This is a genomic window from Acinetobacter sp. 809848, assembly GCF_000581275.1.
In the GTDB taxonomy this organism is placed as follows: domain Bacteria; phylum Pseudomonadota; class Gammaproteobacteria; order Pseudomonadales; family Moraxellaceae; genus Acinetobacter; species Acinetobacter pittii.
The window spans coordinates 1-57671 of sequence record NZ_JEXG01000020.1; the positions used below are offsets into that span (position 1 = coordinate 1).

General features: G+C 38.7%; 47 protein-coding genes and 1 pseudogene (1 of these 48 running past the window's edge). 22 read left to right on the plus strand and 26 right to left on the minus strand.

Features of this window, described 5'->3' with window-relative positions; all coding sequences use genetic code 11:
- Together J536_RS15740 and J536_RS15745 are read right to left on the minus strand one after the other, a co-directional pair.
- Positions 1 to 257 (minus strand): annotated as a pseudogene (locus J536_RS15740) (aromatic amino acid transporter AroP); the annotation flags it as partial.
- Between the two features lie 140 nt (positions 258 to 397).
- The gene (locus J536_RS15745) at positions 398 to 2119 is read right to left on the minus strand and encodes an alpha-keto acid decarboxylase family protein (protein WP_032063298.1); all 1722 of its coding nucleotides are present in this window, start codon (positions 2117 to 2119) and stop codon (positions 398 to 400) included.
- A gap of 134 nt (positions 2120 to 2253) precedes the next feature.
- Here J536_RS15745 and J536_RS15750 point away from each other — a divergent pair, with 134 nt between their 5' ends.
- Positions 2254 to 2739 (plus strand): Lrp/AsnC family transcriptional regulator, encoded by a 486-nt coding sequence (locus J536_RS15750; protein ID WP_004700117.1) that lies wholly within the window; start codon positions 2254 to 2256, stop codon positions 2737 to 2739.
- A gap of 71 nt (positions 2740 to 2810) precedes the next feature.
- On the opposite strand, the gene J536_RS15755 is transcribed toward J536_RS15750, so the two are convergent.
- The 3 genes from J536_RS15755 to J536_RS15765 form a co-directional block, all read right to left on the minus strand.
- Positions 2811 to 4241 (minus strand): aldehyde dehydrogenase family protein, encoded by a 1431-nt coding sequence (locus tag J536_RS15755; protein WP_032063299.1) that lies wholly within the window; start codon positions 4239 to 4241, stop codon positions 2811 to 2813.
- A gap of 286 nt (positions 4242 to 4527) precedes the next feature.
- A complete protein-coding gene (locus J536_RS15760; RefSeq protein WP_032063300.1) occupies positions 4528 to 6060 on the minus strand; it encodes a pyridoxal phosphate-dependent decarboxylase family protein in 1533 nt (510 codons plus the stop codon).
- A 2-nt stretch (positions 6061 to 6062) separates the two neighbouring features.
- A complete protein-coding gene (locus tag J536_RS15765; RefSeq protein WP_002118718.1) occupies positions 6063 to 7436 on the minus strand; it encodes a diaminobutyrate--2-oxoglutarate transaminase in 1374 nt (457 codons plus the stop codon).
- A 467-nt stretch (positions 7437 to 7903) separates the two neighbouring features.
- Between J536_RS15765 and J536_RS15770 the strand changes: the two genes are divergently transcribed.
- Complete coding sequence (locus tag J536_RS15770; protein WP_014207320.1) at positions 7904 to 8605, plus strand: SIMPL domain-containing protein; 702 nt, start codon at positions 7904 to 7906, stop codon at positions 8603 to 8605.
- A 48-nt stretch (positions 8606 to 8653) separates the two neighbouring features.
- Here J536_RS15770 and J536_RS15775 read toward each other — a convergent pair whose 3' ends face one another.
- Positions 8654 to 9748, minus strand: coding sequence for a fatty acid desaturase family protein (locus tag J536_RS15775; RefSeq protein WP_002118415.1), 1095 nt, complete (start codon positions 9746 to 9748; stop codon positions 8654 to 8656).
- 12 nt (positions 9749 to 9760) lie between these two features.
- On the minus strand, positions 9761 to 10831 hold the full coding sequence (locus tag J536_RS15780; protein ID WP_032063301.1) for a ferredoxin reductase: 1071 nt from the start codon (positions 10829 to 10831) through the stop codon (positions 9761 to 9763).
- A gap of 140 nt (positions 10832 to 10971) precedes the next feature.
- Here J536_RS15780 and fabR point away from each other — a divergent pair, with 140 nt between their 5' ends.
- Entirely contained in the window at positions 10972 to 11667 is a 696-nt protein-coding gene (fabR, locus tag J536_RS15785; RefSeq protein ID WP_002118668.1) for an HTH-type transcriptional repressor FabR, read from the plus strand.
- A gap of 166 nt (positions 11668 to 11833) precedes the next feature.
- Positions 11834 to 12850 carry an AI-2E family transporter gene (locus J536_RS15790; RefSeq protein WP_005067939.1) on the plus strand — a complete coding sequence of 339 codons (1017 nt, stop codon included), beginning with the start codon at positions 11834 to 11836 and terminating at the stop codon, positions 12848 to 12850.
- A gap of 57 nt (positions 12851 to 12907) precedes the next feature.
- Here J536_RS15790 and rapA read toward each other — a convergent pair whose 3' ends face one another.
- From rapA to J536_RS15820, 6 genes are all read right to left on the minus strand, one after another.
- Complete coding sequence (gene rapA / locus J536_RS15795; protein ID WP_005073250.1) at positions 12908 to 15745, minus strand: RNA polymerase-associated protein RapA; 2838 nt, start codon at positions 15743 to 15745, stop codon at positions 12908 to 12910.
- A 144-nt stretch (positions 15746 to 15889) separates the two neighbouring features.
- On the minus strand, positions 15890 to 16528 hold the full coding sequence (locus J536_RS15800) for an RluA family pseudouridine synthase (RefSeq protein ID WP_005307342.1): 639 nt from the start codon (positions 16526 to 16528) through the stop codon (positions 15890 to 15892).
- Positions 16529 to 16660: 132 nt separating this feature from the next.
- On the minus strand, positions 16661 to 17365 hold the full coding sequence (locus J536_RS15805; RefSeq protein ID WP_032063302.1) for an isochorismatase: 705 nt from the start codon (positions 17363 to 17365) through the stop codon (positions 16661 to 16663).
- A 62-nt stretch (positions 17366 to 17427) separates the two neighbouring features.
- On the minus strand, positions 17428 to 18726 hold the full coding sequence (hemL, locus tag J536_RS15810; protein WP_016146072.1) for a glutamate-1-semialdehyde 2,1-aminomutase: 1299 nt from the start codon (positions 18724 to 18726) through the stop codon (positions 17428 to 17430).
- 42 nt (positions 18727 to 18768) lie between these two features.
- Complete coding sequence (thiE, locus tag J536_RS15815; protein WP_032063303.1) at positions 18769 to 19380, minus strand: thiamine phosphate synthase; 612 nt, start codon at positions 19378 to 19380, stop codon at positions 18769 to 18771.
- A 115-nt stretch (positions 19381 to 19495) separates the two neighbouring features.
- On the minus strand, positions 19496 to 19879 hold the full coding sequence (locus J536_RS15820) for a DUF962 domain-containing protein (RefSeq protein ID WP_075383512.1): 384 nt from the start codon (positions 19877 to 19879) through the stop codon (positions 19496 to 19498).
- Between the two features lie 165 nt (positions 19880 to 20044).
- Here J536_RS15820 and J536_RS26185 point away from each other — a divergent pair, with 165 nt between their 5' ends.
- Entirely contained in the window at positions 20045 to 21508 is a 1464-nt protein-coding gene (locus J536_RS26185; protein WP_032063305.1) for a CYTH and CHAD domain-containing protein, read from the plus strand.
- A gap of 34 nt (positions 21509 to 21542) precedes the next feature.
- Here J536_RS26185 and J536_RS15830 read toward each other — a convergent pair whose 3' ends face one another.
- On the minus strand, positions 21543 to 22175 hold the full coding sequence (locus tag J536_RS15830) for a hypothetical protein (protein ID WP_032063306.1): 633 nt from the start codon (positions 22173 to 22175) through the stop codon (positions 21543 to 21545).
- Positions 22176 to 22282: 107 nt separating this feature from the next.
- Here J536_RS15830 and J536_RS15835 point away from each other — a divergent pair, with 107 nt between their 5' ends.
- Positions 22283 to 22666, plus strand: a complete 384-nt coding sequence (locus J536_RS15835) for a DUF3144 domain-containing protein (protein ID WP_002118682.1) — start codon at positions 22283 to 22285, stop codon at positions 22664 to 22666.
- A 61-nt stretch (positions 22667 to 22727) separates the two neighbouring features.
- Here the strand turns inward: J536_RS15835 and J536_RS15840 are convergent, their stop codons facing one another.
- The 4 genes from J536_RS15840 to J536_RS15855 all read right to left on the minus strand — a co-directional run bounded on the left by J536_RS15840 (position 22728) and on the right by J536_RS15855 (position 29063).
- The gene (locus J536_RS15840) at positions 22728 to 25490 is read right to left on the minus strand and encodes a M16 family metallopeptidase (protein ID WP_032063307.1); all 2763 of its coding nucleotides are present in this window, start codon (positions 25488 to 25490) and stop codon (positions 22728 to 22730) included.
- 122 nt (positions 25491 to 25612) lie between these two features.
- Positions 25613 to 26428, minus strand: a complete 816-nt coding sequence (locus tag J536_RS15845; protein WP_032063308.1) for a PhzF family phenazine biosynthesis protein — start codon at positions 26426 to 26428, stop codon at positions 25613 to 25615.
- Positions 26429 to 26578: 150 nt separating this feature from the next.
- Entirely contained in the window at positions 26579 to 27973 is a 1395-nt protein-coding gene (locus J536_RS15850; RefSeq protein ID WP_002118474.1) for an L-cystine transporter, read from the minus strand.
- A 208-nt stretch (positions 27974 to 28181) separates the two neighbouring features.
- A complete protein-coding gene (locus J536_RS15855; RefSeq protein ID WP_002118709.1) occupies positions 28182 to 29063 on the minus strand; it encodes a LysR family transcriptional regulator in 882 nt (293 codons plus the stop codon).
- A gap of 96 nt (positions 29064 to 29159) precedes the next feature.
- Between J536_RS15855 and J536_RS15860 the strand changes: the two genes are divergently transcribed.
- On the plus strand, positions 29160 to 30338 hold the full coding sequence (locus J536_RS15860; RefSeq protein WP_032063310.1) for a YbfB/YjiJ family MFS transporter: 1179 nt from the start codon (positions 29160 to 29162) through the stop codon (positions 30336 to 30338).
- On the plus strand, positions 30335 to 30460 hold the full coding sequence (locus J536_RS25250) for a hypothetical protein (RefSeq protein WP_002118699.1): 126 nt from the start codon (positions 30335 to 30337) through the stop codon (positions 30458 to 30460). Before J536_RS15860 ends, J536_RS25250 begins: the two co-directional genes overlap by 4 nt.
- A gap of 39 nt (positions 30461 to 30499) precedes the next feature.
- Here J536_RS25250 and icd read toward each other — a convergent pair whose 3' ends face one another.
- Positions 30500 to 31756, minus strand: coding sequence for an NADP-dependent isocitrate dehydrogenase (gene icd, locus J536_RS15865; protein WP_032063311.1), 1257 nt, complete (start codon positions 31754 to 31756; stop codon positions 30500 to 30502).
- Positions 31757 to 31952: 196 nt separating this feature from the next.
- On the opposite strand from icd, the gene J536_RS15870 reads away from it, so the two are divergent.
- Positions 31953 to 32741 carry an rRNA large subunit pseudouridine synthase E gene (locus J536_RS15870; protein WP_032063312.1) on the plus strand — a complete coding sequence of 263 codons (789 nt, stop codon included), beginning with the start codon at positions 31953 to 31955 and terminating at the stop codon, positions 32739 to 32741.
- Positions 32742 to 32856: 115 nt separating this feature from the next.
- Here J536_RS15870 and J536_RS15875 read toward each other — a convergent pair whose 3' ends face one another.
- Together J536_RS15875 and J536_RS15880 are read right to left on the minus strand one after the other, a co-directional pair.
- Positions 32857 to 35094, minus strand: coding sequence for an NADP-dependent isocitrate dehydrogenase (locus tag J536_RS15875; protein ID WP_002118624.1), 2238 nt, complete (start codon positions 35092 to 35094; stop codon positions 32857 to 32859).
- A gap of 400 nt (positions 35095 to 35494) precedes the next feature.
- Entirely contained in the window at positions 35495 to 37198 is a 1704-nt protein-coding gene (locus J536_RS15880) for a M61 family metallopeptidase (RefSeq protein WP_017402785.1), read from the minus strand.
- Between the two features lie 170 nt (positions 37199 to 37368).
- Here J536_RS15880 and J536_RS15885 point away from each other — a divergent pair, with 170 nt between their 5' ends.
- From J536_RS15885 to J536_RS15925, 9 genes are all read left to right on the plus strand, one after another.
- Positions 37369 to 38688 (plus strand): D-alanyl-D-alanine carboxypeptidase PBP6B, encoded by a 1320-nt coding sequence (locus J536_RS15885; RefSeq protein WP_017386267.1) that lies wholly within the window; start codon positions 37369 to 37371, stop codon positions 38686 to 38688.
- 97 nt (positions 38689 to 38785) lie between these two features.
- Complete coding sequence (locus J536_RS15890) at positions 38786 to 40072, plus strand: NAD(P)/FAD-dependent oxidoreductase (protein WP_017386266.1); 1287 nt, start codon at positions 38786 to 38788, stop codon at positions 40070 to 40072.
- Between the two features lie 135 nt (positions 40073 to 40207).
- Positions 40208 to 40690, plus strand: coding sequence for an FKBP-type peptidyl-prolyl cis-trans isomerase (locus J536_RS15895; RefSeq protein ID WP_002118581.1), 483 nt, complete (start codon positions 40208 to 40210; stop codon positions 40688 to 40690).
- Positions 40691 to 40808: 118 nt separating this feature from the next.
- Positions 40809 to 42251, plus strand: coding sequence for a deoxyribodipyrimidine photo-lyase (phrB, locus tag J536_RS15900; RefSeq protein WP_032063313.1), 1443 nt, complete (start codon positions 40809 to 40811; stop codon positions 42249 to 42251).
- 194 nt (positions 42252 to 42445) lie between these two features.
- Positions 42446 to 43189 carry a hypothetical protein gene (locus J536_RS15905; RefSeq protein WP_002118735.1) on the plus strand — a complete coding sequence of 248 codons (744 nt, stop codon included), beginning with the start codon at positions 42446 to 42448 and terminating at the stop codon, positions 43187 to 43189.
- Positions 43189 to 44085 carry a hypothetical protein gene (locus tag J536_RS15910; RefSeq protein ID WP_002118561.1) on the plus strand — a complete coding sequence of 299 codons (897 nt, stop codon included), beginning with the start codon at positions 43189 to 43191 and terminating at the stop codon, positions 44083 to 44085. The genes J536_RS15905 and J536_RS15910 overlap by 1 nt, the downstream gene beginning before the upstream one ends.
- Complete coding sequence (locus J536_RS15915) at positions 44072 to 45322, plus strand: glycosyltransferase family 2 protein (RefSeq protein ID WP_002118919.1); 1251 nt, start codon at positions 44072 to 44074, stop codon at positions 45320 to 45322. Before J536_RS15910 ends, J536_RS15915 begins: the two co-directional genes overlap by 14 nt.
- Positions 45323 to 47167 carry a hypothetical protein gene (locus tag J536_RS15920; protein ID WP_032063314.1) on the plus strand — a complete coding sequence of 615 codons (1845 nt, stop codon included), beginning with the start codon at positions 45323 to 45325 and terminating at the stop codon, positions 47165 to 47167.
- Entirely contained in the window at positions 47145 to 48065 is a 921-nt protein-coding gene (locus tag J536_RS15925; protein WP_032035907.1) for a hypothetical protein, read from the plus strand. The genes J536_RS15920 and J536_RS15925 overlap by 23 nt, the downstream gene beginning before the upstream one ends.
- On the opposite strand, the gene wecB is transcribed toward J536_RS15925, so the two are convergent.
- Both wecB and J536_RS15935 read right to left on the minus strand, forming a co-directional pair.
- Complete coding sequence (wecB, locus tag J536_RS15930; RefSeq protein ID WP_002118829.1) at positions 48050 to 49192, minus strand: non-hydrolyzing UDP-N-acetylglucosamine 2-epimerase; 1143 nt, start codon at positions 49190 to 49192, stop codon at positions 48050 to 48052. The two genes, J536_RS15925 and wecB, sit on opposite strands and share 16 nt — an antisense overlap.
- 1 nt (position 49193) lies before the next feature.
- Positions 49194 to 50411 carry a tetratricopeptide repeat protein gene (locus tag J536_RS15935; protein WP_002118409.1) on the minus strand — a complete coding sequence of 406 codons (1218 nt, stop codon included), beginning with the start codon at positions 50409 to 50411 and terminating at the stop codon, positions 49194 to 49196.
- Positions 50412 to 50678: 267 nt separating this feature from the next.
- Between J536_RS15935 and J536_RS15940 the strand changes: the two genes are divergently transcribed.
- Together J536_RS15940 and J536_RS15945 are read left to right on the plus strand one after the other, a co-directional pair.
- The gene (locus J536_RS15940) at positions 50679 to 51380 is read left to right on the plus strand and encodes a VIT1/CCC1 transporter family protein (RefSeq protein ID WP_002118524.1); all 702 of its coding nucleotides are present in this window, start codon (positions 50679 to 50681) and stop codon (positions 51378 to 51380) included.
- Between the two features lie 117 nt (positions 51381 to 51497).
- Positions 51498 to 52544 carry an NAD(P)H-dependent flavin oxidoreductase gene (locus J536_RS15945; RefSeq protein WP_032063315.1) on the plus strand — a complete coding sequence of 349 codons (1047 nt, stop codon included), beginning with the start codon at positions 51498 to 51500 and terminating at the stop codon, positions 52542 to 52544.
- Positions 52545 to 52581: 37 nt separating this feature from the next.
- Here J536_RS15945 and dusB read toward each other — a convergent pair whose 3' ends face one another.
- Positions 52582 to 53607, minus strand: coding sequence for a tRNA dihydrouridine synthase DusB (gene dusB / locus J536_RS15950; RefSeq protein ID WP_005067871.1), 1026 nt, complete (start codon positions 53605 to 53607; stop codon positions 52582 to 52584).
- Between the two features lie 83 nt (positions 53608 to 53690).
- On the opposite strand from dusB, the gene J536_RS15955 reads away from it, so the two are divergent.
- Entirely contained in the window at positions 53691 to 54899 is a 1209-nt protein-coding gene (locus tag J536_RS15955) for a DUF1615 domain-containing protein (protein WP_045126687.1), read from the plus strand.
- Positions 54866 to 55522, plus strand: coding sequence for an HAD-IB family hydrolase (locus J536_RS15960; RefSeq protein ID WP_017386255.1), 657 nt, complete (start codon positions 54866 to 54868; stop codon positions 55520 to 55522). The genes J536_RS15955 and J536_RS15960 overlap by 34 nt, the downstream gene beginning before the upstream one ends.
- Positions 55523 to 55548: 26 nt before the next feature.
- On the opposite strand, the gene proB is transcribed toward J536_RS15960, so the two are convergent.
- Both proB and cgtA read right to left on the minus strand, forming a co-directional pair.
- The gene (gene proB, locus J536_RS15965; protein WP_002118789.1) at positions 55549 to 56682 is read right to left on the minus strand and encodes a glutamate 5-kinase; all 1134 of its coding nucleotides are present in this window, start codon (positions 56680 to 56682) and stop codon (positions 55549 to 55551) included.
- 15 nt (positions 56683 to 56697) lie between these two features.
- On the minus strand, positions 56698 to 57671 hold the 3' portion of the coding sequence (cgtA, locus tag J536_RS15970) for an Obg family GTPase CgtA (RefSeq protein ID WP_002118576.1). Its footprint extends 247 nt past the window's final position; only the last 974 of its 1221 coding nucleotides appear in the window; the start codon falls outside the window, past its right edge — the gene reads right to left on this strand; the stop codon is at positions 56698 to 56700.

The following is a 57671-nucleotide window of genomic DNA, read 5'->3' on the forward strand; positions in this document are numbered from 1 at the left end:
CCCCAATATTTGTTCGCAAAATAACTAAAAGAACCACTGACCGGCTCTTCAACAACCATTTCACCTAAATGGCGCATAATTAAAAAGGCAATAATTCCTGCAATTGCATATCCTAATAAAATTGAAGGACCAGCCAATTTAATTGTTTGTGAAAGACCTAAGAATAATCCTGTACCAATCGCCCCTCCGAGTGCGATGAGTTGAATATGCCGATTGGATAAGCCTTGTTTTAACTCGTGCTTATTGTTTGCATCCATAACATTATCTCCAATGTTGGTGTCACTTCCTGTACACCTTTATTCAGCACCATATCCGAAGGCCAGAACCCGACCTTCGGAAATAAGTAGCTTTAATATGAGTCCATTTAATTTTTGAGAAGACTTGTCCTGTCTTCTATTTAAAAAGAGATTGCATCCTTACATTTAATCGGTTGGGAACGCTCCTTTAAAATTTCGTAACCGCGATCACCGTAGTCAAAACGAGCAATCACAGAAGCAAATTTTTTCAAACTTACCGGCGCATCCATTGCTGGTAGTTTTAATTCAATGAAAGTTAACTGATCATTTTGCTGAACATTGTCTAAAACGCTCTTGAGCTGGCCAGCAGTTTCAACAACATAAGTTGTATGGCCTTTTTTACCGTTAAATACCGCTGGAATTTCAGTGTATTTCCAGTTTTGCACGTCGTTATAAGCAGCGTTTTCACCCATAATTAGGCGCTCAATGGTGTAGCCGCCATTGTTCAGCAAGAAAATGATTGGTTTTAAACCGTGACGGATAATTGTAGAAAGCTCTTGTACCGTAAGCTGGAAAGAACCATCGCCAATAAATAAAATTTGACGGCGCTCAGGAGCAGCTAACAAACTACCAAGCAAAGCCGGTAAGGTGTAACCAATAGAACCCCAAAGCGGCTGAGCAATATATTTAGCTGTGGCAGGGAGCTTTATTCCTGACAAAGCAGAGTTTGATGTTCCCACTTCACCAATAATCACATCATCTTCTTTTAAAAACCCTGAAATGTAGTTCCAAAGCACATCTTGGCTTAACTTTTGTTGAGCTGGAGCTTCAATTACTTTCTGAGGTTGTTTTTCAAGAAGAGGTGTTGTTGATTTACGTGGCGCAACTTTTTTATTTAACTCGACAAGTAATTGTCCAATTTCAATACCCGGAAAATCCTGACCAAAAATATTTAGGCCATAAGATTTAATTTCGATGTAGTTCTTGGTCTCAATTTGATGAGTAAATACAGCTGAGCCTACATCGGTAAAGCGTGCACCAACACCAATTAAACAGTCAGATTGTTCAATGATATTTTTCACATGCGGTTGGCTTGCCCCACCCACATAAGTTCCAATGTAACGAGGTGAACCTTCATCCATAATATTTTTTGCAGTATTCATGCCTGCAAATGGAATTGAGCATTTTTGAGACAAATCATTTAAAAGTGACGTTACACCAAAAACTGAAGCTTCATTATCAATAAGAAGTGCTGGGCTTTGAGCATTCTCAATAATGTCACAGAGTTTACTTACCACACTCTGCAATAATTCAGGTTCAACAGCTGGATAGCTTAGGTCGAGCGGACGCTCAGATACTTCAATCTTAACGTGAGTAATATCACCAGGTAGTTGAATGTGCACAGGACGGCGTTCCAGGAAACACTGACGTAATACACGGTCAATTTCAAAAGCTGCATTTGCTGGAGTTAAACGTGTTTGGGCAACTGTGAACTCTTTCATACAGTTCATAATATTGTCGTAGTTACCATCGACAAGCGTGTGGTGTATTAGTGTGCCCTTTTGAACCGCATGTAAAGGCGGAATACCTGAGATATGAATAAGAGGTACATTTTCTGCATAGGCACCTGCAATACCATTAATGGCACTTAAGTCACCTACACCATAAGTGGTTGCCAAGGCAGAAAAACCGTTAATTCGTGCATAACCGTCTGCTGCATAGGCAGCATTTAATTCATTACAATTTCCAATAAATTCGAGTTGTGGGTCTGCTTCAACTTGTTCTAGATATGAGAGGTTAAAATCACCAGGTACTCCAAAAAGATGTTGGATACCCATTTGTTTTAAACGAAGATTTAAAAAGTCACCGATTTCTATGAACATTGCTCTATATCCTTTGAGACCAATTTTTATTCCATAGAAAAATAATATTTCATCTATCTTTTAGATTTCGTGCATAATGAAAACGCATTTTAATAAAAATACATGATTTGTGTATCATAAAAGGATTTTATGCAATGGATAAGTTCGACTGGCAAATCATTCAGGCACTACAAAAGAATGGACGGCTCACCAATCAGGAAATAGGAGATTTAATTGGTTTATCTGCTTCACAATGTTCAAGAAGAAGGCAGCTACTTGAGCAAAAAGGCATAATTCTAGGCTACACTGCACGCATCCAGCAACAAGCGCTGGGGCTAGAAGTCACAGCGATGATACATATTAATCTAAGAACACACGAGGCAAAATCACAGCAGGCTTTTCAAGAGCTCATTGAAGCTGAAGACAACATTCAGGATGCATTTTCAATTAGTGGCGATGCGGATTTTATTTTAAAAGTCGTTGCAGAAAACTTAGAACAGCTTTCTCAATTTGTGACTGAAAGATTACTTTCTTATAATTTTATTGGGCATATAAAGTCTTACATCGTTCTTAAAAAAATTAAAGAACAGAATCATTTTTTAATCAAACCTAAAAGCATGAGCTATCATCACTCTCAATAAACTAACTCAGCTTTTCAAACATAAAAGTGAAAATAAAAAGGCGGATACTAGATCCGCCTTAAAATGAATATTTAGACTTTACTGATATGAACCGTTTGCCCAATCGTATTTTCAAGTAAACCTTCCAAGCCAAATTCAGCACCTAGGCCAGACATTTTCCAGCCACCAAAAGGTGCATGAGGTAGAACCTCAGCATGGGTATTAATCCAAACAGTTCCGCATTGAAGCTGACTAGCGTAAGTCTGAGCGGCTTTAATATCAGAAGACCAAATTGAGCCACCTAAACCAAACTCACTGTCATTGGCACGAGCAATAGCATCGTTGATATCGGTATATTTTAAAACAGGTAACACAGGGCCAAATTGCTCTTCTTGCACCACGCGGCAAGAATCAGAAACTTCAGTCAAAATAGTTGGTGCAATAAAGTAGCCTTGCTCTGGTAGCTGTTGTTGTCCAGAAAGTGCTTTTGCACCTTGTGCAATCGCTTCAGCAATAAGAGCTTTCACTTTGTTATATTGCATTTGGTTTTGTACTGGACCAAATGTTGTAGAAGATGCCATGCCGTCACCCACAACTTGGGCGTTGGCAATATCAGCTAACTTTTGAGATAAAGCTTCATATTGGCTTTCATGCACATATAGACGTTTTAACGCCGCGCATGTTTGGCCTGCATTTAAGAACGCCATGTTAAAAATCTTAGCTGCAATTTCATCGATATTTGCATCTGGTAATACAATACCAGCGTCATTACCACCAAGTTCTAAAGTTAAGTGTTTTAGCTGCTGAGCTGCCCCAGCCATAATGTGTTGACCAGTTCGCGTTGATCCCGTAAACACGACTTTTTGCACATCTGGATGAGAAGATAATGCTTCACCAATCTCACCAGCACCAACTACAATTGAAATTACGCCAGCAGGAACTTCTTGTTGAATGATTTCACATAAACGCAAAGTTGAGAGTGGCGTGTATTCAGAAGGTTTACTAATGACCACGTTACCCGCACGCAATGCAGGCATGATGTGCCAAACCGCAATCATCAGTGGCCAGTTCCAAGGAGTAATTGAACCTACTACACCTAATGGTTGGCGATGGCGCTCAATACGCTTGGTTTCACTATCTTCAATTACTTCTACAGGTAAATCCATCGCAGCCGCATAACGCGTCCAGCCAATTGCGCCCTGCACTTCCATTTGTGCAAGTGCGAGTGGCTTACCCTGTTCAAGCACAACCAACTCTGCAAGCATTTCAGCGTGCTTTTCAATGCCATCTGCAATCTTATTTAAGATCGACTTACGCTCATCATGGGAAACTTGTTGCCAAGCTTTAGATGCTTGTTTAGCAGCACTCACTGCCTGATTTACCTGCGCAACCGAAGCTTTTGCACAACGTGCAGCAGTTAAACCTGTAGCGGGGTTAAGAATTTCCAGTTCGCCTTGCTCACCTGAACAAAGTTGACCGCCAATAATGAGTTTAAACTCATTGAGCATATTCGCTTGTTGCATTTCTTCTTCCTTGTCTTAATTGTAATTACAGCCACTTACTTTTTTCAGTTAAAGCGGGATTATTTAAAGTAAATACGATATTGATATATCAATGTGACCAAAAATATTGGGGACATACCAATACAATAAGAAATTTGCTCCCCATAAATCATGCATAATTATTTTTGTTTTGTGAAAATATGCATGATTTGTGCATGTATTCTTTTCTTCATACACAATTCAAATAAAAACAATCTGCAATAAAAAAGCCCGGTAATAAACCGAGCTTTTTTTGTTATCAACTCAATTAGTCGATTGGTGGTACATAGTTACCAGAAGCAATTGCATCTTTAATGCGGTCAGCTTCAGCCAATACTTGACCTAAAAGGTTTTTAACGTTTTCGAATGTCACAACAGGGCTTAATGTTGTCATTTTCAATGACTGTACATTACCAACTTTTGTTACACCGATATTTGCCTCACCACGTGCAAACAATTCGTCCGCTACGTTTTGGTTTAAGCTATCGATAAACTCAGCTGGGTAGCCTTGTGGAACAACGCGGAACAATACCGAAGCAAACTGTGGTTCAACTAAAAGTTCTAAACCATCAGTTGCCTTGATGTAATCTGCAACTTCACGAGTAAGTTTGACACCATGGTCAATCATTGAACCATAAAGGTCTTCACCAAGTGATTCGATTGTCATCCACAATTTCAATGCATCAAAACGACGAGTCGTTTGTAATGACTTAGATACAAGGTTTGGTACACCATGCTCTTCGTCATAAGCAGAGTTCAAGTATTCAGCTTCGTAGTGCATGAAACGATAGTTCGATTCATCTTTCAACAAGAACGCGCCACAGCTAATGCTTTGGAAATAATGCTTATGGAAGTCGAGAGTAATTGAGTCAGACAACTCAATACCATCAAGCATTGCGCGGTAGTCATTTGACAGAATTAATGCACCGCCCCATGCCGCATCAATATGCATCCATGAACCATATTTATTGGTAATTTCACGGATTTTCTTCAATGGGTCAATTGCACCGGCATCAGTAGTACCTGCTGTCGCAACGACACAAGCAACAACTTTACCTTCAGACTGAAGATGCGCCATCGTTTTTTCGAGAGCATCTACATCCATTTGTGCATTTTCATTCACAGGAACAGTCACAACTGACTGGAAGCCCATGCCCATCATTGCCATGTTCTTTTGCACAGAGAAATGTGCATTTTCAGAACAAATGACTTTGACGTTTTTCATTGCATCGGCAGGAATACCATCACGCTGTACAGACCATGGATTACCATTTTCGTCTTTCCAGTTTTTCGAGATGCACCAGTCACGAGCAAGTAACACACCCATCAAGTTAGATTGAGTACCGCCAGAAGTGAAAACACCTGCTTGACCAGAACCATAACCCACTTTTTGACGCAACCAATCAATGAGCTGAACTTCCATTAATGAACCTGCAGGGCTTTGATCCCATGAGTCCATAGACTGGTTAGTTGCATTGATTAACACTTCCGCGATCTGGCTCATCACCATAGTTGGGCAGTGTAAATGTGCTAATGAATGTGGATGGTGTACTTTCAAGCTTTTATTCAAGAAAAGCTCAATCATACGTTGAAGAGATTCTTGTACACCCATACCTTCTTTTGAAGGTTGGAAAGAAATTGCTGAGCGCAATTCTTTAATGCTACCACCGGTGTACATCTTTTCATTTTGCAACCATGCTGAAACGGCTTTTACCGCTTCGCCCATTGCTGACTCATAGTCAGCAATGGATTGTGCATCATTGCAGAGTAACGCTTTACGATGTTCTGCAAAATCCACCATACTTATGCGCCTCTTACTGCAACCAATGCTTCTGCAATTGCTTTCTTAAAGCGAGCAACTACTTCAACACACTCGTCTTGAGTGATGATAAGCGGGCAAAGTAAACGAATTACTGTACCGTTACGACCACCTTTTTCAAGCAATAATTTATTGTTGAAACAAGCAGTTTGAATTGCAGCAGCTAATTGTGAGTCAGCTGGATGCGAACCGATACGATCAGCTGGTTTACGCTCGTCAACAATCTCAACACCGATCATTAAACCGCGACCACGTACGTTACCGATACATGGGAATTCTTGAGCTAATTTTTTAAATTCAGCTTGTAAGAAGTCACCACGCTCTTGCGCATTTTGAGCAAGATTTTGTTCGCTAATCGTTTTTAATACGACAAGACCAGTACCCATAGCAAGTTGGTTACCACGGAAAGTACCCGTGTGACCAGCAGGCTGCCAAGCATCAAATTTACGTTTAATACCTAATACTGCAAGTGGTAAACCACCACCTACTGCTTTAGACATTACAACAACATCAGGTTCAATACCTGCATGTTCAAATGCAAACATTTTGCCCGAACGTGCAAAGCCAGCTTGAACTTCGTCTAAAATTAAAACGATGTTGTGCTTTTCAGTCACTTCACGGATTTTTTGCAACCATTTTACTGGAGCTGTAACTACGCCGCCTTCACCTTGAATCGCTTCAAGAATAACAGCAGCCGGTTTTGTTACACCGCTTTCTACATCTTCAATAAAGTTTTCAAAGTAGTAAGTTAAAGCGTCAACACCAGCTTCACCACCTAAACCAAGTGGGCAGCGGTATTCATGCGGATATGGCATAAATTGTACGCCTGGCATTAAACCGTTAACGGCATTTTTTGCACTTAAGTTACCAGTCATAGCAAGCGCACCATGGGTCATACCATGATAACCGCCTGAGAAACTGATCACTGAGCTACGGCCAGTGTAAGTCTTAGCAAGTTTGATTGCTGCTTCAGTTGCGTCTGCACCAGCAGGACCACAGAACTGCAAGCAATATTCTTCTTTACCACCAGGTAAATATGCTAACAATGCTTCAGTGAATGCATCTTTTAAAGGTGTGGTTAAGTCTAAAGTATGCAATGGCAAACCACTTGCCAATGTATCTTGAATACTTTGAATCACCGCAGGATGATTATGACCTAAAGCCAATGTACCTGCCCCAGCTAAACAATCAAGGTACTGTGTACCTTCAACATCAGTAACCCAGCATCCTTGTGCTTTCGCTATCGCTAACGGTAATTTACGTGGATAGCTACGAACATTTGATTCCATTTGACTTTGGCGAGTCAAATAATATTCGTTAGTAGCATTAGTGGCAGGGTTAACGGAAGTAACGCTCATATCGGATTACCATCTCTGATAGGGGTAGAAAGAAATAAGTCTGGTGACGATTGGTCCTTTGACTCGGTGCTTTATAGAACTAGTAAAGACACTTATTTTATATCTTGTAACTAGGAGCGCGATGATACCTAATTTTACAAGAAAAAAAACGTCTTTTATGTACTTTACTCATCTAATCTTATTGAAAAAATGTATCATCCCAATAGTTATGATGAATTATCATCATACTATGTGACAACCTAAAGAAAATATTCTTTTTTTATATTACTTTGATTTTTTAAGTTACATTGAAACACTTTAATTTTAAGCTTTTAATTTTTAAAGACTTTATATTTACCAAAATTTAAAAAAACCTGATCTGAATATTACAAATACGCCACAAAATCTGCAAAAGTTATGCATAAGTTATGTTTAACATTTCCTAATGAAAAAAATTAAATTTATATTAATTTTTAAAGGAAAAATTTATGCGTACTTTAGCCGTATCCACCCTTCTTTTAGGTTCTCTCCTTAGCCCTTTAGTTTTTGCTCAGGATGATAATGCTTTGAACTACAATATTGTAAATGTACAAGCGGAAGCTTCTCGCCAAGTTTCTAATGATGAAATGCATGCAACTTTATATATTGAAAAAAGTAACAAACAACCAGCCGAGCTTTCAAACCAAATTAATCAACTGATGAATCAGGCACTTAATGTTTCTCGTAAATATCCACAAGTAAAAGTGGAAACTGGTGCTCAAAGCACTTATCCAATTTACGATAACGATAGCAATAAGTTAAAAGAATGGCGTGGCCGCGCTGAAATCCGTCTTGAAAGTAAAGACTTTAAAGCTGCTAGCCAGTTAGTAAACGAATTACAGCAAAACTTCCAAACTCAATCAATTAACTTTACGGTTTCTGATGAACAACGTAAAAAAGTTGAAAATGAGTTAATGGTAGAAGCATCTAAAAACTTCCAACAACGTGCTCAAATGTTGACCCAAGCTTGGAATAAAAACCAATATAGTTTGGTCACTCTAAACCTGAACACGAATAACTATTTCCCACAACCTGTAATGCGTGCCAGCATGGCTAAATTTGCTATGGCCGAAGCTGCACCAGCTCAAGACATGGCAGCTGGTGAGTCTAAAATTACTGTGAATGCAAACGGTTCAATTCAGTTTAAATAATTTGTTTCTCTAAAAAAAAGCCCTGATTAGTTCAGGGCTTTTTTTGACTTATTTTTTAAAAGGTAAAGCGTATTTAAATATACGGCCTACCACTTGTCCAAACTGTTTAGCCAGACTTGCATTGTTATAATTTAGACCATATTTTTTACATACAGCTTCAACTTTTGGAGCCATTTGGCGATAACGACGCGCTGGGATATCAGGGAATAAATGGTGCTCAATCTGATGGCTCAAATGTCCGCTTAAAATATGTAATGCTTCTGAACCTTTCAAGTTAGAAGAGCCACGAATCTGGCGCATATACCAGTGACCACGGCTTTCTTCTTGTAAAACAGACTTTGGAAATACTTCCGCATCTTTTGTGAAATGACCACAAAAAATAATCGTAAATGTCCAGATATTACGAAGACCATTTGCAACCAAATTACCAGTGAATACAGGTAAAGCTGCTGGACCTGCAATTAAAGGGAAGAAAACATAGTCTTTAAAAAGTTGTTTTCCAATCTTTTTATTAACAGGTTTTAACTCTTCCAAGAATTTTGCCATGCTCTTACGTTTATAAAGGACACGTCCAATTTCAAGATTCTGAATAGCTACGCCCCATTGGAACAATAAACAGAATGGGATGCTATAAACAGGTTGAAGTAAGAAACCCGGCTTCCAGCGTTGCTCTGGGAATAAACGAAGTAAACCGTAACCAATGTCATCATCAATACCTTTAATGTTGGTATAGGTGTGATGTTTATAGTTATGAGTTTGGCGCCAGTTATCAGAAGTACCGACAGTATCCCACTCGTAAGTTTGACCATTAAATTTAGGATCGTTCATCCAGTCATATTGACCGTGCATCACGTTATGACCGAGTTCCATGTTTTCCATAATTTTAGAGAAGCCTAATAGGCCTGTTCCTAAAATCCACGCTGGTGGGAACCAGCCTGCAAACAAACATGCACGACCTAAAAAGCTACTATAACGAATCGCAGCATAAACACGGCGGATATATTTAGCATCTTTCTCACCCAAATCATCCAGTACCTCTTGCTTGATCTGATCGAGCTCTTTTGCAAATGCATCAAGTTCTGCTGGAGTCAAATCTCGATTTTTAGGATTTTTAAAATATTCGACTTTCACTGGCATATTCATAAGAGTTCTCTCTTAAAGATCAATAACTAGATCGGATTTTGCTGAGTTCACACAAATTTTGAGTAATTGGCTTGGTTCAGTGTTTTCACTACCGTTAAGTAAATTACGTGTTGAACCTTGCGATTTATTACAAACACATTTATTACAAATTCCCATACGGCAACCATGAGTTGGTTTAAGGCCTTCATGTTCAAGGCTAACCAGAATTGACTGGCCTTTAGGAATTGCAATTACCTTATTAGACTGGGTTAATGTGACATTCACATAACCAATATCATCAGCAGAGCTTTCATTTGTTAAGCTAAAGGCCTCTGTTAAAACGGCTGGAGCTTTTTCAAAAAGTTGCTCAACTGTCGCCACAAAGCCAGAAGGTCCACACGCATAAATTGTGCTATTTTCGATATCATCAACTAATGCTAAATGCTCTGTATTTAAACGCTCATCATTTGGGGTTTCTTGTGTATAGAAAACCTGATAATTAAAGTTCGGATATTGCTGTGCAACTTTTTCAAAGTATTCAACAAAAGCTGCATCTGAACGTTGTTTCACCCAATATAAAAGTTGTACCTGAACTTTATCTAACTGCTGGCTTTGTTTAATCGCAGTAATTAGGCTCAACATTGGGGTAATACCACTACCCGCAGCCAACATAATTAAATTCGGTGTTTTGATGTTTTGTTGCATGTCACCATAAGGATGACCAAGCTCAAAAACATCACCGATTTGGCTTTCAGAAATAAACCAGTTACTCACGATACCGTCTGCAACTTTTTTTACGGTTAAACGTAAGTGCTGCGCATCTATTTGCATCAAACTATAAGTACGTTCATAGCGACGACCAGCAATTTCTACAATTACAGGATGATGCTGGCCTGCAACGCCCATTTTCACTAAGCGGTTACATTTTAGCGTCAGGCTCACCATGTCGTGAGCGACAAATTCTTTTTTTACAATTTGAACAAGGCCATGTTTTACAGACCATAAAGGATTAACTTTTTGTAGCCAGAAATTAGCCATTTCTTTATCAAAGATGGCTTGTGTCAATGAATTGAATAGAGAATTTCTCTTTTCGATTGCTTGCATAATTGAAGGCTCTGTCGCTCTTTTTTAATTATTATACACATGTATATATATTTGTATATACACCCGTACTTTTAATTACAATTTCACAAGTTCAGCTTCTAAGGATATAATCCTGAGAGTTTACAAATATATTGAACAGCATGACCCAATCTTCACTTTCTCAGAACCTGAATGACACACCTCAACAACAAGATGTCATTGAAATTAAAACAGCTACGCGTTCTGTTGGAAGAAAAGCGACAATTACTAAAGAAGAACTTTTTCAGGCCGCTTTAAACCTCATTGGTCCGCAAAAAAGTATTGCTTCATTGAGTTTACGAGAAGTAGCTCGAGAAGCAGGAATTGCGCCAAATAGTTTCTATCGACATTTTAAAGATATTGATGAATTAGCTATTTCTCTAATTGACCGCGCAGGTATCGTTTTACGTAAAATTATCCGACAGGCTCGCCTACGCGCTTCCTTGCAAGAAAGTATTATTCGTAGTTCGGTCGATATTTTTCTTCAACAGCTTGATGCCGACGAAGGCAATTTAAGTTTACTGCTCCGTGAAAGTTTTACAGGTTCAGCTTCTTATAAAGCTGCCGTAGACCGTCAACTCAACTTTTTTCAGCAAGAGTTGCAAGAAGATTTAATTCGTCTTGAACGATTAAATAACAATCACCTCTACCATCCAGATCTTGTTGCAAAAGCAATTACTCAACTTGTGTTTCACATGGGTGCAAAAGTCATTGATTTACCGATCAATCAACGTGCAGAAGTTGCTGAACAAACCATGATTATGATTCGGATGATTTTAGAAGGTGCACGTCATCTAGATGAAGCAAAAATTCGCTAAAATGATCTAATGAATGGCTTGTTGATGAACAGGCCATTTTTACATCTAACTCCTCTATTTTCCAATAAAAATATAATTCACTGATTGAAGCGAATAGCTTGCCAGAGTATAAATAATCATTCCGTTTGCTCTTTCTCCTATATTCCCAACGATCTCAGGGATCAACATGCAAAATTTGAATAATCGTCAAAGTCTGATTGCAAGCTACATTCTTATGGGCATCTTTTTGCTTTCGGTTATCCCATTACATCTATTAGCAAGTTTTTTTGCAGGCTTTCTCATTTATGAAATTATTATTAGTTTAAGTTCGGTTGTAGAACGTTATATTGATGGCCAAAGAGCCCGTATTTTTATTAGTATTTTACTCAGTATTGTCACCATTTCACTTATTGGTTTTTTCATTACCAGTCTGATTAGTTTCGTTGTATACGATCTAAAAGGTGTCGGATTACATAGTATTAATAGCAAGGTTGATCAAACCTTACTTCATTTACAAGCAGAGATCACAAAGTATCTTCCAGGTTATATTCCTGATAGCGTGACAGATCTAAAAGACGAAATCTTTGCATTTATGAAAGATAACGTCACCACACTAAAAAACACCAGTTCCGATATTTTGCATAACTTCGTGACCATGGTCATGGGATTAATTATTGGTATTTTGGTGGCGATACATGGTTTTCATCGCCGTACGCCTCAGCCTGTTTTTAAGTCACTGCTTATCCAACGTATTCAAAAATTATCAATTTCATTTAAAAATGTTGTTTTTGCCCAAATAAAAATTTCAGCGATTAACACGCTGCTCTTTATTTTATTCGCCTTTATTTTATTGCCGCTTTGGGGAGTTCACCTTCCTTTTGCCAAAACTTTAACTATTTTGACCTTTATGTTTGGTCTCATTCCAATTTTAGGGAATCTGCTTTCAAACACTTTAACGTTTATTGCAGCTCTTACAATTTCCCTAGGACTAGCAGGAGCAGCATTACTTTATCTCGTTTTGGTTCATAAGCTTGAATATTTTATTAATGCTAAAATTATTGGGCATAAAATCAATGCAAATGCATGGGAGATTTTATTAGCAATGCTAGTATTTGAGTCAATTTTTGGCTTAGGCGGTTTAATCGCAGCTCCAATTTTTTATGCGTATTTAAAGCTAGAATTAAAAGACGCTGGTCTTATCTAACTCAAAATCAATGTATAAAAAAAGCGCCCTCTCGGCGCTTTTTTCATTTTGAGTGAGTTACGGCTTAACCACAACTAACACCTGAATTGCTTCTGGTGTAACAGTTAAACCATCAAGTAAGCTCAAGCCTTCTTTTTGCAGTTTCTGTAAACGTTCAATTTCGTCTTGACGAATACTTGGGTTGAACTGTTTTAGATAAGTTAAACGGTCAATTTCATATTGCCATTTATTGCCATAATGTTCTTTTGCTTGTTGCTGAAGCTGCGGTAAATCAACTTTCGCAATTTCTAACGCTTGTTTATAGCGCTGCTCAATGATATCACGGCGAGCTTTAACTACTTGGCGGCAGCTATTGCCATCTAAATGATGTAAATATGGTTTTAAAATTGTTGGATCAATCTTTTCAGATAAATCCTGTCCATTTTCACTTAACAACACGCGAATGAGTTGTTTCGGTAAACTTGATGGCAAGTTCAAAGATTTAGGTGCAACAACATCTACTTTAAACCAGACTTCAATTAAGACTGAACCCTGCTTTAACGCATTAGATTTAAGTACAGCAACATTGGTACTACCAAATGATTGTGTACGGATCATTTCCATAACACTTTCAATGAACGGATGCTCTAAAGTTAAATATTGAGCATCTTCACGAAGCTGAGCTTGATCGCGATAGAAAGTTGCTGTCATACCTTCTTCGTCTAAAGCCAAACCTTGCACTTGCATTTGATCGGTCGGTTTAATAATCACCGTACCATTACTTTGCTCATCAAAATCGATATTGGTTGATGACATGAAACGCTTCACAAACATTGGTAGCGTAGTATTGTCATCATAGTCTTCAAGAGCTTGAACAATTTCTTGTGCCACAATAGGACGACATGAATTATATTCAAGTAAACGATCTCGGCCAGCTTGAAGTTCAGCTTCTAAGGCTTGACGTTGAACATTGACCTCTTCAAGCAAATCTTCAAATGTTTGACCTTGGTCTGCAAGTAAACAGTCTTTTAATTCAACAATAAAATTCTCTTGCAGCGTTTGCGCTGTCGGAGAAATATTGCTGAAAATATTCAGTGCTTCGTTATACCAACGGAACATACGCTCTTGAGCTGTTCCCACAAGGTATGGCACATGAATTTGGATACGGTTTTCTTGACCAATACGGTCTAGACGTCCAATACGTTGCTCTAAAACATCTGGGTTAGCTGGTAGATCAAATAAAATTAGATCACTGGCGAATTGGAAATTACGGCCTTCCGAACCAATTTCCGAACACAATAGAATCTGCGCGCCATAGCTTTCTTCAGCAAAATAAGCAGCAGCTTGGTCACGTTCTAGTAAGCTCATGCCTTCATGAAACATTGCAGTACGAATGCCTGCATGCAAACGTAACACATTTTCTAAAGATTCAACTACTGGTCCGCTACGCGCAATTAAAAGCACTTTTTTATGCTTAAGATCTTTGCGTAAAATTTCCATTAACCATGGCACACGCGGATCATTTTGCATCCATGAACCATCAATTTGCGCTTCTTCAGGCCACATCTGCTCACGCAGTTTGCCATCTTTTGACCAATCTTCTGGTGCTGGTAATGGTGCTGGTTGACAATCACGACCTGGGAAGCCCTGAATGGCTTCACGTGTATTACGGAATAAAATACGTCCAGTACCGTGACGGTCTAATAATTCGTGAATTGCCCTAAAGCGTTGATCTGGCTGATCTTCAATGCTGTGACCCAATAAGCCTTCTAAAGCAGATAAATGCTCTGGTGTTAGAGCTTGATCCGACATAAGCACTTCAGCAATTTTTGCAGTTTGCTGATATTGAGTCTCTTCATCTAAGAAGCGCTCTAAACTACTAAAACGCTGTGGATCAAGTAAACGTAAACGTGCAAAATGACTTTCTACACCTAATTGTTCAGGTGTTGCAGTGAGTAATAGTACCCCTGCTGTATTTTCAGCGAGCTCTTCAATTAAATCGTAGCGATCATTACCGCCTTCTTCTTCGCTCCACATCAAATGATGTGCTTCGTCGACTACGAGCAGATCAAAACCAGCTTCTATGGCTTGCTCACGCAAATCATCATGGTCAACCATTAAGTCAACGCTGGCAATAATGCATTGCTCAGTCAAGAACGGGTTAAGCTCTGGATCATGTTCTTTAATAGATGCAGTACGCGTTAAATCAAACAGAGAGAATTGCAAGTTAAAACGGCGACGCATTTCAATCATCCACTGATACTGAAGAGAATCAGGGACTAAAATCAGAATTCGTTCTGAACGACCAGTTTTAAGCTGTTGGTGGATAATTAAACCAGCTTCAATTGTTTTACCTAAACCAACTTCATCGGCAAGTAAAACACGAGGTGCAAAACGTTTACCAACTTCATGTGCGATATAAAGCTGATGAGGAATCAGGCCAACACGTGCACCGACCATCCCACGTAGAGGGCTGGTTTGCATTTGTGCTTGCATGAGCATCGCTTCAATACGCAGGTCATACCATTCTTTATAGTCAACTTGACTTGCAAGCAGACGATCTAAAGGTTTAGATAATTGAATTTGCGCACCAATACGTGTTTCATTGAGTGCTTTACGCTCTTGCTCGCCATTTTCTAAAGTACGAACAACGTTGTAACGCAAAACGCCATGACGATCTTCAACAGACTCAACGATCCACTTCTGGCCTTCTTGATCTTGAACTTCATCATTCGTATTGAAGATGATACGAGATAGTGGAGCATTGTTACGTGCATATACACGTGTCTCATCACTTTTGGGGAATAAAATGCTGACAGATCTTTCATCTACATCAATAAGAACACCTAAACCGAGCTCAGTTTCTGTGTCTGATAGCCAACGTTGACCAATAGCATACTGCTGCAATTTTTCCACCTTTCTCTCAAGTTCGCACTACATATTGTACGATGCAAATTAGCTTATTTTTGCATCTTTTTATGTAGTCTTTAAAGCAAAATTTTGAAGCAAAAACCAATTAAATTGCTTTGCTACAAAAAATCACGCATTAAAATTTTTACATTAAAACGGTACAGGACAGTCAAAAGTTAATGTTTCTGCTGTGACAGGATGATTAAAACTTAACTGTTTGGCATGCAAACATAAACGCGGAACAAGTTGCTGCTCCGGTGTTGCATACAGCGTGTCACCTACAATTGGATGCCCAAGATATTGCATGTGTACACGGAGTTGATGAGATCGGCCCGTAATTGGTGTTAATTTCACACGAGTTACAGGCTGTCCCTGAATCTGAAAATGTTCTATGGCCTGCCAATGTGTTAAAGCAGGCTTGTTGTGAGAAGCGTCGACAATATGTAAAGGTGGTCGGCTTGGGTCATAGATGACAGGAATATCTACAGTCCCCTCACCCTCTAAATGACCTGCAACAAGCGCTTCATATATTTTTGAAGTCTGACGATCTTGAAATTGACGTGCAATTGCACTTTGACCGCGCTTCGATAAACCAAATACTAAAATACCTGAGGTATCTCGGTCTAGACGATGAATGAGCAAGGTTTTAGGTTCAATCGCAACCAACCTTGTCAAAACGCTATCATGTAAATCACCCTTACCAGGAACACTCAAGATGTCCGAAGGTTTATGAATCACCATAAAATCATCATCACGATAGATCAGATGTTCACTTAGAAAATCACTCAAAGTTGTATTCCCAAGGTAAGATGAAAAACAAGCGGGCAATAATAAAAAGCTTACGTCCGAATTACAATGCCGTTCGGGTAAATTAACAGCAGAATTTGCAAATATTATGGATCACTTGAGGTCTATAGTCAGTCAAGGCTTCAATAACTGCATAATATGTTGCAATGTCGGTGCTTGCATTATCTCTTCAGCGCTTAAGCTCGCACCATTTGCACGCCATAGATCGACCAGATAATTCACAGCAGTCTGATCTAATCCGTAGTTTCTTAAATCAATTTCAGGATGAATCTCCATAGGATGTCGCCCCACCTGTTCAGCAATTGCCAATAAGATTCCTTTATCTGACAAGATATAGGAGGACGGCGCACTTAAAGACCATAACCGCATTAAGCTCTGCGTATTTAAATGTTTTATATGGTCAAAACTGATCTTTTCAACCCATTGGATATGCTGCTCTAGATTAGCCGCCAAGATCGCATCATTTACAACACTGACCTGATCTGTAATCGATAAAACAAGCTGCATGACTTGTTTAAACAGAGGCGACAAATCACCTGCCATCATAACTTGGGCTTTAGTATTTGATGACAAACGCTGACCAAGCTCCAACATGGTTTGTTGAAGCTGAGATGTCTCAATAAAAATAATTGGAATTTCGAGTGATTGAGCGCGCTTAATCAACAATTCCAAATGATTCGCCAATGGTTGCTCAGACCAATCTGGTCGTAGTTTAAGCTCATTGAGCCCAACCATGAGCAAAATACTTTGCGCTGACTCAATTGACCAATTTGAAGTACTTGCAGCTAATTGGATTTTTCGAGGTAAGGGATAAAACATTGTTCTCTACAAATATAAAAATAGCTCAAATTAAAAAGCCCGTTTAACACGGGCTTTTTTGCTTACTTCATTTCAGCGAATGTTTCTTTTGCAGCCTGAATGGTAAATTCAATATCTTCATCAGAATGTGCAGATGAAATAAAGCCTGCTTCAAATGCTGAAGGTGCCAAGTTTACCCCACGCTTTAACATGCCATGGAAGAACTTTTTGAAAGCTTCAATATCACATGCCAACATTGAATCAAAGCTTGTAATGTCTTCTTGGTCGGTAAAGTAAAGACCGAACATTGCGCCAGCTTGCTGAGTCTTAAATGGAATACCCGCTTCATCAGCTGCAGCTTGTAAGCCTGCAAGTAACTTTTCAAGTTGAGCAGATAATTTGCTGTAAAAGTCTGGTTGACGTAAATGTTTAAACATTTCAATACCAGCACGCATAGCAAGTGGGTTACCAGATAATGTACCTGCTTGGTATACGCCGCCTAAAGGTGCGATGCATTCCATAATTTCACGCTTACCACCAAACGCTCCAACTGGTAGACCTGCACCAATAATTTTACCTAAAGTCGTTAAATCAGGTTTAACGTTATAAACCGATTGCGCACCGCCTAAAGCAACACGGAAGCCTGTCATCACTTCATCAATAATGAATACAGATTTATATTCATCACAAATATCGCGAATGGCTTGTAAGAAACCATCAATTGGTTTCACCATATTCATGTTACCCGCGACTGGTTCAATAATGACACCCGCAATTTCATGGCCGAACTTAGCAAAGCATTCTTTTAATGCAGCAATATCGTTGTAAGGTAACGTTAAAGTATGTTTAGCAAAATCAACAGGAACACCTTTTGAAGTCGGTTCACCTTCACCTAAAGTCAGTAAACCTGAACCTGCTTTTACTAAAAGTGAGTCTGAGTGGCCGTGGTAACAACCTTCAAACTTCACGATTTTGTCACGGCCAGTATAACCACGCGCTAAACGAATAGCGGTCATGGTCGCTTCTGTACCCGAGTTAGTCATACGCACCAATTCAATGGATGGCATGATTTCACAGATAATATCTGCCAACGTTGTTTCGTGTACGGTTGGTGCACCAAAACTTAAGCCATCTTCTGCTGCTGTTTGTACAGCCTTAATAATCTCTGGATGAGCATGGCCCAAAATCATCGGTCCCCAAGAACCAACATAGTCAACATAACGCTTACCATCGACATCCCATAAATAAGCACCTTTTGCTTTCTCAATGAAAACCGGTGTTCCTCCAACGCCATTAAAGGCACGTACCGGAGAGTTCACACCACCTGGAATGTGTTTGCTGGCTTGTTTAAATAACTGTTCTTGCTTTGGAGATAAACTCATGGAAATGCTCGTCTTAAATATCTAAAAAATAATTTTGAAAGCTTAAGAAAATAATTGTGCCCACGCCTGTACACGGGCAGGAATTTCAGCAGTTGATCGGCCTAATATATCACTAATGACTGCACAGAGGTCAGCCCCAGCCTCAATCACAGGTTTTGAGTTTTCAACAGTTAAACCACCAATCGCACAAATTGGTAAATCATATTGGGCTGCTGCTTGCTTAATCACTTCAATACCCACATTACCTGCTTCAGGTTTTGTAGAGGTCGCGTAAACCGCACCAAATGCAATATAAGACGCCCCATCGGCAATTGCTTTTTGCGCAAGTTCTAATGAGTTCAGGCAAGTACGGCCAATAATCACGCCTTCTGGTAATTGCGATTTTGCATCGGTAATTTCGCCGTCACTTTGCCCTAAATGCACACCTAATCCAAACTGAGCGGCCAGTTTTAGGTCATCATTAATCACAAAAGGAACTTGATATTTTTCACATAAAAGTTTGATTTGTTCGACTTCTGCGGGTTGGTCTGCTTTGTCTATTTTCTTACGGCGGTACTGTAAAATTGCGACCTGACGAGTTGCGAGTGCGGCATCTAGTTTTTCTAATAATAGTTGGATTGGGTCATCGTTTGTAATGAGGTATAAACCGCGCATACTCTACTCTCGCTTTAAAAAACTTCGCTAGTATAACGGATTTATAGATCATCATAAGTACCGATTGATATAGGCTTAACAGTACCAATCGGTATATTAAGAATAGAAATTAAAATTAACTTGGTATTTTATCGTGCTTACGGTCAATCAAACTTAATCGACCAGTCGCAACGTCAGACAACATTCGCCAATCAGAAATAAAGCTATAGAAAGGCTGTTTAAAACTGGCAGGCTTATTTTTTTCAAACACAAAATGCCCAACCCAAGCATTTGCATAACCCGCTACCAAACCATAGAGTACATATTTGGCTTGTTTCTTACGGACTGCTTTTGAAAAAAAGTATAGACCAATGCTACTGCCCACCACATGCAAACGTCTGCTCATGATGTTACGGTGTTCAGTTAAATAAAAACGATAAAATTCCTGATAGTTTTTAATCGGCAATTCAAACTCTGGCTGAGCTTCATGGCTAAAGTTTATTGGTGCATTCACGATCATCTTCCTGATTTTTATTTGATCAAAACGTCACCTGATTGTACACCTAAATAAAAGTGTAGCGTCATATGTTTGATTGTAACTTTCTCTATCAAAACCATTATTTTTAGAGCTAAGCTATTATACTTATTCAAGATAGTCTAAATACCTGATTCAGGAAGATATATTATGGTCGAAGTCGAACTAAAGTTTCAGTTACCTGAATCGAAGAAAAAAACTGTCCAGCAATACTTAAAAAAACATAAAGCAAAGAACATTCACTTACAGGCAAAGTATTACGACACTCCTGATCGATTACTTGCAAAAAATGGTATGGCCTTACGTTTACGTAAAGAAGATGATCAATGGGTACAAACATTTAAAGCCGCAGGTCAAAGTCATCTGCACCGTGTTGAAGAAGAAACTCATTTAGGCGTTTGTGACCAAGAACCTGACTTAAACCTTGAGTTATATCAAGATAATAAAGTGGTAACTGATTTAATTAATGCGGCCTTAGGAACGCAAGCTGAAAAACTAAGTTTGCAGTTTGAGACTGATGTACAGCGCACCTATCATGTGTTTGAAGCAGATAATACAGCGATTGAAGTTTGCTTAGATGATGGTGTCGTAAAAACAGCGGATGCACAAAGTGTAATTTGCGAAGTCGAATTTGAACTCAAGCAAGGGGCTGTGAAAACGCTCATTCAGTTTGCGCAGCAGTGGATTAATCGTTATTCACTTTGGCTTGATGTAAGAAGTAAAGCCGAACGTGGCAACTTATTAGCACTAGGGCAAGCTGCCTCACCTGCTGTTCATGCTAAAACTCTGACATTAAATAAAGATATTAGTGCTGAACAGGCTCTAAAAAAGATTGTCGAAAACTGTTTAGGGCAATTCTTACCAAATATGGCTGTCATTGCCGATGGGGTTGCTGAAGCTGAGCATATCCATCAGGCACGTGTAAGCTTACGTCGTTTACGTAGTGCCTTTAAGCATTTTGCAGGTTGGTCAAGCGAGCTAAATCCTGTTTGGGAAGAACAAATTGCTGAGCTTTTCCGTAAACTTGGAGACACTCGTGATGAAGATGCGATTCGCACCGAAGTGTTACCTATTATTCAACAACACGGTTCACCTGAACTTTTACTACCAGTTTCAGCCCAGCCCTCAAAAGAACTCTCAACAATCTTTACCTCTGCAGACACAATTAAGCTATTACTCGATTTATTAGCATTTGCTTATTCAGAAGAAGATTCAGAGCGTAAAACTGGTGCGTTAAAAAAACATATTAAAAAGAGTTTAGATAAGCTACATCACAAAGTGATTCGCAATGCTGACCATTTCTCTGAGCTTGAAGTGACTGAACAACACAAAATAAGAAAGCAAGCTAAACAGTTACGTTATTGTGTTGAGTTTATTTCGAGTCTTTATCCAAATAAAAAAGTACAGCAATATTTAAAACAGCTACAACCTGTGCAAAATACCCTAGGTCAATATAACGATTTGTTTATTGCAGAAGGTATTTTTAACAATGTGGTTGAACAAGATCCGTCTTTCTGGTTTGCCTTAGGTTGGGTCAAAGCCAAACAGCCACAATTACAAAAGCGCTCAGCAAAAGCTTTACAGGCTTTTAGTGAGGTTGAAACTTTCTGGTAATTTATAAAAAGTCGCTGTAAACGTGCAGCGACTTTTATCGGTATTTACCAAATACTTTCCATACGCCGTTATCTGCTAACGGATCACTATAGCTATCGCTGCGTTGCTTTCTTGGCTTATCACGAGCATCAACCAATTTAAAATGTGGCTCAACCCCTAGCACAATCCCATTCGTATAAAACCGTGAACGTGTATATTCGCTTTGCCCATGTTGAAACACATAGGTTCTTAAATCGATGAATTCACGGTGAGCAACCAAAGCCGCGGTATCATCACTTTGTAACCATTCTTGCATCGTAAATATCTGGTCTGTTTCAAACTGCCCGCATTTTTCAATAAGACTCGCAACACCGCGAAAAGTTTTAGATTCTTTTGCGCGTGTTTTATTAATCCGAATTCGGTCTACATGAAAAAAGAATAGCGGTAAATTTAAATGACTTGGCAGATGAATGGCATCTAGTAATTCATCTTCCATAAATGGCTGAAAAAGCTCTTGCGCCCTTTCAATTAGCCCCTGCCATTGACGGTAATAATTTTCGACTTCTTCTTGCAAGCCATAATAAATCGGTAGCCCTTCAACATGCTCTAAATATTGGGGTGGGAAAACATGCTGGCGTAATAAAGCAATATCTGTCTTTAAACTTTGAATAGCAATTGCATCTTGCATATTAGTCTCTCCTACCAATACTTAGGCTATTTACAGACTAAGTCAAAGGTTTTGTTTCCGCAAGCGTTTGCCTATAATAAGCAGCTCTATTTTTGCGGGAATAAGTCATGTCTCAAAAGATTAATGCAACAGATATTACTGAAGAAGAAGCATTAAATGCTGTTTTCTTTGAGCGTGCGGATGAATTTATTAAACAAGCTAATGATTTTTGTCGCCCGCCAAAAGATAAAAAAGTTGATCCAGCTGAGCTACGTGGTCAAGTGAGTGCTGCAATGTTATTTGCTACTGCCCGCTTCAATACATGGGTAGCAGCAAATAACTTTAAAGATGGTAATGAAATGCGTGATGCGAAAGATCAGGTCATGTCTTACCTTCTTCAGCAATTTCAGATGATGCTTGAAGATAACTTCGATGAATATTGTGAACAATTCGAAAATTATTTACGTTTCCGTAAAAATGAAGATTTTCACGCGCATAAACATGATCATTAATATGATTTAAATACCTAAATAAAAAGCCACATTTGAGTGGCTTTTTATTTGCGAGAAGACTTTATTTCTTTGCTGCCTGACCATATTGATCAGCCATCACTTCGACCAAATGTTCAGGTTTAATATACTTCTTAATTACTCTGTTAACGTCAGCAACAGTCAATTTAGTTAACTCTTGATCATGACGAATTCGGTCTTGCAATGTTTTGTTTGTTTCAAGCTGTAGATTTAACATGCCATGAATATTACGTTCATCTTCTAAAGCTGTAACTCGTTTCTTCATGATATCTGCTTTAGCAGCTTCAAGCTCTTGCTCAGTTACCCCATTTTTAACCAAGTCATTTAACACTTTGTGTATTGAAGCAGACACTTGTGCTGAGCGACCTGAAGTATAATTTGCACTAATACTCAAAGCTCCTACATTCGTGTCACGATCAAGTTGCAGCCCACTTCCAAAACCATAGACTAGCGCATTTTTCTCACGAAGCTCTTGAGCCAAACGTGATGAAATTTGAGACTCACCTAAAATATAGTTCATTAAAATGAGAGCAGATGCATCTGGATGGTTTTTCCCAACTGGAATTGAAAGGACACTTTGGTAGCTACCAAATTCGCGCTGCTCAGACAGAACATGAACTTGCTGTGCTGGAAAATCAACGTGATCAATCAAGATTTTTTGATATGGTTGCTTACCGTTCCAACGACCAAATTCCTGATTCAGTAATTTCTGCATCTTCTTCGCATCAAATTCGCCTGTAATGGCAATTTGAGCATGGTTCATTGCAAAGAAACGCTCATATAACTCTTTCACTTGCTCTTGAGTTGCGTTTTTCAACTGCTGTTTTGCCAGTTCAGGTTCGAAGTGATAACGCAAATCACCCGGTTGATATTCTTCAAGTAAACGTGAAAGTGTTAAACCCGCCACTACATCTGGCTCGGTATAAGGACGATCTAGGCTTGATAAACTTTGCGATTTAATTAAATCAAATTGAGATTGTTCAAATTTCGGATTTTTCATCACATCAAGAACAAACTTGAAAAACTCATCAAATTTTTCTGATTTAGACTGAATATTAATGGTCATGCCATTGCCGTCAGCACTTGCATAAGCCGCACCGCCTGCATCAATTGATTTATCGGCAATATCTTGCAAACTGTATTTATCAGAACCACGGAGCAATAAGTATGAAGTTAGATCAACTACTGTGCCTTTATTAAATAAAGATTTTTCTGTTCCGAAGTCCATCGTAATCGTTGCGTAAGTACGATCATCGCGTGTTTCAACTGGGAATAGAGCATACTTCATTCCATTTTTTAGTTTTCCACGGATAATCTTTTTCTCATTGCTTTCAACATATTGCTTTGAAGTTTTTAAAAACTCAGCAACTTCTTGTTGATATACCTTCGGATCTTTTAAAGGTTCAGCCTTTGCTTCGACCTGATCTAGAGTTTTAGGTGTCTCTTTTGAATTTTGCTGTTGCGCTTTTTTCTGGTCTTCAGGTGTTGGCAAAATATCGCCATCAATACGATGATCAGCCACAAGGAACTGTTTTAAAGTTTGATTCACATCATCTAGCTTAACTTTTTCTACAGAATCTAAATCTTTAAAATATTGATCCCATTGCCCGCCAGCGACGGTGTAATCACTTAAACGTGACCCCAGTGCTACCGCATCTTTCGTGATTAAGTCACCTTGAGTTTTCATTAAACTTTTAACACGATTTAATTCAACTTCAGTAAACGGCTTCCCTTTTTCAATGCCTGCTAACAAAGAACTTTCAACTTTTTTAGGGTCATTACTTGGTGAATAAATGGCACCTAGAAACACCACGTTAAAATCTTGGTCTAACCAAGTACTAGCTTCAACATTTGTGGTAATACCTGTTTCCACCATGTTTTGGTATAGGTGACCACTTGGCTGCATCGTATATAACAAAGGAGCTAAAGCGAGTGTCGGCTGAATTTTGGTATTTTTACCATTCATATAGATATGGAACTTAGCCAGATCACTACCCTTTTTCACCATGAATTGACGATTTTTTATTTTTGTAGAGTCAAGCACAGGAATCTGTACAGTCTTCGGAACTTCTCTTGCCGCAATTGGACTAAAATATTGATCTATTGTTTTTAAGACATCAGTCTTATCAAATTTACCTGAAATCACCATAACAGCATTATTAGGTGCATACCAGCTACGATAAAACTGGTTTAATTCAGGCATCTTAATAGATTTAAGTTCAGGCAAATCACCAATCGGTAAACGACCTAAATATTGGTTACCATAAGCTGACTTCCACATTTGATCCATCAGCACAGCAAAAGGCTGATCCATACGGACTTCACGTTCACGCTTTACAATTTCAATCTCGGAAGGAACAAACTTTTCTTGAAGAACTAATTTATCCATACGCTCAGATTCAAGATACAGTACCTGATCAAGCGCAGTTTTTTCTGGACGAACGATATTAGTATATTTTGTTGAATAATAATCGGTGCTGGCGTTTGTCATCAATGTATATTGATCTAAACGACGCTGGAATTCTTCCCCTTTAACATTTTGTGTCCCCTTAAAAGCCAAGTGCTCAAGCAAATGAGCTAAGCCACTTTTACCCTGCGGGTCATTTAATGAGCCTGTTAAATAAATGGTATTAATAAAGATTTTATTTTCTTTGTCATTCGGTGCAAGCACAATCCGAAAACCATTATCTAATTTATATTCCTCAATATTTTGCTTACTTTTTACTAGTGTAGTTTGTGCCCAAGACGCAGCACTTAAACCAAGAATACATAGGGAGAGTGTCAGTTGTTTAAACTGCATAAACATATAAATACCAATTAATTTGAATAATAAAAAATCAATAGTTGTAGGACTATAGTAGGAAATTTGAACTAATTTTCATAGTAAAGTTTTGAAAAAAAAGCCGTTTATTTAAACGGCCTTATATTTTAAGGAAAAATTTCAGCTTGCATATAAAGCTTCCCATATCCTGAAACTTCAATACGTTCCTGATTCAGGACATTGCAATATAAAACGCCTCCACGGCTAGAAGCCTGATAAGCAATAATATTATTTTTAGCAAGTTTTTCTGCCCATAATGGCGCTATTGCCGTATGAATTGAACCCGTAACTGGGTCTTCTTCAATGCCCGCGACAGGTGCAAAATAACGCGATACACAATCATATTGTTGATCGGCTTTTGAGGTGATAGCAACATCCATCCCTGCAGTAGTAATCGCAGTCCGTTTACCTAAGGCTTTAAGTAGGTTCATGTCAGGCTGCTCATCTAATACGTCCTGCACTGATTCATACTCAACAATGTAGGCTTGAACATTTTGATAAACTGCTTTAAAAGGTTTTGTTAAAGCTTGACGTAAAATAGCTGGATAATCTTCAACTTGATGAGCTTTGCGAATTGGAAAATCCATTCTGATTTTACCGTCTTCATCTTGGTGAACTACAAAAAGACCTAAGTTTCGAACATGGAAATTAATGGTCTTTTTCTCGGTAAAATCTTTAAATAATACGAAAGCGCTGGCAAGCGTGGCATGCCCACAGAAATCAACTTCAACCGTTGGCGTGAACCAACGGATTTCATAGTTTTCAGAGTCTATAATTTTTACAAAAGCAGTTTCAGACAAATTATTTTCAAGTGCTATCTTCTGCATTAAATCTACATCTAACCACTCTTTTTCAACAACGACAGCGGCTGGATTTCCACGAAATAACTCTTTTGTAAAAGCATCGACTTGATACATTTTCATGATAGTGCTCTCTTTTGTAATAGGCCTATTTTCGAAAATTATTTAAAAGAAAAACAGATACAGTTTTTTTAAAATTAACATCACAGTGGCAATTTATGCATATAAAAAAAACGGCTCATCCAGAATAGCGAGCCGTTTTTTTATTGATTTTTAATGATGTTGAGTTAACTCAATTTCATCTTCACTGTTTAATATTTCTTTATCAGTCTGACCCATCAATTGGCTCGTAACAACACCAGCAGTCATCGAACCATTTACGTTTAACGCAGTACGCCCCATATCAATGAGTGGCTCGATTGAAATAAGAAGTGCAACCAACGTTACAGGTAAACCCATTGCAGGAAGCACAATCAACGCAGCAAAAGTCGCACCACCACCTACTCCGGCAACTCCAATTGAACTTAAGGTCACAATACCGACTAACGATGCAATCCACATTGGGTCTAAGGTGTTAATACCCATGGTAGGTGCAACCATCACTGCCAACATTGCAGGATACAAACCCGCACAGCCATTTTGACCAATGGTGGCACCAAAAGAAGCAGAGAAACTTGCAATTGATTCAGGCACACCCAAACGACGAGTTTGTGTTTCAATGCTCAGTGGAATACTTGCTGCACTTGAACGGCTAGTGAATGCAAACGTTAAAACTGGAGCAACTTTCTTAAAGAATTTAAGAGGAGAAACACCCGTCATAGTCAAAATAATGGCATGTACGACAAACATAATCGCCAAGCCTAAATAAGATGCAACCAAGAAACCGCCTAGATTTAAAATATCTGCGACGTTTGAACTTGCCACGACTTTTGTCATAAGCGCAAATACGCCATATGGTGTAAGAGTCATCACTAAGCGCACAAGCTTCATTACCCATGACTGCAACGTCTGAATTGCAGTCAGAATACGTTGACCTTTTTCAGCATCATCCTTCATTAGGTTAAGCGCTGCTATACCTAAAAAGACGGCGAAAATAACCACACTAATAATTGATGTTGGGTTTGCACCAGTCAATTCAGCAAATGGATTACTTGGAATAAAGGAAAGAATAAACTGCGGTACACTTAAATCGGTAACTTTACCTACATAGTCCGTATTAATGGCAGTTAAGCGTGCAGTTTCAGCAGCACCTTGCACTAAACCTTTTGCCGTTAAGCCAAACAGGTTGGTAACAAATACTCCTACCAGTGCAGCAATCAGCGTTGTAAAGAGTAAAGTACCAATCGTATAAAAACTGATTTTGCCTAAAGATGAGGCTTGGTGTAATTTTGCAACCGCTCCCAAAATAGACACAAATACCAAAGGCATCACGACCATTTGTAAAAGTTTTACATAGCCGTTTCCAACGATATTAAACCAGCTAATAGATTCAGCAAGAATCGGATGGCCACCGCCATAAATCAAATGTAGTCCTAAACCAAACACCACACCTAGAACTAAGCCAGCCAGAACTTTTTTAGATAAGCTCCAGTCCGTTTTACGTGTTTGGGCGAGTAAAAATATTAACCCGACAAAAACCACAATATTGATGATTAAGGGTATATTCATTCCCAAACTCCAAATTATTGCTTGTGTCATCTTTCAAGGGGGCATATTTGACCATAGCCGGCCTATATAAACTACCCTTTTCCACAATTTTATAGCATCAAGATGATTACAAACCTCTGTGAGAATATAAAATGACTTTTTCATACATATATATCACTTTTAATTTATAAATTAAGTTGGATATTTACGTATGAAAATCAATCACAACCTAAGCAACCTTTAATTCAAATTGTTGCTCAATAAAATGAATAAACTGCTTTAAATTGGTTCCCCATGTTTCAGGCGACTGGGCAACCAAGTAGGTAGTAAAATGAGCGGATTCAGTATTAAGTTCAAAACAACTTAATGACACTTTCTCGACTACTTTGTTTAGATATGACTTTGGCAATAAAGCAAAACCAACACCTAATTCCACACAGCTTACAATCCCGTCCAGACTGCCCATTTCCATGATTTGTGAAGGCGGGACACTGTGATCATTTAAAAATAACTCGATTGCATGACGATAAGAACAACCTTGTCGAAACGCAATAAATCGGGTCTTTGCAAGCTTGGCAACATCTGGAAAGTGAGTTTGCTGTTTCGGACAAACCAAAACCAATTGTTCTTGCCAAACAGGTAAACTATACAACTCTGGAATTAAATATTTAGAAGCAACAAAAGCACAATCGACCTCTCCTTGCTGCACAGCGCTTAACAAATATCGTGTCGGGTGAGTTTGTAGCTCAATCGGCAAATTCGGATATTGCTGCATACATTGATTGAGTAATTGAGGTAGACGTATTGCTGCTGTCGTTTCCATACTGCCCAAACGAATGGTTTCGTTCGGGTCAATATCACCCTCTTGAAAGATTTTTTTCGCTTTATTATGTAGAGCAATCATTTGAACAGCATAACTATGCAGCTGTTGTCCGGCATTCGTTAAAGTCACAGGGTTATTACGATTGAATAAAATAACCCCTAACTCTTCTTCAAGTTTTTTCACATGGCTCGTGATATTCGATTGCACCGTATACATTTTTTGTGCAGCCAAGGAAAAACTTCCACTCTCTGCAACAGCTAAAAAAAACTCTAGAGACTTAAGCAACATACTACTATCTCAAAATAAGATAATTACCATCATATTAAATCATTTTTAAAGATTTAAAAACTCGCTTTTAATAATAAAAAAATTGAGCGTCCTCTCATGTCTACGTTTTATCGAATGAGCTTAATTGTCTTTTTGGCAACTTGTTTGGGAATTGGTGTTTTTAGATTTTCCTATACTGCGCTTATGCCCATCATGATCGAGCAATACCACTGGACTCACGATTTTGCCAGTTACTTAGGCAGCGCAAATTTATTGGGATATCTCATTGGCGCCTTATTGGCGCTATTGAGTATTAAAGAAAAGTACCTCCCATTCATGATCTTAATTTCGGCTATAGCGGGTAGCCTCAGCCTACTAGGCTGTTCATTCATGGATATGCCTTTGGTGTGGTTCATTTTTTGGCGTACGATTTCAGGTATTGCTGGTGGTTTACTTATGATTTTGGCGCCTAGCTTTGCGATGAAATACATTCCCACCACGCAAAGATTAAAAGTTAACTTTTTAGGATTTAGCGGAATTGGTGTCGGCGTTTTATCCGCCACTATTATTATTCCTCTACTTAAAAATATGCCCGTACATTATGTTTGGAATATTTTTGCAGGTCTTTCGCTATTAGGAAGCTTAACTCTTTATCGATTATTAAGTCGTAATACTGTCCATATTATTAAACCGCAATCGACCACTCTACAAGCCTCACAAAAATCACGTTTAGGTCTGGTTATTATTATTGCCTATATGTGTAGTGCCTTTGCCTATATTCCACACTCTTTGTTTTGGATGGATTATTTATCCGGAACTCTGCATTTCTCATTACAGCAAAGAAATTTATTTTGGGTTCTCTATGGAGTGGGAAGCTGCATTGGTGCACTTGTCGCTTATTGCTTAAGCCGAATAGTGGGATATCTACAGGCCATTAAATGGTTATATACCATTTACTGCTTAGCCGTTGTTTTGCCGTTCCTTTCACATACCGCATCTTTACTAGCCTTATCTTCGCTTCTGACAGGTTTACTGACTCCCGCAACAGTATTTATTAGTTCTTTTAGCCTGCTACAGATTTATGAGCAACGCTATCAAAAGCTTTGGAGCCTTGCCACCATTGGCTTTGCCAGTACTCAACTTTTGGGTGGTGTTGTCATTAGTACTTTGCATCATTTGCATTGGTCTTATGCCCATCTTTTTCTTTTGGGTGGAACCGTTCTTCTCTTTGCGGTTTGCCTTTTAATTCCCCTACGCCCTTCTTTCACCTCAACTCTCGGAGAAACCAAATCGTGAAAACTCTGCTCTTTCCTTTATTTCTAGTTGCTTTCGTTCTTATTATTCAAGCCCTAGACCAGAGTTATCAAAAGAAAACTGGTTTTATTAAATCTCCGAAACATCCCGAGTTTATGCAATAAAAAAAGCCCTCAACTGAGGGCTTTTTTAAGGAAATTTATTTAATCTTCCATGTGTTTGATAATCGCATCACCAAATTCAGAACAACGTAACAAGGTTGCACCCGGCATTAGGCGCTCAAAATCGTAAGTTACGGTTTTGGCAGCAATCGCCCCAGAAATTCCTTTAATGATCAGATCAGCAGCCTCTGTCCACCCCATATCACGCAGCATCATTTCCGCAGAAAGAATAATAGAACCAGGGTTTACTTTATCCTGACCTGCATATTTAGGGGCAGTACCATGAGTTGCTTCATACACTGCAATTGCACCACCAATATTTGCACCCGGTGCAATACCAATGCCGCCTACTTCTGCTGCTAAAGCATCAGAAATATAATCACCGTTTAAGTTTAGCGTGGCAATAACAGAGTAATCGGCTGGACGCATGAGAATCTGCTGTAAAAACGCGTCTGCAATGACGTCTTTGATAATGATATCTTTACCAGTTCTAGGGTTTTTAATTTTAACCCATGGGACACCATCAATTAGCTCTCCACCGAAACGATCCAGAGCCAATTCATAGCCCCACTCTTTAAATGCGCCTTCGGTGTATTTCATAATATTACCCTTGTGAACGAGCGTCACAGAAGGTTTGTCATTTTCAATTGCGAACTGAATGGCTTTACGGACTAAACGCTGTGTTCCTTCTTTTGAAACTGGTTTAATTCCAATGCCACATCCTTCAGGGAAACGAATTTTTGTGACACCCATTTCTTCTTGAAGGAACTTAATGACTTTTTTTGCCTCTTCAGAATCAGCTTTCCATTCAATACCTGCATAGATATCTTCCGAGTTCTCACGGAAAATCACCATGTCAGTTAATTCTGGGTGTTGAACCGGTGAAGGAACACCTTCAAACCAGCGTACTGGTCGTACGCAAACATATAGATCTAATTCTTGGCGCAAAGCAACGTTGAGTGAACGAATGCCTCCACCTACTGGTGTGGTTAAAGGACCTTTGATTGATACAACGAACTCGCGAAGTGCTTCAAAAGTTTCTTCGGGCATATAGTTGCCATAAATTTTATTGGCTTTTTCGCCGCAATACACTTCCATCCATTCGATAGAGCGTTTGCCACCGTAAGCTTTTAAAATCGCAGCATCTACGACTGCTTTCATGGTTGGTGTAATATCCACACCAATACCGTCGCCTTCAATGAAAGGAATAATTGGATGATTTGGTACGTTCAGTGACAGGTCTGCATTTACTTTGATTTTGTCGCCGTCGGCAGGAACTACGATCTTCTGATAACCCATTGTGTAGATTCTCCCTTTTATAATACTTAATTAACTAAAAATAATTATCGATAAACAATACTTTCAACTTTTATTAACGCATAATAGCTTAATCGAATTTAATTCTTTTTGAGATTTATGTGGGAAATAAGCAAATTTCGCACTTAAATATAGCTCAATGTTTTCTCTAGTTATTTGAAAGAAGAAGCCATTTTTTATGAAAATTGTGATTCTCAACAAGCCTTATGACGTTCTCTCCCAGTTTCGTAAAGACGAAGCACATATGACCGTCTCTGACTTTGTTGATGACCCGACTTTGCGCTTAGCAGGCCGTCTCGATATGGACTCTGAGGGTTTAGTTTTTTTAACCGATCATGGTGGTCTGAATCAGTTCATTACCAACCCTGCAAATAAAAAATACAAAACGTATTTAGTTCAAGTTGATGGCGATGTAACCGAAGAAGCGCTTGAGCAACTTCGTAAAGGTGTAGAGCTAAATGATGGTATGACGCTTCCAGCTAAAGCCATTAAAGTCAGTGAACCTGAATGGTTATGGGAACGCAATCCACCCGTACGTTACCGTGCAAATATTCCAACATCTTGGATTGAGATTTCAATTTGTGAAGGCCGTAACCGCCAAGTTCGTCGTATGACTTCTGCGGTAGGTTTTCCAACTTTACGTTTAATTCGTACTAAAATTGGCTCAATTGACTTAGTTCAACTTGGTTTAAAACCGGGTGATGTAAAAGAAATTGAACCATTACTCTACCCTGACTTTAAAGATGTACCAGCTGAACAGCCTTATCGCTCGCGTTCATACGTGAAAAAGCCAGGCGGTACGGGTGGCAAACCAATGGTTCGCAAGAACAAAGATGGTTCTGCTAAAAAGTCTGGGACAAAACGTATTTGGCAAATGGATGAAAGTGAGAAACCACGTCGTAAGACCAATGGTACAACTCGTCCAAATACCAAAGCACCACGTGGTCGTGGCCGCAATGGTCGATAAGATTTAGAATTTTAAAAGCTCACATCAGTGGGCTTTTTTAATGTCTTTTATTTTAGGCAATAAAAAACCGGTGCATATGCACCGGCTCTTAAGCTAATTACTAACGAGTTAGTAATTAAGCCTCAACTGTTGCAAGAGCTGCATTAAATGTAGCACTTGGACGCATTACAGCATTTACTTTAGTTGGGTCAATTGCGTAGTAACCACCGATGTCCGCTGGTTTACCTTGTACTTGAGCAAGTTCAGCAACAATCTTCTCTTCATTTTCAGCTAAAGCTTTAGCAAGAGGAGCAAATTTAGCTTTCAACTCAGCATCTTCGTTCTGAGCAGCAAGTGCTTCAGCCCAGTAAAGTGACAAGTAGAAGTGACTGCCACGGTTGTCGATTTCACCAGTACGACGTGATGGAGACTTGTCATTGTCAAGCAATTTACCAGTCGCTTCATCAAGTGTCTTCGCAAGTAACTTAGCACGAGCATTATTTTCTTTAATGCCCATTTCTTCTAAAGATACTGCAAGCGCAAGGAACTCACCAAGTGAATCCCAACGTAAGTGGTTTTCTTCAACAAGTTGTTGTACGTGTTTTGGCGCTGAACCACCTGCACCAGTTTCGTACATACCACCACCCGCCATTAGCGGAACGATAGACAACATTTTTGCAGAAGTACCAAGTTCCATAATTGGGAACAAGTCAGTTAAGTAGTCACGTAAGATGTTACCAGTCACAGAAATCGTGTCTAGGCCACGTACTACGCGCTCAAGTGTGTAACGCATTGCACGTACTTGAGACATGATTTGGATATCAAGACCAGTCGTATCATGATCTTTTAAGTACTTTTGTACTTTCTTGATCAATTCGTTTTCATGTGGACGGTACGGGTCAAGCCAGAAGATTGCAGGCATACCTGAGTTACGTGCACGAGTTACTGCAAGTTTAACCCAGTCACGAATCGGAGCATCTTTAACCTGACACATACGCCAGATATCGCCTTCTTCAACATTTTGAGTCAATAACACTTCACCAGTGTCAAGATCGGTAATGTTTGCAATACCAGCTTCTGAAATCTCAAAAGTCTTGTCGTGAGAACCGTATTCTTCAGCTTTTTGAGCCATCAAACCAACGTTTGGTACTGTACCCATAGTCTTCGGATCGAAGTTACCATGCCACTTACAGAAGTTGATCATTTCTTGGTAAATACGGGCAAATGTTGATTCTGGCATTACTGCTTTAGCATCGTATTGCTTACCATCAGCACCCCACATTTTACCACCAGCACGGATCATTGCTGGCATAGAAGCATCTACGATGATGTCGTTTGGAGAGTGGAAGTTTGTGATGCCTTTTGCCGAGTCAACCATTGCAAGTGCAGGACGGTGTTCTTGACAAGCATGTAAGTCTTCAATGATTTCTTCACGTAATGAAGTTGGAAGAGTTTCGATTTTCTCGTATAACCCAGCCATACCGTTATTTACATTAATGCCTAACTCGTCAAATAACTTACCGTGTTTTTCGAAAGCTTCTTTATAGTAAATTTTCACACAGTGACCGAAAACGATCGGGTGTGAAACTTTCATCATTGTCGCTTTTACGTGTAAAGAGAATAAAATTCCCGCTTCTTTACAATCATCAAGTTCTTTTTCATAGAAATCACAAAGTGCTTTCTTGCTCATGAACATTGAATCAATGATTTCACCTTCTTGAAGCGCAACTTTTGGCTTAAGAACAATGCTCTTACCACTATTCGTGATAAGTTCCATTTTCACATTACGTGCGCGATCAAGTGTCATTGATTTTTCACCATGGTAGAAGTCACCTTCTTCCATATGTGAAACGTGAGTTTGTGACCACTGTTTCCACTCGCTCATTGAATGAGGGTGTTTTTTTGCATAGTTTTTAACTGCTGCTGGAGCACGGCGGTCAGAGTTACCTTCACGAAGGACAGGGTTTACTGCTGAACCAAGGCACTTACCATAACGAGCTTTGATTGATTTTTCTTCTTCAGTCGTTGGATTTTCCGGATAATCAGGAATTGCGTAACCTTTTGATTGAAGCTCTTTAATACATGCAGTTAATTGCGCAACAGACGCACTAATGTTCGGTAGTTTGATAATGTTTGTATCTGGATCTTGTGTAAGACGACCTAGCTCTGCAAGGTTGTCGGATACCTTTTGCTCTTCACTTAGGTAATCAGCGAATTCTGCGAGCACACGTGCAGCTACAGAGATGTCACTTTTAATAATCTCGATGCCAGCTGGCTTGGTAAAGGTCTCAATGATCGGCAGTAGCGAATAGGTCGCCAATAATGGCGCCTCATCAGTCAGTGTGTAAATAATAGTTGACTTTTCACCAGCCATATATAGCCCCTTCCGTTTGATTGAGTGTTGAGGACCGAGCTTGTGGCCCAGTGCCTACGAACCGATATGCTTAAATAAAACCCTGAGAGTATCGGCTCTCATTGCCTTCCAGTCAACGAAATATCCAGTGATAACGACATTTCGTAGTGAAATAATACATAATTCAAATCTATCAATAATATTCTTATACCTAACTTAAGGTAATACATATAGCTTTATCCACCTTCTAGGTATAGAACAGTCTTAAATTAAATGAGATATCTTTCAGAGTTCTGACAATTATTATACTTTTCATTCAAAACAAACTCAAAGATAAAACGAATCTCATCGTTTAGTAGCACTTAAAAATAAAAAACCGATGTACAAAACATCGGTTTTTTATAAACTATTTAACTGTTATTTAAGCTTTTAACCATTTTTCAGTTTTAGCCTGATCTTCAATAACAAGTTCAACCTCAGTTAAATCAGATGTAGAACATTCAACTTCAAAAGATAGTAACTCATCACGGCGGAAAGCAAAGACAGTATAAGTACCGCCCTGCTTTGCATATTTCTCAACAAGTTTAGTGGTCGCTTTTAAACCATCAATTGCAATAATTACATCATTGGCAGAAATACCCGCTTTAGCTGCTGCGCTATCACGGCGAGCACTTTGCACGAGTACACCTTCTGGCTTATCAACAAGTTTCAAACCCAGTGGCAAAGATTTGTCAGTTTTAACTCTATAACTTAAGCCAAACTCAGGGAACAATTGATCAAGTGGTAACTCATCAGTGGTATTAATCAAATGATTAATTTGTTCAATCCAGTTATCACCCGTCAGTTCCTTACATAAATCAAAAATGGTTCTTTCGTTTACTTGCATACCATTTTGAGTGTTTTCATATAACCGACGCATTAAAGCATCAAGACTAGAACCACGTAGACGTAAACCCAAATCTAGACATAACGCAACTAACGAACCTTTATTGTAGTAACTAGTGCCCGCGTTATTCGAGTTTTCATCTTGGCGATAAAATTTAATCCACGCGTCAAAACTTGACTCTGCAACTGTTTGAATAAAACGACCTGGGTTTTGCAAGTAACGGTCAATTTGTGCTTTAAGTAGATCCAAATAAGATTTCTGAGAAATTACACCGCTACGTAATAAAATCAGGTCATCGTAATATGAAGTAAAGCCTTCAAATATCCACAATAAAGACGTGTAGCCTTCTTGATGCAAATTATAGTTTGCAAAGTTTTCTGGACGGATAAACTTGACTAACCATGAATGAAAATATTCATGACTACATAAGCCTAAAAAGCGTTGATAATCTTTAGAAGGTTCAGTTGGTTCATTCGATTTTGGCAAATCATCACGCGGTGTAATCAAGCTTGTGCTATTGCAATGCTCTAATCCGCCATAACTATTACCTGTTGCCATGGTCATAAAGGTATAGTTTTTAAATGGTGCTGAACCGAACATATTTATTTCAGCTGCACAAATCCTTTCAATATCGGCTTTTAGGCGATCAATATTGGTATTATGCGAACCAGAAATTACAAACTCATGTCCAATGCCGTTCGTCTCAAAACTAAAGCGTGTTTGATCAGCCAATTCAAATGGACTATCAATCAGTTGATCGTAATGATCTGCTTTTAAAGTAAATCGACCTTTGACTAAGCTTTTTGAAGCTAAGCCTGTTGCTAACTGAAAATGCTTTAATTCATCCGGCAAGAAAACTTCGACTTCACAAGCGGACTGCTCCTGCCCTTCTAAAGCCAAACATACACACGCAGGATTAATATATAGACGAGTCTGGTCTACATACGCACCACGGACAGACAAATCATATGCATATACATCATATTCAATCGTCATTAATTCATGATCTGTATTAAATAAACGCCAGCGATTCTTGCTCGTTTTTTTAATGTCCAGCAGACGTCCAGCTTCATCATAAGCTTTAACAGATTCAATATGTTTTGAGAACTCTCGAATTAGATAACTACCCGGAATCCACGTTGGTAGCCAAAGTTCCTGATTCGGGTTGGCTAAAAAACGAATTGTCACGTGAACAAGGTGCTGTTTGTAATCATCGAACTCAATTTGATAATGCAACATAAATTCTTCAATTTAAAAATAAGAACGGCTTCACATTAGATTATCACTTTTTTGTATCGTCTTGCGTAGATGTATTTTTTGGCAACAATTCCCACTAGCCTTCCACGAAAAAAAGGCATAGCATGCTGTGCATCTGTGTCCCGTATTTGCCAGTGAAGTTAAGGTCATCCGTGAAATTTTTTCTATCTCTTTTTACCCTCTTTAGTATTTTTTGTACTACCGTAACCAATGCTGCATTACTCAATATTGCACCTGAAAGTGTTGAAGCTGCTGCATGGACTATTGTAGATACTCAATCGGGTCAAATCATTGCTGAGCATAATAGCCATGTTCAACGCGCACCAGCATCTTTAACCAAAATGATGGTTGCATACATTGCTCTAAAAGAGATTAAAGCTGGAAAACTGAAAAAAGAAGAAATCATTACTGCAACTCCAGTGGTTAGTGTTGTGCAGTGGGATGAATCACAAATGTATCTTAAAGCTGGTGAACAAATTTCAGTTGATCAGTTATTGGCAGGTCTAATCGTGATGTCTGCTAATGATGCAGCCGTGACTTTAGCTGAAAAAATCTCTGGTGATGTTCCGCGTTTCGTGCAACGTATGAATCAGGAAGCTCAAGCTTTGGGTATGAAAGATACTCATTTTAGTAATCCTGCCGGAATTACGATGCCTGACCATTTCACTACAGCACACGACCTTAGCTTATTAAGTCAGGCATTAATTAAACAAACCCCTGAATATTTACATTATTCAAAAATGCCAAGCTTTAGCTATAACCAACGCTTCCATCATGCGACAAACCTTGCGCTCAAATATGACCCATCTGTTGACGGTCTAAAAACGGGATATACAAAAGCAGCGGGTTATAACTTGGCACTTACAGCTTCACGTCCTTCTTTTTCATCTGACTTAACTCAAAGACGTTTATTAGTAATCGTTTTAGGTACGCAGAGTGCTGTAAAACGCGCTGAGATTGCAGATAAATTAATGAATCTTGCGTATGCCTATACACGTGATGAAGTGATTATTCCTGAGCAGAAATTAATTGCTGAACTACCTGTTGTAAAGTCGACTTTAAAAATGTTTAAGGTTGAAACAAAGCAACCAACAATTGTAACGACATCTTTATATGCAGACCCAACACCAATTGACCTAAATACTTTTGATAATGCAACTCAACGCGTTCAAGTACTTGATAGTAACCAACAGCTCAAGGTGATTGCTCCACTTGAAACGACTCAAACACATGTAAACATTGAGCTCAATGAAAAACAATTAACTGCGCCATTAATGAAAGTCGTAAGTTTGGCAACAGTATCGATTTATCAAAATAATCAACTGATCCGTAGTCTTCAAATCGAAGATAACGTACATATTGAAGAAGCCAATATTTTCCAAAAAATCGCAATGTGGTTTTCTAGCCTCTTCTCTATTTTTTCATCAAGTGAACATAGTGCTGCAAAACTCTACCCAGTAGATTCGCACTAAAAACATCAAATTGTGCACAGACGCACAATAAATTTTATAAATAAAAGATGGCATAATTTAGCCATCTTTTTTTATAGAAAAATAATTAGGTGAAAAAATGACCCAAAATTTACATCATATTGTAATTGTTGGTGGTGGTGCTGGCGGCTTAGAACTGGCAACACAACTCGGTGAAACTTTTGGGAAAAATCGTAAAGCAAAGATTACATTGGTTGACCAAAACCTTACCCATATTTGGAAACCATTGCTTCATGAAATTGCTGCTGGCTCTTTAAATCCCCACGAAGAACAAACTAACTATTTTGCGCACTCAGAAAAACATCATTACGAATTTGTGCTCGGAACATTAGTTGGGGTTAATAAAGATAAAAAATTAATTGAACTAATGCCCCCTCAAGTGTCTAAGGATCAACAGAATCATCCGCAAGAGCTAAGTTATGACACACTTATTTTAGCGCTTGGTTCAGTATCAAATGACTTTAATACCACTGGAGTGCGTGAAAACTGCCATTTCCTTGATAGCAGAAAGCAAGCCGATATTTTCCAGCAAGATTTATTACATCTTTATATTGAAGCTCAGAATCAACCCAATCAGCGAACTTTAAATATTGGAATTGTTGGTGCGGGAGCAACGGGTGTGGAGCTGGCAGCTGAGTTAATTGAGACAACTAAAAACTTTTATCGATATGGTTTAAAGAAGATTCATCCAAACCAAGTCAAAATTACACTAATTGAAGCTTCTGAGCGTATTTTACCTGCTCTAAGCGATAAAACCGCTGAACACAGTGCTGGGCAACTCAAAAAAATGGGTGTTGAAATTTTAACTCAACACCGCGTTGAAAAAATTGATGAGCATTGCATCTACTTTAGCAATGGCAACCAACTTAAAAGTGATATTACCGTTTGGGCCGCAGGCGTAAAAGCACCAAAGGTATTAGAAAGTTTTACCGATTTTAAACGCGATAACATTAACCGCCTGATGGTCTATGCAACGTTGCAAACTTATTCTGATCCAAATGTATTTGCGTTTGGTGACTGCGCTCATTGCCAACTTGATGCAAGACATCCTCCACTTGGCCCCCGTGCTCAAGTTGCAAGCCAACAGGCCAGCTTTTTAGTCGATGCTATGGCTGCTCGACTAAATGGCCGATCACAGCCGATGTTTACATTTAACGACAAAGGTTCTCTCGTGTCTTTAAGTCGTCATAAAGCCGTTGGAGAATTACTTGGAGATGTAAGCGTGCAAGGCTATATTGCGAAAACAATGTATGTCTCTTTATATCGTTTACATCAAGCAACGATTCACGGATATACTCAGGCTGGACTACTCACAATGAAAGATTTACTTACAAGACGTGTACGTCCAAAAATTAAGCTGTATTAAGTTGAATTTTTTAAGTTCGTCCCTATTTATATAAAAACGCATCAGAAAAAGTGCCAAAGATTAAGATTTTGTAGTCTACAAAATTTATTTTTCACTTTATGATGTACGCTTCAATTGATTGAATGGATCAAAAACATGACTGCTATTGCAAATAACCACGTGGTTTCATTCCACTACAAATTAACAAACGCTGAGGGTGAAACACTTGATCAATCTCAAGGTGAACCACTTGCCTATTTGCACGGTGCAGGCAATATCATTCCTGGTTTAGAAAATGCATTAACAGGTAAAACTGTTGGTGAAAAATTCACTGTTAACGTTCCAGCTGCTGAAGGTTATGGCGAATACAACCCAGACCTAGTACAAGAAGTTCCAGCTCAAATGTTCCAAGGTGTTGAGAACATTCAACCTGGTATGCAATTCCAAGCTCAAACAGATGACGGCGTACAGATCGTTACTGTTAAAGCGGTTGAAGGCGACAACGTTGTTGTTGATGCTAACTTCCCACTTGCTGGTCAAGACTTAACTTTTGAAGTTGAAATCGTAGAAATCCGTGATGCTTCTCAAGAAGAATTAGATCACGGTCACGTACACGGTGCTGGTGGTCATCACCACTAATTCATCTTTAAAGATGATAAGAGCAAAGCTTCGGCTTTGCTTTTTTTATGTATTTATTTTTATATAATATTTTGATAATAATTCTTTAACTCACCTCACTCTATAAGGGCCAATTTTCATGTCAAACGTAAATCAGCTAATTTGGTTTCGTCAAGATTTGAGAGTTCGAGACCATGCTGCTTTATGGCATGCCTCTCAACAAGGGCCTTGTATTGGGTTAATTATTTTATCGCCTGAACAATGGAAAATGCATCACGATGCGCCTATAAAAATTAATTTCTATTTACGTCAACTTCAACAACTCAAAAAAGAACTAGAACAACTTAATATTCCCCTTATTATCCAAGTCATTCCTTACTGGAAAGATATCGCTGATTATATTGGTGAACTTTGCACTCAACTTAATATTGAAAATGTCTATTCAAATATAGAGATCGGCGTTAATGAATTAAAAAGAGATAAAACTGTACAAGATTTTTTAAATCAGCAAGGTAAAGAGCTCTTTTTATTCCATGACCGTACGATTTTTCCTTTATGCTCTATTCGCAATCAGTCACAGCAGCCCTATCAGGTTTTCGGTGCATTCAAAAAAGCATGTTATTCAAAATTGGATCTCAGTGGTTTACCTCAATGCTATCCAATTCCTGAAAAGCAAAGTAGCTATCCAGCGTCTTTTTCAAAAATAAACAGCTTAACTCTAGAAGATATTGAAGCTTTTTTTGATCCTTCTGTTTCTAAAGAGCAACAAGACTTATGGCCAGCTGGAGAAAATTTTGCTCTAGAGCAGCTCGACATATTTATTAAAGATCATTTATCTGATTATAAATTAGAACGTGACTTTCCCAATGTAAGAGGAACTAGCCAACTTTCTCCCTATTTAAACATTGGGATTTTGTCTATCCGCCAGTGCCTTCAAGCTCTTTTTAGGGCTGAACATGGCAACTTTCATTTGACAAATGAAGGCCAGCAGACTTGGTTAGATGAACTTATTTGGCGAGAATTTTATCAACATATTTTATTTGATTTCCCCCATGTTTCTAAACATATTCCGTTTAAAAAAGACACTCAGAAAATTAAGTGGAATCACAATCCAGAGCACCTAATTGCATGGCAAACGGGCCAGACAGGTATACCGATTATTGATGCTGGAATGCGTCAACTTTTAAAAACGGGATGGATGCATAATCGTGTTCGCATGATTACCGCTATGTTTTTATGTAAAAACTTACTCATCGATTGGCGAGTAGGTGAACGATGGTTTATGGAGCATTTAATCGATGGGGATTTAGCAGCAAATAATGGCGGCTGGCAATGGTGCGCTTCTACCGGAACTGATGCCGTACCTTACTTTAGAATTTTTAACCCTATTGCTCAATCAAAGAAATTTGATCCAAATGGAGATTATATTCGTCAATGGGTTGAAGAATTAGCTCATCTAGACAATAAAGCCATTCATGAGCCCTACTCGACTAAAACGAATATTCAGTTAAATTATCCAAAACCAATTGTAGATTTAAAGGAAACTCGTCTTAAAGCAATTGAAACTTTCAAGAGTATTTAAATAAGAATTACGTCTTAAGTGTTTATTTTTAATTAAAAAATAATAACAGTATTTGACTATAGTGAGACTTTGTTCTACAAATAAACATAATAGATACTTAAAAAGGCCATAAACAACAACAACTTCGCAATGTCTCACATTTAGTAATAAAAGTATAAAAAAATTAACATTACAATAAGGTAGCTATAGCTCACATGCAACAAAAGAACCCTGGAAGAACACTCGTCTTATGGATTATCGCAGCTCATCTATTTATGGGTATGGTTGCGTATGAGTGGTTGCCTGTAAGTTTTAGAGGAAGCTGGATTTTTATTCTCATTCTTTTAATTTCTGGAGCTTTTTTACAAGTTGGTGCATCCTTAATTGTAGGCTTACTCGCTTTTATCGGTGTTGCAGTATATTTTCTACTCGACTTAGGGGCTCAGACGCATATTGAACGTCAGCTTCTTTTACTTTTTATTATTCCCCTCATTCCTCTTTTTCTGAGTGCTGTTCGCCATAATATTGAAATTAACGTTCAAAAATACCGCGATATTCAAAGCTATGACCGTAATTATCGCCGTGATATTTTCCCGCTTAGCGCACTCAAGTATTTTCAACGCAGTTTCTTTAAGCTTCTTGATCATCATCACATTCAAGACTATGAAGTCTTTGAAATTAGAATTCTCAACAGAAGCTTAATTAAAGAAATGTTAGGCGACGATGTGTGGAAAACCACGCAAAATGAAATGATTAAAATTTTGAGTCAGCATCATCCACAAGAAATCGTTTTCCAGTTCGCTGATGATGATCTTGAAACTATATACAGTATTGTAATTCGCAAGCAAAAAACGGATGAAGAGCCTGAATTTATTAAAAAGCTAAAAGAAATTATGACTTTGCGGCTTGAAGTCGAATATAAAGTTATTCAGATTCCACCTGAAGAGGAGATTACTTAATGTCTAATCTTCTTAATATTTGTGGAATTATTATTGCATCTAGTCAGTATCCTGATGCCACTTTACAGCAGTTCTATCGGCAATATTATCATTGTGAGATTAAAACGGAACAAACAAAAACAGAAGTTCAGAGTACCGATGATCTTTCAATGTTTTTTCCATATCAGGATACATGGTGGCCTATCTTTACAATTGACCAGATCAGCTCGGATAGCTTTCAACGACTTATTCATAAAGGGTTCAAGCCTGGCATTATATTGCCGGATGAAGTTTTTAGCTTTTCTCATTATTTCTTGCTCAAAGAAGCAGTCAGCCAAGGTGCGATTCCGATTGCACTTTATAAATCAGAGCAACCTCAATATTTTGCGGCTAAAGCCACATTTTCAACTGCAATTGGGTTGCGCCCAATGGCTGCTTTTGTCTCAACGGGATGGGATGAAAATTTAATTTCACAGACCGCTGGTAGTTATATTATTCAATTTAACCCTTCGCAGCTCCCGTTACCCTCTAGAGAAATTAAGCAAAAACAGCATTTATTTTATTCGGCTAAACGTTTTAACGGTCATATTTCTGGGTATGAAATTATTATTAATCCTCCTGCTGATCTACCCACAACAAATATTCGATATCCTCAACTCGGAATATCTTGGAAATTTAATAAGATTAATTACATAAGTACGCCAGAGCATGTAAAAACTAATTTCCTTGGATACATTTTTATCGGTTTAAGTACTGTTGTAGTTCCACTCGATCTAATTCTGACGAGTACCTACCCTGACCTCCTTGGTACGTTTGGTAGCTATATTTCATGGTTCTCTCTTGTAATCGGGTTGATTTTATTAGTCTTGCTCATCTCGTCTATTATCAGGAGGGTTAAATCAAATGGCTCCCATTGATATTCTCTTCTTATTTGGATTTTTAGGGATTTGGATTCCACAAGCATTTTGGGCGTGGTTAAGTTATCAAGCTTGGAAATATTCAAAAACAGCAGAAAAAGAGTTACAAAACCTTCCAATACCAGAGAGATGGCCCGTTTTGAGTGTCTTGATCCCTGCCTATAATGAAGGTGTTGTGATTGAAGATACTTTGCATGCAATTGCTCAACAAGATTACCCAGCCGAAGCATATGAAGTTTTACTCATTAATGATGGGTCAAAGGATAACACCCTAGAAATCGCCGAAAATTTGGCAAAAATTTATCCTTGCATAAAGATTGTTAATGTTCCTAAAGGAATGGGGGGTAAAGGTAAATCTAGAACGCTTAATAATGGCCTCCCCCATGCTAGAGGCGAATTGATTGTTGTCTATGATGCGGACAGTACACCAGAACCCGATTGTGTTCGCTTGCTAGCTCAAACCCTACTTGCCGATAAAAAATTAGTAGCCGTTAATGGAAAAGTAAGAACACGTAATTGGCAAGATAGTATTTTGACCCGATTTATTGCCATTGAGTTCATCTTTTTCCAATGGATTTTCCAAGGCGGTCGTTGGCAACGTTTTGAGCTATCGACATTAATGGGTACTAACTATGTGATTTGGCGTGATGCTTTAGAAACCTTAGGCGGTTTTGATGAAAAGTCATTGGTCGATGATACAGAAATGAGTTTTAGGATTTTCATTGGTCAAAAACGGATTAAATGGGTGCCCTATGCAATTGGTTGGCAGCAAGATCCTCCATCTCTGAGTGTGTTTGTTAAACAGCGTTCACGTTGGACCCAAGGTAATTTTTATGTGACTCGTAAATATTTACCCGTCGCATTAAGAACGCCTTTTCCTATCGGAATTGAAATTCTTAACAACATTATGTGCTACATACTTTTTGTACCCGCTTTATTCTGGAGTCATATCACCTTAACCCTTGGCATACTTGATATTGCGGGTATTTCAGTTCCAGGCCCATTCACAACTCTATGGGGACTGTCATTTTGCCTATATGTGGCACAAATGTGGTTTACGCTTTCACTCGAAAAAGTTAAACCAGAACTCTACTTTTATTCAGTTCTATCTTACGTAAGTTACTCACAAATATTTCTATTTATTGTTTTTAAAGCCGCATATGACATGCTTAAAAATAAAATACAGGGCAACTCCCTTCAATGGTACAAAACGGAACGTAGCAAGGAGAAAAAATAAATGAAAAAGACTTTTGATCTTTACAAAACAACTCAAGTGCTCCTTGCCAGCACCAGTCTTATGCTCGCCATGTCTGCTCATGCGTATACATGGGAACTGGACGATATTAGTACTTCTACTAAATACACAGTCGAGCCTCATTTTTTCTATATTGGCAAAGGTGCCCAGTGGCAAAACATTCAATTTTCAAGTGATTATTCCACTGAAAGCGATACAACTTTACTTGTAAAATATGATGATAAACTCATTTATAACACTACCCTAAGTGGGGATGGTCAAGTCAAATTTGATATTCCAGCAAGTCAGAGTGGTTTTCACCGTTTAGATTTTATTATTCAACAATATGCGAAACCGACTACGCTGAATCAAACCAAAGAAACATTCTGTACAGAAGATATTGATCACCTAACTTATTTAAGTAATTCCCAGCTCGACTTTACACCTATTCGTAATGAATATCGCTTAAAAGATTTGCCAGATGCTTTATATAACCCACAAGCGAGACGGCCTACTCCATTTGTTGGTATTTTAAAATACAACCGTAAAGAGATTATAGAAGCCTCCATGCTCGCCAGATTAGCAAGTTCATGGACCTCCATAACACCTGTTGAATGGGTTGATTCAGGACAAACCAATTTAAATCCTGAAACAAACTTTATTATTGAAGTTATTCGCTCAGCAGCACCACTAAAAGGCGGAGCACTAGTACAAATTGCAAAACCTGTAGAAGGTGTGCCTACCTTATCAATTACTTATCATACTCAACAAGATTTAACGAGCGCAGTAAATGGACTAATTAATTCTTCTTATGTACAACAATTGAGTACAGGAAACGCAGTTTTTCCAAATACAATATCTAATCCAACATGGGCTCAATTTAAAAAAATCGATACACTCGCCGATTTAGGTATTCAAGATTTCAGATTAAATCACGCTGAAAAAAACTTATTTCTTGATTTCCCTGCGGTATGGCAACCAACCGATATCTTGCAAGGACAAATCGCACTTCGTATTCAAAGTGGTTTATTACAAGGTTCCAATATTACAGCTTGGATTGATGGAGGACTTGCTGGAAGCATGAAAACAGCCGACCTTGCTTCAGACCCAGTAAACCGTCAGTTCAATATTTTTGCAAAAGCTATTTCTAATACGACAAATTTTAGTCTAAAGCTGGAAAATTCAGTGATAGCCAATTCCCAATGTTTACCTAACGCACATGGTTCACTTTGGATTGATACAGCCAAATCTACTGTAAAGCTACCTCATAAACTTAAAAATGGTGTAGCCGCAATTTCAATGACTTTAGCAACAACCCCCACAATTGCGGTTGATGGTCAATCTGGTGCATTAAATATCGCGATTGTGTTAGGTCAAACTGCGAAAAAAATGCTTTTAACCCAAGCACCAATGCCTCTCAACCTAGTCCGTTATTCACCGAGCGCGCCACAATCTGTAAATGTCCGTGTTAACAAAGATATTTATCAACAACAAGTACTAATGCATCAGGATATTATTTATGCACCTGCTGCCCAAAATGGTTTTATTGTCAGTTATAACAATAACCGCTTTGATGTGATTACCGACTCACAAGGTGGCGCACAAACGTTTATGCACCTTTGGGAAAAAATACAACATAAAATTCCAAACAACGTGACGAAAATGCTGGTTTCAGAAAATGGAAATATCTATGTTTTACAAAAACTCATTGTCGGAAATCAAAAGGCGCCTCTAGTCCAACAGTCTTCTTTCTTCTTATTAGTTGTGATTATCTCTGCAATTATGATAATAATTATCTTCTTGTGGTACTGGTTAAGACGAAATAATGAGAAAACAGATACCAATTAAAATAGCTGCTTTTATTATTTTAATTATATGTAGTGTCATCGTATATGCGGGGCTTTTCAAACATCAAGGTCAAGCCCCTCATATTGAAGGTATTTTCTGGCAGCCTGATAATAAAACGACTCCTCCAGAAGGAAATTGGCACTACTTAGGTGTCGATACCTTTGTTCCCCAATGGTCTGTGGTTGAATCTAAATCATGGTGGAAAGAATCCAATTTTCCACAGTGGGAAAAAGCAATTAATTTAGAAAAAATTAAACAAGAGCCATGGGCTAAAAATCTTATATTAGGATTAGCTGGCGAATATAATGAACCTAAAGCGCGAGCAAATGTCATTGAGTTAGGCGAAAAATCTGCCCAAATTATAAAAGAGCAAAAAACGGCATTTAAAGGCTATTACTTTCCGGTAGAAGCCGATCCAACTTGGCTACGAGTCAGTGCTTTAGGCCATGTATTGTCAAAGCTCCCCTCACCAGTTTGGGTAAGTATTTATAGTGGCGAAAGTGAACCTGAAAATTATGATTTGTGGGTTAAAAGCTGGCTACCGGACCATACTGGAGTTTTTTTCCAAGATGGCGTTGGCGTAGGGATTCGATCACCTAAACAGGCCAAACATATTTTAGATCAGCTTGAACATAAACTTGGAAAAGACAAAGTAATTATAGTATTAGAAGCTTTTAGAGTGAAAAAGAATGGGCAATTTAGAGCCGCATACCCTTGGGAAATTATTTCTCAGCTAAAAGCATATGAAGGTAAAACTGTTTATATTTTTGATGGTCCTCATTACATGAGCCGCTGGTGCGTTAATATTGTGAGCTTATGGTACCGCCTCACTTATGGTCATGCGAATAAAACCATAAATGAGACGAGATCCTTAAATCATAATTATGCCGATTCATAAGATTTAGCAATTTGATTGAGAATACGTTGAGCAGCTTGCCCATCGCCAAATGGGTTTTCCACATGTGCCATTTTTTCATAATGCTGTTGGTCGGTGAGTAACTTTTCAGCTTCTTCAATAATTTTTTGTTGATTTGTACCCACCAAAACGCCTGCTCCCACCTCAACAACTTCTGGTCGCTCGGTAGTATCCCGCAAGATCAAAACTGGCTTATTAAATGATGGACTTTCTTCTTGTAAGCCTCCCGAATCCGTCAAAATAAAATTCGATCGGTCTATCACTGCCAATAGACTTGGGTAGTCTAATGGTTTAACAAGATGGATTTGGGAATGGTCTTTAAACTTATCATGGACTACATCATGTACTGCCGGGTTCAAATGTACAGGCCAAATAAAATGTAAATCAGGATGTGCTTGAGCTAAGTGCTCAACTGCATTACAAATATTTTGAATTCCACCACCAAAGTTTTCACGACGATGGGCAGTAATAAGTACAACTTTGTCATCCTGCTTTAATTGAATTCCATAAGGTTCAAGCTGGTTCTTCAAATCAGATTTTTCAGAAATTAATTTACGCCCTAAATACACAGCGTCAACAACAGTATTGCCTGTAACAGTAATGAGTTCTGGCGGAATTTGTTCATTAAGTAGATTTCTTTTTGATTGTTCAGTCGGGGCAAAATGCCATTTAGTAATACGTGAAACTAACTGACGATTTCCCTCTTCTGGAAAAGGATGATCTAAATCATAAGAACGTAAACCAGCTTCAACATGCGCAACAGGAACTTTCATTGAAAACGCGACTAAGCCAGCTGCTAAAACAGTTGTTGTATCACCCTGAATAACAATTGCATCTCGTTTTTGTCCATCAGTGTACACATTCTCGATTTGGCTCAAACCATGAATTAAGAGCTGATTTAAACTTTGTCCAGCATTCATAATTTTAAGACGGTGGTCAATTTCAACCCCAAAGAAATCTATCGCATCTCTTACTAGTTCGTCATGCTGTCCAGTAAAAATCACTTCAACTTGAAAGCGAGGGTCTTGTTTTGCCAATAAAATCACAGGGGCAAGTTTGATTAATTCAGGACGGGTTCCAAATACGATAGATATAAAAATTTTATTCATTTTAGAAATCCTTATAAAAAACGAGTTCTACTCGAGTATTGTTGTAATGATCTTTCGTATTTACTGGCACATCTTTAAAGTAATTGCCATATAGTCGTTCTACACGTAATTTTATAGGTTGATAATTAAAAGGCTGCCATGAAATACCTGGGCCATATTCAAATAAATTATTGTAATACTCATCTTTACTGTCAGCTAAGCCATGCAATTTCATATACGCCTGTACAGTGCCCGTTTCCCCCTTATAGACATTCAAACCCGTACGTAAGCGTAAATCGCCAATAACGTTATAATCTTCTCTAGAATAAGTCGCAGCATTGCCATATAAATCAGTGAAGTAATCATTAAAACAAAGTGACTGATTACAACTATTTTGAGAATACCATTCTTGATAACCTGCTATCCCACCCACAACACTTTCACGAAATTTATCTCTATTTCGGTCAATCAGATCATAGCTTCCACCTACTTCTAAATACATGCGTACAGGTATAGAAGTCCAAGGTTGATAATTAGCGCCGACACCTAGAGTTACTGCATTTTCATCAATAATTTCAGGTCGTACTCCGCCTTGAGATTGAGTATCGCGGTTTAGATTTAAAAAGCCATACACCTGCGCTCGACCATTATCGAGGTTCTTACCATAGCGAGCTTTAAGTGGGAAAATTACATCGTCGTAACGTGATTCATATGAAGGTGCAAAATACACATCACGGAAATAAGTTTTGACTTCCCCTCCACTTAAATTCTTTACGGCCTGTGTCGCCTTATTGGCAATATCCGCATCTTTAGATTGCGTAAGCTCCTTAAAAACTACCAAAGCCTCTTTGTTATGTTTTTGAGAATTCAGTAGATAAGCTTCTTGGAGTTTTAAATTATCATCTGCTGGATCTAATGCCTCTGCTTTTCTTAGACTTTGCAAAGCAGCATCTTGTTTCCTTAACCTAATCTGTAAATAAGTTAAACTTTTCCATACTTTAATATCTTGTGGTGTCATCTCTCCAAGTTCTAATAATAACTTCTCGGCATTTTCAGGTTGAGTCTTTTCAATTTTATAAAATTGATCCCATTTATCATAAATTGGATTACCTGGTTTATATTCTTGATTAACAATCTCTTGCGCAAAACTAGTCTCAACACTTAAGAGGCCTAAAGCTGGACAGATCGAACCAATAACGATAAAGGAACGGGTTATAGATTTTATTGTTTTGCTATTCATTGGGACCTCTAGAGTAAAATAGGTAGAATGCTTGCGTAGCAATCAAATTAAAATTTAATCAATAAGTATTATAATTAAACCCATAAATGACACTGTTTATATAAGTAGATGAGTTCTTTAAATTGTTCATTTTATCTCCTTTAATATTATGTTTTAAAAAAGTTCTTATCTGTTTGTTTTTCCTATAATGACACATTTTTTAATCGTATTATTGTAAATAATCTTATAGGATAAGATAAAAATTTATAACTACAAATAGGGGAAAACATGTCCTTTTCTCAGCATCCAGAACATCATTTTATTCACCGCTCAGGTTGGTTAAGGGCGGCCGTTTTAGGGGCAAATGATGGAATTATTTCTGTTACTAGCCTAATTATGGGAATGGCTGCAAGTGGGGCTTCTGCTCATACACTTCTTATTGCATGTATTGCTGGTTTAATTTCTGGTGCAACCTCTATGGCTGCAGGAGAATATATTTCAGTAAAATCACAAGAAGATATTGAAAAAGCCGACTTAAAATTTGAAGAACAAGAACTCAAAAAGCATCCGCAGCGTGAATTGGACGAACTCACCCAAATTTATATATCCAGAGGCTTAGCACCTGACTTAGCTCTACAAGTTGCTACTGAACTTACAAATCATGATGCATTAGGGGCTCACGCGCGTGATGAAATTGGTATTCATGAAAATACCGCAGCAAACCCTATTCAAGCCGCATTAGCTTCAGCTGGCTCATTTTCATTTGGGGCATTGTTTCCTATGCTGGCTATTTTACTCAGTCCAGATATATGGATCGAAAAAACAGTCTTAATATTTGGCATTATTTCATTAGCCTTTTTAGGAGCGCTATCAAGTCATTTCGCAGGTACTTCCAAGCTTAAAGGGAGTCTACGCATTACCTTGTGGGGAATTTTAGCGATGGGCTTTTCAAGCTGGATCGGCTCTTTATTTCATGTTACTCCACTTTAAAAAATCAGAACTTATCAATGTTTAAGAACTAAATATTTAAAAACTAAATGCCCAATATTATTTGCTCTTGGTTCGGTTTTCACGCTATGGTGAATAGAAAGAAATGAGGTGAATAAAATGGACCTATTACAACAACTTGAAATTAAACATCCAATTTTTCTTGCCCCTATGGCAGGTGTATCTACACCTGAACTTGCAGCAGAAGTTTCTAATCAGGGTGGTCTTGGATCCTTAGGTCTAGGTGCAAATACGGCGCAAAGTGCACGTGAACAGATTTTAAAAACCCAAACACTTACAGAAAAATCATTTCAGGTTAATTTTTTCTGCCATCAACCCGAACAACTAAACCCTCAAACCTCAGCACAATGGATTGAATATTTACGCCCACAATTTGAAAAGTTCGGAGAACAGCCTCCTCAAAACTTAAACTGTATTTATCCAAGTTTTCTTGATAACGATGATTTTCTAAATGTCGTATTAGAAACCAAACCTAAAGCGGTAAGTTTTCATTTTGGAATTCCCCATCCCCATCAAATTCAGGCATTAAAAGATGCCGGAATTATCACGATGGTGTCTGCTACCAACTTAGTTGAAGCACAAGCCATTGAAACGGCTGGTATAGATATTATTATTGCTCAAGGGATTGAAGCAGGCGGACATCGTGGAATCTTTAATAAAGCCTTTGATGCAGCAATTAAAACGAGCGATTTAGTACACCTTATTGTCAAGCATTGCAAACCACCTGTGGTAGCTGCAGGCGGTATTATGAATGGAGCACAGGCACGGCATATGTTGAGCTTAGGAGCTGCTGCGGTTCAACTCGGAACAGCATTTGTTCAATGCCATACATCAAATGCATCTGCCGAGTATCGTAAAGCTTTATTTAATGAACCTGTAACACAAATCAGCGCCAGTCTTTCTGGGCGTCCAGCCCGTGGCCTGCTCAACCATTGGCACACACAAATTGATTTACCTAATCGCCCTCCTCAACCCGAATATCCATATGCATACGATCTAGCCAAGCAATTAAATGCCATTGCAAGCAAGAATAAAGACTATGGCTTCGGTGCTTTTTGGGCGGGTAGTAATGTCTCTCAAATACGAGAGCTAGATGCTGCTGATCTGGTTAACCAGTTAGTTGTAGAAATGCTAGAAGATGAGTAAATCTTAAAAAGCCAGTAATCATATACTGGCTTTTTATTTAATGGGTTTCTAGTAAGTTAACCTGCTCAACCTGAACATCACTCATCAAATTGCCTTCAGCTAATAACTGATTAAAATAATTTTCGACTACTATTGCCTGTTCAGCAGTGCTTTCAACTTTATACATATTTTGGCGGAATTCATTACTCGAACGTAATCCTTTGGTGTACCAAGCAATGTGTTTACGGGCAATACGGCAGCCAGAGTATTCACCATAAAATTGATAAAGTTCTGATAAATGTCCTAGTAACACCTGCTTCACCTCTTCAATATTAGGTGCAGCTAAGTGTTCACCAGTTTTTAAATAATGAGCAATTTCACGAAAAATCCATGGTCGACCTTGAGCAGCTCGACCAATCATAATTGCATCTGCCCCAGTATAGTCGAGTACATATTTTGCTTTTTCAGGACTATCAATATCACCGTTCGCAATAAGTGGAATATTGATTAATTCTTTAACATGTTTGATCAAATCATAACGCGCTGTATTTAAATACATGTCTTCGCGAGTACGGCCATGTAAAGCTAGCGCGGCAATCCCCGCTTCTTCTGCCCTTTTTGCGACTCTTAAAATATTTTCCTGACCATTTAAAAAGCCCAAACGGGTTTTCAAAGTCACGGGAACATCAACAGCAGCGACCACTGCATCAAGTATTCGGGCCACTAAGTCTTCATCTTGCAATAACGCTGAACCTGCGAGTTTATTACATACTTTCTTGGCAGGACATCCCATATTGATATCAACAATTTGCGCGCCATTTGCTACTTGATAACGTGCAGCCTCTGCCAATTGCTCAGGATCAGAACCTGCAATTTGAGCAGAGATTGGAGCGAGTTCACCATCAAAGTTCGCACGGTAGAGGCTCTTTTTGCTCATCCGCAAAGTTTTATCAGCAGTCATCATTTCACTGACTGCATGGCCTGCGCCAAAATACTTGCAGAGTGTTCTAAATGGACGGTCAGTAACTCCCGCCATAGGAGCAACAATTAAATTATTTGACAGTTGATAGGGACCAATATACATATATATTCATACAATTGATGATCAACATAGTATACTTCATCCGCTTAATCGGCTCATCTTTTTATGCAGGTGCTTTCCTCGCCATGAACAAACCGTTGTCTTCCCGTTTTTTATTAAAATCATTCGGCATGGCTGCCGTATGCATGAGTTTAGCTGCTTGTGGTGATAAAGCTTGGTGGTCAAACAATGATGAGCCTGAACTAGAAAGCCAACAGATTAAACGTCTAATTCCATCGCGTGTGCATGACCGTGAGTCATGGGCTAAAGATATTGATGACATTATGAAAGACTTGGATATTCCTAAAACCAAGAAAAATGTCTGTAGTATTGTGGCTGTAGTGGATCAGGAATCTAACTTTGTTGCCAACCCTCAAGTGCCTGGGTTAGGACAAAAGGCAGTTGAAGAAGTTAGTACACGTTTAAATGAAAAGTTTGAAGATAAGCTTGGCAAAACCGTTGGTGGAACAATTGCTGGTTACTTTGAAGAAGTTCTAAGAACTCAGCCCTCTCCTGATAACAACTATATGAGTCAAATGCGTAAAGTTAAAACCGAGAAAGAACTCGACTTACTTTACCGAGAAATTTTCGACTTCATGGCTAAACACTATCATGTGAGTGCCTTAACTGGTGCAGCCAAATTGGTTGGTCAAGATATTGGCGAGAAAATGAACCCTATTACGACTTTGGGCTCAATGCAAGTTCATATTAATTATGCGAAAGCCAATAAGCGTTCGAGTATGAGTACTGCTGCGCTCCGCGATGACCTATATACTGAATACGGTGGTTTATATTACGGCATACATCGTTTAATGGTTTATCCGGCAGACTACGATAAAGCCATTTATCGTTTTGCGGATTATAACTCTGGTATGTACTCTAGCCGTAATGCAGCTTTTCAAAAAATGCTAAAAGAACTTACCGATAAAGATATAAGTCTTGATGGCGATCTACTTCTTTATACAAAAGATGGTGATCCACGCGCAGCTCAAAGCGAGTCAGAAAAAGAACTGATCACGGTATTTGCAAAAAATAATGTATTGGTTACCCCACGACAAATCCGTGATGATCTTAAATTAGAAAAAGAGAAAAAGTTTGAAAGTACTCAAACTTATATTGCGCTGACTAAACTTTATAAATCAAAAACTGGCAAAGAACCACTCTATGCAATTATGCCTCAAGTGGTAATTTCTGGGCCTAAATTAAGTCGTGATTATAATACCAATTGGTATGCAACCCGCGTAAACGGACGATATGAAACATGTATGCAACGAGCGAAACGAATAAGACTATAAAAAGTCTCGCCCTGTTCGATTTTGATGGAACCTTGTGTAGTAAAGATAGTTTTACAGGGTTCATCTTTTATGCTTTATCTAAGCGTCACATTGTTAAGCAAGGCTTGAAAATTCTGCCATGGATTCAAGCCTACTATCTTAACTTTTATCCTGCCCATGCTATGCGTGCTAAGTTATTCCGTAGCATGTTTAAAAATACGCCTGCAATTGAATTACAAAAATTAGGTGAAGAATACGCACAAGAGTTAGTCTCTGCGCTTTCGCCTGAAATTTTTACTCAGTTACAACATCATCAATTGCGTGGTGATCAAGTCGTATTAGTTTCAGCTTCAATTGATGTCTATCTTGCTCCACTTTGCAAGTTACTAGATATCGAGTTGATTTGTACCGAAACTCAAATTAAAAACGGCAGGATGACGGGTTACTATTCTACTCCAGACTGTAGTAGTGAACAAAAGAAGTTAAGGATACATCAGCAATATACGCTACAGCATTACCACCAGATTTATGCTTATGGTAATAGCTCGGAAGACTTAGACATGCTTAGTCTTGCCACACATCCATATATGGTAGGTGAAGATCGTGTTTTACCTCGTTTAACGCCAGAAAAAAAGCTCGCATAAAGCGAGCTTTTTTATTTGAGCAAAACTTAATAAATTGCCATATGATCACGATGAATCATTTCAAGTGAACGAGCTTCACCAAGTACTTGATAAACCTTATCTGAGGCTAAGCCTTTAATAATTTCGGCTGATCGTGAGCTAAAGTTCACTCGACCTACCGCAATACGTTTACCTTGTTTATCGACACATTCAACCACATCACCACGATCAAAATGTCCTTCAACATTTTTAACTCCAACAGGGAGCAAACTGCGATGTTTCAATTTAATCGCTTCAACAGCACCATCATCAATCACAAGACGACCTGCTGTTTGTAAATGAGCAGCAAGCCACTGTTGATGAGCAGTCATGCGGTCTTTATCTGTAGTAAATAAAGTACCTAGCATCTCACCAGCCATCGCACGTGACAGGACATTATCACTTTCACCACTCGCGATGAGGGTTGGGCAGCCCGATTTAGCAGCTAAACGTGCAGCACGAACTTTAGTGACCATGCCACCTCGCCCGAGCACACCACCACCGCCGGCCATATCGAATAAATCATCATCCATGGCACGAACAGTAGAGAGTAATTTAGCATCAGGGTTATGACGCGGATCTGAGTCAAACATACCTTGCTGATCGGTTAAAATGATCAGCAATTCTGCATGAACCTGACCTGCCACCATAGCAGCTAAAGTATCGTTATCACCAAAACGGATCTCATCGGTAGACACCGTGTCATTTTCATTAATGACAGGAATCACACGCCAATCAATCAAGTTTTGCAAAGCATCACACGAGTTCAGATAACGACGGCGATCTGCCAAATCATCATGAGTCAATAAAACCTGAGCAGTACGAATACCGTGGTTTTCAAGCACACTAGACCAAGTATGAATTAAGCCCATCTGCCCAATTGCAGCACAGGCTTGTAGACTGGGTAGATCGGTGGGTCGACTCGCAAGCTTCATACGAACCATACCTTCTGCTACAGCTCCTGATGACACTAAAATAATCTCGTGTCCGGCATTGTGTAGATCTGCAATCTGTTTCGCCCAATGCGAAATAGCATCTAGATCTAAACCTTGCCCATTAGCTGTAAGTAAAGATGATCCGATTTTAACAACGATTCGTTTACACTCACTGAGCTGACGTTGCCCATCGACCACTTCTATCATGTTTCCCTCGGTTTTCTAGTCACGAACGTAGATGACTTCTACATCATTGTCGTCTTCATCATCGTCAAAATCGTCATCATCGTCCATCATGCTTTCGAGACGTTGTGCTCGACGCATTGCACGATATGCTTCTTTTGCCGCAATGGTTTGTTCACGTGTTTCAACTTCTAGTTGTTCACGGAAAGCTCTTACTTCTGCTGCGTATTCAGGATCTTCAACTTCGCGTTCACGTTGCTGTTCAATCTGATCCATCAAGTAATACACAACTTCTTTTGTACCTTCGCTTAATAAGCCCGATGTCTTAAAGACAGGTCCAGTCCACTCTAGTTCATCTAGAATGTGCTGACACCACTCTTCACGGCTTTCTTCAGCAATCTGATCAAGTTTGTTGAGTACTAAAACAACTGGTAATTTAGCCAAAGTTGGTGAGAACTTAGCCAACTCATTCATAATCGCTTTTGCATTATGTGCTGGATCTGAACCATCAATTGGTTGTACATCAATAATGTGTAAAAGAATACGCGTACGTGCCAAATGTTTAAGGAAACGAATTCCTAAACCTGCACCTTCTGCTGCACCCTCGATTAACCCAGGAATATCGGCCATTACAAATGAACGATGGCGGTCAGCATCGACTACACCCAAGTTTGGAACCATGGTTGTAAATGGATAATCTGCCACTTTTGGTTTTGCAGCACTTACAGCACGAATAAAAGTAGATTTACCGGCATTTGGCATACCAAGCAAACCAACATCTGCCAATACTTTTAATTCAAGACGAATTTCGCGGAACTCACCTTTTGTACCAGTCGTACATTTACGCGGTGCTCGGTTAGTTGATGATTTAAAGTGAGTGTTACCTAAACCACCTTCACCACCACCAGCAACCAGAATTCTTTGGCCGTCTTCAACCAAATCGCCAATAATATCGCCTGAATCTGTATCAACAATTGTTGTACCAACGGGTACTTTTAAAACCACATCTTCAC

Coding starts and splice junctions, on each gene's coding strand:
- J536_RS15830 (WP_032063306.1), bottom strand. CDS start 22,175: ATGCAAGATGCAATTGCTATTCAAAGTTTAAAGACAGATATTGCTTTA.
- J536_RS15775 (WP_002118415.1), bottom strand. CDS start 9,748: ATGAATATGCCAGTGAAAGTCGAATATTTTAAAAATCCTAAAAATCGA.
- J536_RS15750 (WP_004700117.1), top strand. CDS start 2,254: ATGGATAAGTTCGACTGGCAAATCATTCAGGCACTACAAAAGAATGGA.
- J536_RS15790 (WP_005067939.1), top strand. CDS start 11,834: ATGCAAAATTTGAATAATCGTCAAAGTCTGATTGCAAGCTACATTCTT.
- J536_RS15765 (WP_002118718.1), bottom strand. CDS start 7,436: ATGAGCGTTACTTCCGTTAACCCTGCCACTAATGCTACTAACGAATAT.
- J536_RS15840 (WP_032063307.1), bottom strand. CDS start 25,490: ATGTTTATGCAGTTTAAACAACTGACACTCTCCCTATGTATTCTTGGT.
- J536_RS15770 (WP_014207320.1), top strand. CDS start 7,904: ATGCGTACTTTAGCCGTATCCACCCTTCTTTTAGGTTCTCTCCTTAGC.
- icd (WP_032063311.1), bottom strand. CDS start 31,756: ATGGGTTATCAGAAGATCGTAGTTCCTGCCGACGGCGACAAAATCAAA.
- J536_RS15945 (WP_032063315.1), top strand. CDS start 51,498: ATGGACCTATTACAACAACTTGAAATTAAACATCCAATTTTTCTTGCC.
- J536_RS15880 (WP_017402785.1), bottom strand. CDS start 37,198: ATGTTGCATTATCAAATTGAGTTCGATGATTACAAACAGCACCTTGTT.
- thiE (WP_032063303.1), bottom strand. CDS start 19,380: ATGCGCGGTTTATACCTCATTACAAACGATGACCCAATCCAACTATTA.
- J536_RS15780 (WP_032063301.1), bottom strand. CDS start 10,831: ATGCAAGCAATCGAAAAGAGAAATTCTCTATTCAATTCATTGACACAA.
- phrB (WP_032063313.1), top strand. CDS start 40,809: ATGTCAAACGTAAATCAGCTAATTTGGTTTCGTCAAGATTTGAGAGTT.
- J536_RS15855 (WP_002118709.1), bottom strand. CDS start 29,063: ATGTTGCTTAAGTCTCTAGAGTTTTTTTTAGCTGTTGCAGAGAGTGGA.
- fabR (WP_002118668.1), top strand. CDS start 10,972: ATGACCCAATCTTCACTTTCTCAGAACCTGAATGACACACCTCAACAA.
- J536_RS15890 (WP_017386266.1), top strand. CDS start 38,786: ATGACCCAAAATTTACATCATATTGTAATTGTTGGTGGTGGTGCTGGC.
- J536_RS15925 (WP_032035907.1), top strand. CDS start 47,145: ATGAGAAAACAGATACCAATTAAAATAGCTGCTTTTATTATTTTAATT.
- J536_RS15870 (WP_032063312.1), top strand. CDS start 31,953: ATGAAAATTGTGATTCTCAACAAGCCTTATGACGTTCTCTCCCAGTTT.
- J536_RS15940 (WP_002118524.1), top strand. CDS start 50,679: ATGTCCTTTTCTCAGCATCCAGAACATCATTTTATTCACCGCTCAGGT.
- J536_RS15955 (WP_045126687.1), top strand. CDS start 53,691: ATGAACAAACCGTTGTCTTCCCGTTTTTTATTAAAATCATTCGGCATG.
- J536_RS15820 (WP_075383512.1), bottom strand. CDS start 19,879: ATGATCGTGAATGCACCAATAAACTTTAGCCATGAAGCTCAGCCAGAG.
- J536_RS15960 (WP_017386255.1), top strand. CDS start 54,866: ATGTATGCAACGAGCGAAACGAATAAGACTATAAAAAGTCTCGCCCTG.
- J536_RS15745 (WP_032063298.1), bottom strand. CDS start 2,119: ATGTTCATAGAAATCGGTGACTTTTTAAATCTTCGTTTAAAACAAATG.
- wecB (WP_002118829.1), bottom strand. CDS start 49,192: ATGAATAAAATTTTTATATCTATCGTATTTGGAACCCGTCCTGAATTA.
- J536_RS15760 (WP_032063300.1), bottom strand. CDS start 6,060: ATGGTGGATTTTGCAGAACATCGTAAAGCGTTACTCTGCAATGATGCA.
- hemL (WP_016146072.1), bottom strand. CDS start 18,726: ATGAGTTTATCTCCAAAGCAAGAACAGTTATTTAAACAAGCCAGCAAA.
- J536_RS15755 (WP_032063299.1), bottom strand. CDS start 4,241: ATGCAACAAGCGAATATGCTCAATGAGTTTAAACTCATTATTGGCGGT.
- dusB (WP_005067871.1), bottom strand. CDS start 53,607: ATGTATATTGGTCCCTATCAACTGTCAAATAATTTAATTGTTGCTCCT.
- J536_RS15875 (WP_002118624.1), bottom strand. CDS start 35,094: ATGGCTGGTGAAAAGTCAACTATTATTTACACACTGACTGATGAGGCG.
- J536_RS15910 (WP_002118561.1), top strand. CDS start 43,189: ATGTCTAATCTTCTTAATATTTGTGGAATTATTATTGCATCTAGTCAG.
- J536_RS15845 (WP_032063308.1), bottom strand. CDS start 26,428: ATGAAAATGTATCAAGTCGATGCTTTTACAAAAGAGTTATTTCGTGGA.
- J536_RS15805 (WP_032063302.1), bottom strand. CDS start 17,365: ATGTTTTATCCCTTACCTCGAAAAATCCAATTAGCTGCAAGTACTTCA.
- J536_RS15860 (WP_032063310.1), top strand. CDS start 29,160: ATGTCTACGTTTTATCGAATGAGCTTAATTGTCTTTTTGGCAACTTGT.
- J536_RS15850 (WP_002118474.1), bottom strand. CDS start 27,973: ATGAATATACCCTTAATCATCAATATTGTGGTTTTTGTCGGGTTAATA.
- J536_RS15895 (WP_002118581.1), top strand. CDS start 40,208: ATGACTGCTATTGCAAATAACCACGTGGTTTCATTCCACTACAAATTA.
- J536_RS26185 (WP_032063305.1), top strand. CDS start 20,045: ATGGTCGAAGTCGAACTAAAGTTTCAGTTACCTGAATCGAAGAAAAAA.
- J536_RS15905 (WP_002118735.1), top strand. CDS start 42,446: ATGCAACAAAAGAACCCTGGAAGAACACTCGTCTTATGGATTATCGCA.
- J536_RS15915 (WP_002118919.1), top strand. CDS start 44,072: ATGGCTCCCATTGATATTCTCTTCTTATTTGGATTTTTAGGGATTTGG.
- J536_RS15835 (WP_002118682.1), top strand. CDS start 22,283: ATGTCTCAAAAGATTAATGCAACAGATATTACTGAAGAAGAAGCATTA.
- J536_RS15935 (WP_002118409.1), bottom strand. CDS start 50,411: ATGAATAGCAAAACAATAAAATCTATAACCCGTTCCTTTATCGTTATT.
- J536_RS15920 (WP_032063314.1), top strand. CDS start 45,323: ATGAAAAAGACTTTTGATCTTTACAAAACAACTCAAGTGCTCCTTGCC.
- proB (WP_002118789.1), bottom strand. CDS start 56,682: ATGATAGAAGTGGTCGATGGGCAACGTCAGCTCAGTGAGTGTAAACGA.